This window comes from Achromobacter sp. GW823-FHT04E03, assembly GCF_058796095.1.
The window spans coordinates 223292-280962 of the sequence record NZ_JBXAIJ010000002.1 but is presented as its reverse complement, the minus strand read 5'-3'; the positions used below and the strand labels follow the sequence as shown (position 1 = coordinate 280962).

Here is a 57671-nt window from a genome sequence, read left to right as displayed (position 1 = left end):
CCGCTGGTGCGCTTCTTCGCCAAGGTGCTGTCGGTGCCGGGATGGCTGATGGTGCCGGGCATCCTGTGCATCAGCTACATCGGCGTCTACGCCATCAACGCGGGCACTTTCGATCTGCTGCTGGTGGCGGGCATAGGCGCGCTGGGCTACTTCCTGCGCAAGTTCGGCGTGCCGATGGCGCCGCTGGTGCTGGGCGTGGTGTTGGGCAACATGATGGAGCAGAACCTGCGCCGCGCGTTGTCGATCACTGATGGTGACGTCGGCGTGCTGTTCGCCAGCCCGGTGTCGATCTCGATGTGGGTGGGGGCGGCTGCGGTCGTAATCGTGCCGCAGATCATGCGCCGCATGCGCAAAGCGAAAAAGCTTGCCGCTGGTCCGGCCTGATTCCACGGCAGCGCGGCTGTTGTAAAGGGCAGCAGCCCCGCTGCAGACTCAGGGCCGGGAATTGCAAAGGGCGCCTTTTTTATGGGCGCCCTTTTTTTGTTTGTGAATTCGCTTTGGATGGTCTCTATTTTTATTGCGAGCTTTTATTCATGTTTTTCAATAAAAGCGCTTGTATAGGGAGACAAAGGAAAAGTGAAGTCACTATGCGGCAATCAGTAGAGGGCGTCAGACCTGCGCCAGGCGCTCCAAGGCCGCATCGAGTGTCGCGTCTTTTTTTGCGAAGCAGAAGCGCACGATGCGATGGTTGGATTCCGCCGCGTCGGGCTGGCGATAGAACGCCGATACCGGTATCACCGTGACGCCATGATTCACCGTCAGGTCACGTGCGAAGTCGGCCTCGTTCTGCTTGGAAATCTGGCTGTAGTCCGCCAGCAGGAAAAATGTGCCCGGGCTGGGCAGGGGGCGGAAGCGGGTCTTGGCCAGCCCCTGCGCGAGGCGGTCGCGCTTGGCCTGATAGAACGCCGGCAGATCGAGGTAAGGCTTGGGATCGCGCATGAATTCGGCCAACGCGAACTGCATGGGCGAGGGCACGGTGAACACCATGAACTGATGCACCTTGCGCAGTTCAGCGCTGAGCTGGCGCGGTGCGCAGCAGTAGCCGATCTTCCAGCCGGTGGTGTGATAAGTCTTGCCGAAGGACGAGATCACGAAGGCATGCTGTGCCAGCAACGGGCGACGCGCCACGCTGGCATGTGGCTTGCCATCGAACACGATATGTTCATAGACCTCGTCGGACACCAGCAGCACGCCAGTGTCGCGCACGATCGCCTCCAGCGCGTCCAGGTCGCTGTCATCCAACACGGCGCCGGTGGGGTTGTGCGGAAAGTTCAGCATCAAGAGACGGGTCTTGGACGTGATGGCATCGCGCACACGCTGCCAGTCAATGCGGTAGTAGGGATCGGCTTCTGTGGGCGCGCGCAGAGGCACCGGCACGGCGGTGCCGCCTGCCAGGCGGATCGCCGGCAGGTAGGAGTCGTAGCAAGGTTCGATGACGACGACTTCGTCGCCGCTGCCAACGGCGGCCAGCACGGTTGCCATCAGCGCTTCGGTTGCGCCGCTGGTGACGGTGATCTCGGTTTCCGGATCGTAGGCATGGCCATAGAGTTCGCGTGTCTTGGCGGCGATGGCTTCGCGCAGGGGGGCCACGCCCGGCATGTAGGGATACTGGTTGTGGCCGTCGGCCATGGCCTTGGATACGAGGGCGCACAAGGCGGGATCGGGATCGAAGTCGGGAAAGCCCTGGCCCAGGTTGATGGCTTTGTGTTCGATGGCCAGGCGGCTCATCACAGTAAAGATGGTGGTGCCAACGTCGGGAAGTTTGGATCGGATCATGGTGGACGCGAGAGTGAACGTTGCTAGCAGAGAGAGTTTTCGTAAGTATCCCACTAACTCATAATTCGGTTTTCACATGAGCTTAAGGCGCGGCGGTATCGTGGGTCAGAACATGTTGTGGAGGGTGTTGGGCGGTTTGGCGCTTGCATTGGCGGGCGCGTTGTTGGCGGTGTGGGCGCACATCCCGTTGCCGTGGATGCTGGGCGCGTTGCTGGTGACCGCGGCGACGCGCATTGCGGGCTTGGGCACGGCGTGCCCCAGGCCGGCGCGCAATGCTGGCCAGTGGGTGATCGGTACTTCGTTGGGGCTTTACTTCACGCCGCAGGTGATCGGTCACATTGGCAGCAATGCGGGACCCATCATCATCGGCATGTTGTTCGCATTGGGCCTGGCTTTCATGGGCACGGCGATCCTGCGCCGCTACACCGATGTGGATTTCAAGACGGCCTGGTTTTCGTCCGCCATCGGCGGAGCCAGCGAAATGGCGAACCTGGCAGAGCGTCATGGGGCGCGCATAGACCGGGTGGCCACGGCGCATAGCGTGCGTGTGCTGATGGTGGTGGTCGCCGTGCCCTTCATCTTCCAGTGGTGGGGCGTGGCGGGACTGGATCCCACGGTTCCTGGACCCAAGGTGGTCCATGCTTGGGGGCTGGCGGCGCTGATTGCGCTGACCTGCGTCGGCGGCGCCGCCTTCATGAAGCTGCGGCTGCCGAATCCCTGGGTGCTGGGCCCGATGTCGGTCGCCATGATCCTTATGGCCAACGGCATCGAGCTGTCGGCCCTGCCGGACTACGTTCCAAAGATTGGCCAATTGCTGATCGGCTGGTCGCTGGGCGACCGCTATCGGCCGGATTTCTTTCGGGCCGCGCCGCGTTTTATTGCCGCTGTGGCGAGCTTCACGGTGGCCGCATTGGCGCTGGCGTTCGGTCTGGGCGCCTTGCTGTCGCTATGGTCCGCCGCGCCCATACCCACCTTGATTCTTGGCACTACGCCGGGTGGCATTGCAGAGATGGCAATCACCGCCAAAGTGCTGCAGCTAGGGGTCCCCGTGGTCACCGCCTTCCATGTCACACGCATGGTTTTTGTGGTGATCGTGACTGGCCCGATCTACGCATTTATGGCGCGTCGGCAGGGCCTCAAGCCCTAGCGGAACGAGACCCAGTATTAAAAATACGACATTGGGGTAAACAACTATATGAGTCTGTAATGTGTGCTGAGTATGCTGATTACGCAGTTGATTCAAGCAGCGCGCGGACTCGTTCTGCAGCTAGGCGGCAAGCGGGAACGCAGCAGCAACGCAGGTACTTCTACCGGTCGTTCAGTTCTCACGGCGTCCTTGATTCATTGCATTTCGAGTTAATTACAGGACGCTAGAAAAAATGGCTCAGAAGGGCAAAGTTAAGTGGTTCAACGCTGACAAGGGTTACGGTTTCATCACGCCGGACGTTGGTGGTACCGATGTTTTCGCACACTTTTCCGCCATCCAGGGCCGCGGCTATCGCAGCCTGAACGAAGGCCAGGAAGTCGAATTCGAAGTCAAGGATGGTCCGAAAGGACCTCAAGCGGCCGAAATTCGCCCGCTCTAAATCGGGAAATCCCAATTTCCCGTCCGCCAGGCTCGGCCTGGCTACAACGCCCCAAGACCGGAAGGTCTGGGGCGTTGTTTCATTTGGGCTGCCGACGCCTGATCAGCTTGTTCTGCGTGAATAGTTAGTATTCACTAACATATTCTCCGGCCGTGGATAAGTTTGTGGATAATTATTTTTGGGCATGAGCATTTTGATGCTCAGCAATGAAGCAATTGCTTATCCGTAGCCAGGTTTTGCACAGTTATCCCGTCCTTCTTGGAACGGCATCGGGGGCCAGCTAGGCTGCTTGGGTTTATTCGGCTTTGCTGTGATGTTCGCGTTTCTATATGGCCTTTCCCTAAGGAATACAGGCATTTAACGCAATATTGAGCAGATCTCAGCCGGAATAAGGGCGACGCGGCCGTAATGTCCTGAGGCCGATCTGGCCCGTTTTTGCTTGCACGGCGGCCGGTTGTTCACAAAGATATCCCCATCCCGGTTATGCACAGAATTACACCCTTTGGCGCCCTGAGATGGCTCAAACGCCTGTGGATAGAAATGGGGATAGGGTCCGGAAGTAGGGGGCCTGAGTGAAGATATCCGAAGTGGTGCACGCGACTTTGGACCACGTGGACGGAACCGGATCGTGGACGCCGCGGTCAATCATAGGTGAGCCCGAATCGCGCTCGGCGAGTTTTCCACAGGGTTTCACATGAAAGGCTGGATCTCACCCATAAGGATGATGGCGCGGGTTGCGGCAGACGGGCAAGATAATTGTCTGGTCAATGAATCCGTGCGACCTGACCAACGGTGTCCGCGTAGTGGCGGACCGCAGGATTCAATGTGTGGATAGGTCTGTGAATAATCCGTCTCCACGTTTTTTGCGGTGTTAAGAGCAGGATGCGACGGCAGAGTTCCTCGCTATATTCAGAGGCGAGGGTTGTCATGGTGGGTTTTCGAGAATTCATTGTGGCAGTGACGACGATCTTATCCACATAGTTTTCCACGGTTTTTTGCGTCGTTATCAAGTTGGTTTGAAAGCCGAGTTTCCTCAGTTTGGTAAGCATCCAAAATAGAAATAATCGATTGCTGCCATAGGGAAGGCAGTTGGGCATTTGTGCTTTTTCACGCTTCTTGGTACTTTGCGAAGTCGGTCACACTGCGCCGTTTTATGGCACGCCAGGCATTGGCCTTCAATGACTTATCCCCAGAGTTGTTCCACGTGAAACCGCGAATGTCGGTAGCTATCGGATCTGCTAGTTGTTGATAACACTGTGCAGGACTTAATAGCTCTGCTGCGAGAGTTCTTTGTCCGTCTGATTTCCCGCTTCTGAGTTATCCCAAATTTCTGCGGCATAGACTCGCCTTGAGCGGCAGGTATCGCCTCGGCGTGAGGTGCGGGCTTGGACAAGAGGAACATTCCAAATTGGCGGGTTTGGACATTTCAGGTCCTAGCCAGTTTGGCGCAGGGCGGATAAGAAGAAATCTCATGTTGGTTGCGCTGCGTTAGGGCTGACGAGATAGTTCGAGTTCCGTACGTGGGAGTTGACTCTCCACGACTACAGCTGTTTCGCCGCACTTATCAACACTCAAGTTTCACGTGAAACGCAAAAAAATGCTCTGTTTCGGGTAAGGGGTAGGGTAGGGGTTGGAAAATCGCCTTTTTTTGGATGAACCTTCATGGGATTGAAATCAGAAGGTTTCATGAGACGAGATGACTGATACGGATCTTGAGCGACGAGGCTCAAGCGGACGCGGGTATTCCTATCTCTGCCGGCCTTTGGAGTGCTGCGTTCGTGTTTCACGTGGAACATTCTTGGGTGTGAAACAGGCCTCTTCTTCTTTTGCTCGCCCTATGCATGATCAACGTTTCACGTGAAACGTTGATCATCTGCTGCGTATAGGCAACGATGTTTCACGTGAAACATCGATAGTGCGGATGGTCAAAATTGACATCCTGGCGTCCTCAAATGGCGCAAAGGCTCATGACGATATGGCATGCGACGCTCGGTCGTGGTTGGACTGTAGTTGGAGTATGCAATCGTGATTGGTATTGAGCGCGGCCACTTTACCAGCCGAACGAGCTCTCCATGCCGCGGTAGGGGGGATGTTTCACGTGGAACATCCGGGGATTCAGCATATGGGCGAGAGGACGAATCACTCTAGGCAGGGAATAGGGTGTTCATATACGCGGGCGACACCACGGAGATCCGACATGTTTCACGTGGAACATACCTCACTCACCGGTACTCGCATATGGCGAATTGAGGGCAACGGGCGGGTAAGCGCAAGGCAAAGGGGTACTTTGAGGAACGGTAATGCAGCAGTAAGGACGTGACTGGGCCAGATAAGTACGACGTTTCACGTGAAACATGGCGCGGCAAAGCAGTGGCACTTGCCGACATATTCATGCCTTAGAAGTCTGTGAAGCTGTTTTTTGCCGACGGCGCTTTCGGCTTTATCAGGTTCTTGCTGCACCGAAGCATGTTTCACGTGAAACATGCAATCCCTGCCTCTATAATGAGCACCGAACGCTCTCTCTTACCTCCCCCCATCATGGACTATCCCCGCGAATTCGATGTCATCGTCGTCGGTGGCGGCCACGCCGGCACCGAAGCTGCGCTGGCTGCTGCCCGCACCGGCGCCCAGACGCTGCTGCTGACGCACAACATCGAAACCCTAGGTCAAATGTCTTGCAATCCCTCCATTGGCGGGATCGGCAAGGGCCACCTTGTCAAAGAAGTCGACGCCCTGGGCGGCGCGATGGCCTTGGCGACGGATGATTCGGGGATTCAATTCCGCATCCTTAATGGATCGAAGGGACCAGCAGTCCGCGCTACGCGCGCCCAGGCTGACCGCGTCCTCTATCGCAAGGCCATCCGTGGCCGCTTGGAAAACCAGCCAAACCTCTGGCTCTTCCAACAAGCGGTCGAGGATCTGATGGTGGAGGGCGACCGTGTGGTCGGCGCCGTTACCCAGATCGGTTTGAAGTTTCGCGCCAAGTCCGTGGTGTTGACCGCAGGCACGTTCCTGAACGGCCTGATTCACGTGGGCCTGCAGAACTATTCGGGCGGCCGTGCCGGCGACCCTCCTGCGATCTCCCTGGGGCAACGCCTGAAGGAACTGGCCTTGCCGCAAGGACGTTTGAAGACCGGCACGCCGCCGCGCATCGACGGCCGCTCGATCAACTACAGCATCCTGGAAGAGCAGCCTGGCGATCTGGATCCGATTCCCGTGTTTTCCTACATGGGCAATGTCGCCATGCACCCGCGCCAGCTGCCTTGCTGGATCACGCATACCAACGCCCGTACCCATGACATCATCCGCGGCGGCCTGGACCGCTCGCCAATGTACAGCGGCGTGATCGAGGGGGTGGGGCCGCGTTACTGCCCGTCCATCGAAGACAAGATCCATCGCTTTGCCGACAAAGAGTCGCACCAGGTCTTCCTGGAACCGGAAGGGCTGGATACCCACGAGGTTTATCCGAACGGCGTGTCGACGAGTTTGCCGTTCGATGTGCAGCTGGCGTTGATCCATTCCCTGCCCGGCCTGGAAAACGCGCACATCTTGCGCCCCGGCTACGCTATCGAGTACGACTACTTCGATCCACGTGGATTGAAGAGCACCCTGGAAACCAAGGCGATCACGGGCCTGTACTTTGCCGGACAGATCAACGGCACCACCGGCTACGAAGAAGCGGCCGCCCAAGGGCTACTGGCTGGCGTCAACGCCGCGCTGTTCTCGCTGGAGCGCGAGCAATGGACTCCGCGCCGCGACGAGGCTTATCTGGGCGTGTTGGTGGACGACCTGGTCACGCGTGGCGTGACTGAGCCGTACCGCATGTTTACGTCCCGGGCCGAATACCGGCTTAGCCTGCGCGAAGACAATGCCGACCTGCGTCTGACCGAAATCGGCCGCCGCCTGGGAATCGTGGATGACGCCCGCTGGGATGCCTTCAATCGCAAGCGCGACGCGGTGTCCGCGGAAGTCGAACGTTTGAAATCCTCCTGGGTGAATCCGCGTATACTGCCCGCCGAAGTTGCGGAACCGCTGCTGGGCAAGGCAATTGAACGTGAGTACTCACTTTCAGATCTGCTGAAACGACCCAATGTTTCCTATGAAGCCTTGATGGCTGCCCGCAATGCCGACGGCTCGCTCCTGGCCGGCCCCGGGGTGATGGAAGACGAAGTGCTGGCCGAGCAGGTCGAGATCCAGGTGAAGTACGCCGGCTACATCGACCGCCAGCAGGTTGAAGTCCAGAAGCAGATCGCGCATGAACAACAGGCCATACCTGCCGATGTCGACTACGACGCGGTGACCAGCCTGTCGTTTGAAGTGCGCCAGAAGCTCAAGGCGCATCGCCCGGAAACCATCGGCCAGGCCGCGCGCATTTCCGGCGTCACTCCCGCTGCAATCTCATTGCTGCTGATCCATCTGAAGCGCCTGCATTACGGCTCGCGCAAGCAAGCGGCATGAGCGCGCACGCCGATACGGCCGGCGCGGACATGGCCGGCCGCCTGTCTCGCGCCTGCGAGCAACTGGGCCTGGAAGCCGATGCCGCCACGATGGCCAAGCTGCTGAACTATCTGTCGCAGATGCAGCGCTGGAACCGGACCTATAACCTCACCGCCATCCGCGATCCGCAGCAGATGCTGATCCAGCACCTGTTCGACAGCTTGGCCGCCGTGGGGCCGTTCAGCGAGGCGCTGGGCGCTTCTGGTACGCCGGCCAAGGTCTACGACGTCGGATCGGGCGGCGGCCTGCCAGGCGTCGTTCTGGCGATCATGCGGCCCCATTGGTCGGTGACCTGCGTGGACGCAGTTGAAAAGAAGACGGCCTTCGTGCGGCAGATGAGTGGCGTGCTGGCCTTGCCCAATCTGCAGGCCAGCCACGCGCGCATTGAAACGCTGACTTCGGCCGAGTGCAACATCGTGACGTCGCGCGCCTTCGCTTCCTTGGACGATTTTGCGCAACTCGCAGGTCGCCATGTACGCAACGATGGTACCCTCGTCGCCATGAAGGGCAAGGTCCCCGAGGACGAAATACAGGCGCTGCATGCGCGCGGAGAATGGCAAGTCGATCACATCCAGCCGTTGCGCGTGCCTGAATTGCAGGCCGAACGCTGCCTGATCTGGATGCGCCGTAGTCAAGGAACCCTATGAAGAACATACCCCCCAGCACCTCCGCCCGCGTTTTCTGCATTGCCAACCAGAAGGGCGGTGTGGGCAAGACGACGACCGCCATCAATCTGGCGGCGGGCCTTGCCACGCACAACCAACGTGTGCTGCTGGTGGACCTGGACCCGCAAGGCAATGCCACGATGGGCAGCGGCATCGACAAGAACTCGCTCGAGTCGAACCTGTACCAGGTGCTGATCGGTGAATCCAACATCGAGCAGGCCCGCGTGAAGTCCGAGTCTGGCGGCTACGACGTGCTGCCCGCCAACCGCGAACTGTCCGGCGCCGAGATCGACCTGGTGCAGATGGAACAACGCGAGCGCCAATTGAAGGCCGCGATCGACACGGTCGCCACGCAGTACGACTTCGTGCTGATCGATTGTCCGCCCACGCTGTCGCTGCTGACCTTGAACGGCCTGGCCGCCGCCCATGGCGTCATCATTCCGATGCAGTGCGAGTACTTCGCGCTGGAAGGCCTGTCCGACCTGGTCAATACCATCAAGCGCGTGCACCGGAACATCAACGACGATCTGCGCGTCATTGGATTGTTGCGCGTCATGTTCGATCCGCGCATGACCCTGCAACAGCAGGTCTCCGCGCAACTAGAGGCGCATTTCGGCGACAAGGTTTTCAAGACCGTGGTGCCGCGCAACGTGCGTCTGGCCGAAGCCCCCAGCTACGGCATGCCTGGCGTGGTGTACGACCGCGGCTCGCGCGGTGCGCAGGCCTACATCTCGTTTGGCGCTGAAATGATTGAGCGCGTGAAGAAGGATCTGAAGTAGGCCACAACCATGTCCGCCGTCCCGCTCTTTTCCCAGACCGAAATGCCAGTCCCCGGTACGCCGCGCATCGATGCGCGCGACAGCCTGCGCACGCGTCTGGAAGAGGCAGCGTTGAACGCGACCGCGGTCGGCGCGCAGGTGCTTTTCGATGGCTGGCTGGTGCGGTTCGCGCCCTCGTCGGCCAAGCGCGCACGCAGTATCAATGTGCTGGGGTTATCCACACGTCCGTTGGACGAGCGGCTGGCGTATTGTTCATCGTTGTATGCGCGCCATGGCTTGCCCATGGTGCTGCGCATTACCTCCATCGGTCCCGATTTTTCCCTCGACGCCGAACTGGAGTCCCGCGGTTATACCTTTACCGACGAGACCCGAGTCATGTGCATGCCGCTCGCTCCCAGGCCCAGCGTCCGGGGCGATCTGCTTTTCAATATTGTCGATACCGGGCGCTTCGCGGCGGCGGTCGGGGCAATGCGCAACTCGGAATCCGCACACATCGCCGAACATCGGACGCGCTTGCAAGGACTGGCTGTGGATATCTCGCCGGTGCTGGCAACGGACACAGCGGGGCAGTGCGTTGCCGCGGGCCTGGCTGTCCGCGACGGTGACTTGCTGGGCCTGTTCGATATCGTCACCGACCCGGGGCAGCGGCGCAAAGGCTACGCAGCCGCCCTGATTGAACACTTGTTGGCAACAGGCGCCACCGGCGGCGCCACGACAGCCTATTTGCAGGTTGAGCCGGAGAATACCGCCGCGCGCGCCTTGTATGGCCGCTACGGTTTCAAAGACTGTTACGCGTATTGGTACCGCCTGCCCGCCGAGCAGACGGACGCCTGAGCCAGGCTCGGGATACAAAAACAGAAGGAAAGAGGATTTAATTATGGCCACCAAGAAACCCAAGGGATTGGGCCGCGGACTGGACGCCTTGCTCGGCGCCGACGCGCCAGCCATCGAGAACATCGGCAAGGCTGCTGCCGCCGCCAAGCCCGAGGGTCCGCCGTCCACCTTGCCCGTCTCGAAGATGCGCGCCGGCAAGTATCAGCCGCGCACGCGCATGGACGAGGGCGCTTTGGGCGAACTGGCCGAATCGATCCGCACACAAGGCATCATGCAACCCATTCTTGTGCGCGCACTGGGCGAAGCCGCGCCCGGCCACTATGAGATCATCGCCGGCGAACGGCGCTTCCGCGCTGCGCAGATTGCGGGCCTGAAGGAAGTGCCGGTGCTGGTGCGTGAAGTGGCCGACGAGAACGCGGCCGTCATGGCGTTGATTGAAAACATCCAGCGCGAAGACCTGAATCCGCTGGAAGAAGCGCAGGGCGTGCGCCGGCTGCTGGATGAATTCGGCTTGACGCATGAGCAGGCCGCGCAAGCAATCGGCCGTTCGCGTTCGGCCACCAGCAACCTGTTGCGCCTCTTGAACCTGGCGGCGGCCGTGCAGACCATGCTGCTGGCGGGCGACGTGGACATGGGCCATGCGCGGGCGCTGCTCGCCGTTGATGCGGCCACGCAGATCCAGCTGGCCAATCAAATCATCGCGCGTCGCCTGTCGGTGCGTGAAGCGGAAAAGCTGGTCGCCAAGACCGCCAAGGAAACCGAGTCGTCCGCCGCGCCCAAGAAGAAGGCCAACGGCGTGTCGCGCGACCTGACCCGCCTGGAAGAGGCGCTGTCCGACCATCTGGGTACGCGCGTCGCGCTGAAAGTGGGCGCCAAGGAAAAGGGCCAGATCGTCATCGACTTCCATGGCTGGGAACACCTGAATTCCCTGCTCGAGCGCCAGGGCCTGTCCGGAGTAGTGGATGCCTGAGCGCGCGCTGCCTGTCATCGCGGTACTGGCGACGGGCGGCACGATCGCCGGCGCACAGGCTGACGCGACCTCCGCCGGCTACAAGGCAGGCTCGTTTTCCGTCGATGACTTGCTGGCCGCCGTGCCGCAACTGGCGAACATCGCCGAGATCCGCGCCGAGCAGGTCGCCAACGTCGGCAGCCAGAACATGACGCACGCCGTGTGGCGCGCGCTGGCGGAGCGCGTGGATGCGCTGAGCCGCGACGCCTCGGTGGCGGGCATCGTCATCACGCATGGCACGGATACGCTGGAAGAAACGGCGTACTTCCTGAGCCTGGTGATACGCCACGACAAGCCCGTAGTGATGGTGGGCGCCATGCGTCCGGCCACCGCGCTGGGCGCCGAAGGCCCGGCCAATCTGTACAACGCGGTGGCGCTGGCGCGCCATCCCGAGGCGCGTGGCCGCGGGCCGCTTGTCGTCATGAACGAAGATGTGCACTACGCCCGCGAGATCCAGAAGATCGCCAGCGCCGGCCTCTGCGCGTTCGCGTCGCCCAATCGCGGCCGCGCCGGAGTCATGCACGGCGGTGTTCCATGCTTCTATTCGCGCAACACCACGACGCATACCACCGAAAGCGAGTTTTCACTCGCATTGTTGGAAAAGGCCCGCTGGCCCCGCGTGGACGTTGTCTATGCCCATGCCAACCTGCAGGGCGATCTGATCGATTTTCTGGCCGATGCCGCCGATGGCATCGTGCTGGCCGGCGTCGGCGACGGCAACGCTACGGATCTGGCCATTGAAAGCCTGAGCCGCGCCGCGGCCAACGGCGTGGCGGTCGTGCGGTCCAGCCGCACGGGCAGCGGCTTCGTGGCGCGCGACGTCGAACTCGATGACGCCCGTCTGGGGTTTGTTGCCGCGCGCGACCTGAACCCCCAGAAAGCCCGCATCCTGCTGATGCTGGGCCTATCCGTCACGCGCGATCCGGCTGCCCTGCAGGATCTGTTCGACCGCTATTGATGCGCGGCGGCTGGGCCGCCGCATCGCCTTGCTGAGCCAGCCCCAGGCTGGTCTTGAGCATGTCGTAGACCTGTCGTGTCAGCGGATTTATCAGGTCCGGCCTTATCCACAGGAAGTACGTCACGTCGGGCAAGGGCGGCAATCCTTCCTTTTCACCCAACACGCGCATTTCCGGCCCCAGCAGCTCCACGCTGCGCGCAGTGACGCCCAAGCCGGCGCGCAGCGCGGCCTTTATCCCCACCAGCGTCGGCGCCACATAGTTGGTGTGCCAGCGCACGCGCGCCTGTTCCAGGGCCGTGAGCGCCAGCCGGCGGAAGATGCTGGGTTCGTCGGCCAGCACCAGCGGCACCGGCGCATGCATGTCGTGCACGTAGTCGGCCGAGGCCAGCCACACCGTGGGCGAAGTGCGCAGCGCCACGCCCTCGAAGTCCTGGTCGAAGCGCGTGGATATCGTCAGGTCGAGCTCCCCGGCGCGCAGAGCGTCCATCAGGAAGGGACTGCGGTCCGTGCGGATTTCCAGTTTCACGCGCGGCGCCGAGCGCGCGATGTGCGTCAGCAGCGTGGGCAGGATCGAGTCCGCCACGTCCAGCGGCGCGCCCAGCTTCAGGTCGCCTTCCAACGGCCCGTCCTGCAGGGCGCGTAGCGCCTCATCGTTGATGGCCAGCATGTGGCGGGCGTATTCCACCAGACGCCGCCCATGCGATGAAAGCACCTTGTTGCGGCCCTGCTTCTCGAACAAGGGCTGGCCGATAAGGGATTCCAGCCGCTGCATCTGTTGCGTCACGGCGGACTGTGTCTTGTGCAGGCGGTTGGCGGCTTCCGAAAAGGTGTCGTGCCGGGCGATGGCCGTCAGCGTGCGGAGCAGGTCCAGATCCAGGTTGCGCATGGGTGTGTAGAAAGTATTAGCGACGCTAATGGAATCTTAAGGCAATTTAAATTGTTCCACGCCAGCAGGGGGGATACATTCAATGGCATAACTCATGAAAATAGGGAAAACGTAAAGTGAGCAACGCACATCCTCACCAAGCCGGCATCGCTAACGCCATCGGAAATATTAAAAAAACTGTAGGAAATAAGGGGCTGAACCGAGACAGTCTCCAGGCCGTACTGGACGAGTTGATCGGCTTGGCCGGCCACACCGACTGGTGGGCAGCCGACCGCTATCCCGCGCCGGAAGACGGCGAACGCCAGGCCCGCTACCTGATCGCCGAGGACGCAGACAAGAGCTACGCGCTTTATCTGAACGTCATGCGTCCCGGCAAGCAGATCGTTCCACACAACCACACGACCTGGGCCTGTATCGCGGCCGTGGAAGGCGTGGAATACAACTACGTCTATGACCGCAGCGACGACGGCTCCGTGCCCGGCGTGGGCCGGCTCGAAAAGACCGGCACCGTGGTGGTTGGCCCCGGCACCGGCATCGCGCTGATGCCGGACGATATCCACGCCGTGGAAATCCAGGGTGACAGCGTCATCCGCCATCTGCACATGTACGGCCGCGCACTGGAAACGCTGACCGAACGCCTGGCGTTCGACCTGCAAGCCGGCACCTGCAAAGTCATGCCGATCGGCGTGCAGACGCGCCGCTGATCATGGACAAGCCCTATCGGTCCGCCACGCGCCTCCTGCGCGCCGGCCGCCCTCATCGCGGCTGGGTCAATACGCCCGTCACGCGCGCCAGCACCTACGTCTTCGACAGCGTGCAGGCCTGGCGCGACACGCGCAGCCGCCGCGACCAGGAACGCCTGCCGTCCTACGGCGCGCGCGGCACCGATAGCACGCACGCGCTCGAAGACGCGTTGGTCGAGCTGGAAGAAGGCTATCGCGCCAAGCTGTATCCCACCGGCCAGGCCGCCATCGCCACCGTGCTGCTGGCTTACTTGCGCGCCGGGGACCATGTACTGATCACGGATGCGGTGTACGAGCCCGTGCGCCGCTTCTGCGCGGAACATCTGGCGCGGCTGGGCATCGCGTATACGTACTACCAGCCTGACGGCACGGGCATCGAAGCGCTCATCCGTCCTCAAACCCGCATGATCTACGCGGAGTCGCCGGGCTCCCTGACGTATGAGATGCCAGATCTGCCGGCGTTGGCCGCTTTGGCCCGCGCGCATGATTGCTGGCTGGCTGTGGATAACACCTGGGCCTCCGGATTGCTGCATCAACCCCTGACATTGGGCGCCGACATTTCGATCCTGGCGGCCACCAAGTATCTGGGCGGACATGCCGATGTGATGATGGGCGCGGTGATCTCCAATGCACGGGCCTGGAATGCGCTGGAGCGCGCCACCGTGGATCTGGGGCAGACCGTTGGCGCCGATGACGCCTATCTGGTGTTGCGCGGCATGCGCACGCTGCCTTTGCGCATGGCGCAGCACGCCCGCAGCGCCTTGCGTGTGGCGGACTTTCTGTTGAGCCGTCCGGAAGTGGCGCGTGTCCTGTGTCCGGCCTTGCCCGGCGATCCTTCCCACGCGTTGTGGCAGCGCGATTGCACCGGCGCGAATGGCCTCCTGACGGTGGAGTTCGCCGGCGCGGTCGGCGTCGACGCCGTCGAGCGACTTATCAACAGCCTGCAGCTATTCGGCATCGGCGCATCGTGGGGCGGTTTCGAAAGCCTCGTGATACCGGTGAATCTTGCCGCGGCGCGGTCTTTGCCGGATCCCGAGCCGCGCGGCGCCATGCTGCGCCTGCATGTAGGCCTGGAGGACCCCGACGACCTCATTGCCGACCTGAAACAAGCGCTATCCCGACTTTCTCTGTCTTCGCTGAACACCATGATGCACCCCACTCAAGACCCGTCCGCCATCGACATCGATCCGCACACGCTCAAGCAATGGCTGCATGATGGCGCGGAAATCGCGCTGCTGGACGTGCGCGAGCATGGCCAGTATGGCGAGGGCCATCTGTTCTACGCCGCGCCCGTGCCTTACAGCCGGCTGGAGGTGGATATCGTGCGCCTGGCGCCGCGGCGCGATGTGCGCATCGCGCTCTACGACGACGGCGGCGCCGATGACACGGCGGCGCGCGCCGCGCAGGCCCTGACAGCGCTTGGGTACTGCAATGTCCATCGCCTGAGCGGCGGCATCGCGCAATGGCAGCGCGACGGCTATGCCGTCTTCGCGGGCGTGAACGTGCCCAGCAAAACCTTCGGCGAACTGGCCGAAGAAGTTTTCCACACCCCGCGTATCGGCGCGCGCGACCTGGCCGAACGCCAGCGCCGCGGCGACGACCTGATCGTGCTGGACGGCAGGCCTTATGCGGAATACCAGAAGATGAGCATCCCGGGCGGCATCTGCTGCCCCAACGGGGAACTGGCGCTGCGCGCCCACGCGCTGGCGAGCAATCCGCAGACCACCATTGTGGTGAACTGCGCCGGCCGCACGCGCAGCATCATCGGGGCGCAGACGCTGATCAACCTGGGCGTACCCAATCCTGTCTACGCGCTGGAGAACGGCACGCAAGGCTGGTACCTCGAGGATCTGCAGCTTGAACACGGCGCGCGCCGCCGCTACGACGATGGCGTTGCACCACAAGACCTGCCCGCGCTGGCACAGCGTTCCGCGCGACTGGCCGAAAGCCATGGCGTGCCTACGGTGAGTGCGCAAGCGGTGCAAGCATGGTTGCGCGACAAGAACCGCAGCACCTTCCTGTGCGATGTGCGCAGCGCCGAAGAGCACGCCCAAGGTTCGCTGCCCGGTGCGCAGCACACGCCTGGCGGCCAGTTGATCCAGGCCACCGACCAGTACCTGGCCGTGCGCGGCGCGCGCATCGTCGTGTTCGATGCCGAAGGCGTGCGCGCGCCGGTGGTCGCCAGCTGGCTGCGGCAGATGGGCTGGGACGCCAGCGTGCTGCGAGAAGGCGTGCAGGCGCATTTGGACAACCCTGTGGAAAAGGCGCTGGCGCCGCAATTGCCCTTGCTGGATGATGCGCAGCTTGCAGCCGCGCGCGCGCAGGGCGCGCAGCTGATCGATCTTCGTCCCAGCATGCGCTATCGCGCCAGCCATATTGCAGGCGCGCGCTGGTCCATTCGCCCGCGTCTCGCCAGCCTGCCCCTGGACGCCACGCGTCCGGTAGTGTTGCTGGCCGAGGATGCGGCCCTGGCCGCCTGGGCCGCGCAGGACTTGCGGGCGCTGGGAGTGAACGACATCCATGCCAACACCGGAGATCCCTCTGGCTGGGCCGCGCAGGGCATCGCACTGGCGTCCACGCCGGCCGAGCCCGCCGACGCGGACTGCATCGACTATCTGTTTTTTGTGCATGACCGCCACGACGGCAACAAGGCCGCCGCGCGCCAGTACCTGGCCTGGGAGACCAATCTGGTCAAGCAGATCGACGAACGCGAACTGGCGGGCTACCGCTTTCCGGCCCGCTGACACCGGAGCCGCCGCGCTCGCCTGATCCGGCCTCGCGGCACAGCAGACGCATCAATCCGAAAAGTACGCCCCGGCCTGCACGGCCGGGGTGCGGACGGTTCATGCCGAACCGGAATGCAAAGGACGGCCGAGTATCCGGCCGCCAATCACAAGGGGAACTCAGATGAAGCACCATGCATCGCACATACGCAAGGCCGCTGCCGCGGCGCTGGCCGGTTTGTTGTGGGGGACTGTCGTCCACGCCGAGGCGCCCGCGCCTCTACCCGACTATCCCAAGCAGGCCATCACGGTCGTGTCGCCGTTTCCTCCGGGGGGCGGTAATGACGGCGTCGCACGCCTGATCGCGCAGGAACTGGGCGCCATCACGGGCCAGAGTGTGGTGGTGGAAAACCGCTCGGGCGCGGGCGGCAACGTCGGCACGGCGCAGGTGGCGCGTGCCAAGCCCGATGGCTATACCCTGGTGATGTCGCAGACCAGCGTCATGGCCGTCAATCCGCGCCTGTACAAGAACGTGGGCTTTGATCCCGTCAAGGACTTCACGCCCATCTCGCAGATCACTTCCGCGCCGCTGGTGCTGGTGGCGCGCAGCGAGGGCCCGTACCGCACGCTGAACGACTATCTGGACGCCGCGCGCAAGCAGCCCGGCGTGGTCACCTATGCGACGCCCGGCAACGGCACCATGAGCCATCTGATGGGCGCGCTGCTGTCGCAGAAGGCCGATGTGAAACTGGTGCATGTGCCGTATCGCGGTGCAGCGCCCGCCATCACCGATCTCATGGGAGGCACGGTGGACATGTTGATAACTTCACCGGCCTCGGCCGAACCCATGGTCGCCGCCGGCAAGCTGCGCATCCTGGCGCTCAGCCACGAGAACAGCATCGGCATCTTCAAGGGGGCGCCCACACTCAAGCAGGCAGGCATGGAGGGCATTACCGCCGATGACTGGTACGGACTGTTCGCGCCCGCCGGCACCCCGCCCGAGCGCATCGCCTACCTGGCGCAAGCAGTGGGGCAGGCGATGAAATCGCCCGCCGTGATCGCCAAGATCAACAGCGGCGGCAGCTGGGCGGTGGGCAGCCAGCCCGCCGCATTCAAGACGCGGCTGCAGGAAGACACCGTGTACTGGGCCGACATGGTGAAAACTGCGGGCGTGTCGCTGGACTGACGCGTGGCCGACGCTTGCGCTACACCGCCAGGATTTTGCCGACGGCGGATTTCAAGGCGGCGTAGGCGGGCGACTTCTGCGCGCTGGTGTTGGTGACCAGATGGTCGATGCGGTCCGCGCTGCAGTACGACACGCGGCTGCACAGGCCGATCTTGCTGAAGTCGGCCAGCAGCACCAGCTGCTTGGCGCTTGCCGCCATGGCGCGCGCGACTTCGGCTTCGCGCAGGTCATAATTGGTGGCGCCGAATTCGGCGTCCACGCCTACCGGAGACAGCAGCGCCAAGTCCGCGCGATACCGGTGGATCTCGGCGATTGTGATGTCGCCGGCCGTGGCGCATACCGGGCCGCCCACGGAGCCGCCCAGCATGATGAGTTGGTTCGCGCCGTTGCCGGCCGCGCCCACCTTCAAGGCGACGTCGAACGAGTTGGTGATGACGGTCAGGCCCGACAGCTTGGCCAGTTCGTCGGCCAGCACGCTGGTGGTGCTGCCGGCGTCCAGGAACAGGGTCTGTCCGCTGGATACCAGCCCCGCGGCCGCGCGCGCGATGGCGCGCTTGTATTTGACGCGCGTATGCACGCGTTCCGCGATGGGCGGTTCGCTGTGCACCGGCACGGCGCCGCCGTGCACCCGGCGTAATTCGCCCATGGCCTCCAGTTCCAGCAGGTCACGCCTGACTGTTTCCCTCGACACCCCTAGTTCGCCGACGATACGGTCGGTCGATACCTGCTGCAATGAAGACAGCAGGGCGCGGATTCTCTGATACCGCTCTTCTTGCCACATGTCCGATGTTTCCTAATCTATGTCCGGCGCCGCGCGGCTGCGGCGATCAGCGCGCGCAATGCCAGCAGGGAGCCCCCCACGACCAGCATGATAAGGGTTGAATAGGCGGCAGCCTGCGAGACGAACCCCGCTTCGTCCAGGCGCAGGACGGAAACGGGCGCCACGCTCACGGATGGCGTGACCAGGAAGATCACCGCTGACAGCGTCACCATGGACCGCATGAACAGGAAGAAGAACACGCCGAGCACGGTCGGGCCGATCAGCGGCAGCACCGCGTCGCGCAGCACCCGCAGCGTGCCGCCGCCCAGGCAGCTGACCGCCTCCTCCAGCGCCTGCGGCACGGCGCGCATGCCGGTCATCATCGTCAGGAAACCCTGCGTGTGGTAGTGGTAGAAGTTGCACAAGGCGATCAGCGCGGCGCTGCCATACAGCGCATACAGCGGCGTGCCGGGGGCGTTGAAGGCGAAGATGTACGACAAGCCCAGCACCAGGCCAGGAACTCCCACCGGCAGCACCGAGACCAGGTAGACCAGCTTGGCCCAGGCGCGCGGAATGCGGCACACCCCGAAGCTCAGGAAGAACAGCAGCAGTACGCCGCCGCCTGCCGCCGCCAGGGAAAGGTACAAGGACGTCCAGAGCGGCGTGTAGCCGCCGCTGACCGTGATGTCGTAATGCTTCAGCGTCCATTCCATGCGATAGGGCCATAGCCGCATGAAGCTGGCGAAGATCACCGTGGCCACGGTCAGGATGATGGTGCCGCTGGCCAGCAGCACGCCGGCGGTGAACGCCGCATCGCGTCCGCGAGCCGGCTGCGGCGTGACCCGCAATCCGCTGGGCGAGGCCGAGCCGAACTGGCGCTGCGAGGCGACGCGTTCGATCTGCACCGAAATCAGCGAGGGCAGCAACAGCAGGATGCCGACCACCGAGCCCATGCCGAAGTTCATCTGTCCGGATACCTGGCTGTAGATCTCCGTGGCCAGCACCCGGTAGTTGCCGCCGATCACGGCGGCGTTGCCGAAGTCGGTAATGGTGATGACGAACACCACGAAGGCCGCGCTCAAGAGGCCGAACTTGCAGTTGGGCAGGGTGATGTCGAAGAACTGGCGCGAGCCGGACGCGCCCATGACTTCGGCCGCGTCGTAGTAGCGCGCGTCCATGTTGCGCAGGGCCGCCTGCAGGATCAGCACGGCCTGAGGCAGGGCGTAGAACACGTTGGAGATCAACAGGCCCCAGAAGCCGTAAATATCGATTTCCCAGCCTGTCCAGCGGTGTACCAGCCCATTGCGCCCCAGCAGGAAGATGAGCCCCAGACCCTGCACCAGCGAAGGCGCCAGCAGCGGCAGCACCAGCGCCAGCCGCACGGCGGCCTTGCCGCGCATGCAGCTGCGATCCAGGCCATAGGCGATGGCAAAGCCCAGCCCGACGCTCACCACCGTGGTGGCGGTGCTCATGACCAGGCTGTTGAGCGTGGCAGTGAGCACGCCGCGCGTGGCGAAGACCTCGGCATAGTTGCCCAGGCCGACCGAGCCGTCTTTCTCGACCAGGCTGCGCCACGCCACGGTCGCCAGCGGATAGAGGAAGAACAGCGCCAGGCCGGCAAGTGGGATGCCGACGCAGCTCCACAGCAACACGCGGTCGGCGGACCAGGGGGCGCGGCCGGTTGGCGCCGCGATGGCCGGGCTGGCGTGGGCGGCGCTCAAGCGGCGGCTCCGGTTTGCGTGGCGCGATCCGTCATACGCTGACCCAGGCGCACTGGCCCGGCTCCATGTCCAGCCGTACGGGGGCGCCGCGCGACAGGCCGGCGGCGCCATGTTGCTCCACCAGCAGTTCGCGTCCCTGCCAGGCGATGCGCAGGCGGGTGAGGTTGCCCATGAACGTCATGTCCTGCACACGGCCAGGCCCGCGATCGTCCGCGGCGATGCGCAGGTTCTCGGGCCGCAGGCAGGCCTCGTAGTGCTCGCTGGCGCCCTCGGGCCGCGTCGCCATCAGCTGGGGCATGGCCTCGCGTACCCAGTCGGTGGGCAGCAGATTGCTCAGGCCCACGAAGTTCGCCACGAAACGGGTGCGCGGGCGCAGGTACAGATCTGACGGCGAGCCTACCTGTTCGATGCGGCCGTCGTTCATGCACACGATCTTGTCGGCCAGCGTCAGCGCTTCCTCCTGATCGTGCGTCACCATTACCGTGGGGATCTTCAGGCGCCGCTGCACGTCGTGGATTTCGGCGCGCATGTCGGTGCGTACGCGCGCGTCCAGCGCGGACAGCGGTTCGTCCAGCAGGATCAGCGCCGGATCCACCGCCAGCGCGCGCGCCAGCGCAACGCGCTGCTGCTGGCCGCCGGACAGCTGGTGCGGATAGCGTTCGGCATGCTCGGGCAGCTTGATCAGCGCCAGCAGTTCCTTCACGCGCGCGCCGATGCGTTCGCGCGATTCGCCGCGGATGCGCAGGCCGTAACCCACGTTCTGCGCCACCGTCATGTTGGGGAACAGAGAATACGACTGGAACACGATGCCGAAGCCGCGCTTGCGCGCCGGCAGCGCGCTCAGGTCGCGCCCGCCCAGCGTGATGGTGCCGCGGTCAAAGGGCAGCAGGCCCGCCACGATGCGCAGCAAGGTGGTCTTGCCGCAGCCGCTGGGGCCAAGCAGGCAGACGAATTCATGTTCGCCCACGGACAGGTCGATGTCTTGCAGCGCTACCGACGCATCGAACGTCTTGCGGATTCCGCGCAATTCCAGATACATGGCGTCTCCAGGACAGGCGGCAGCCGGCTGTGCGCCGGCCGCGGCACCGTCAACGCTTGATGGTTTCCTGCCAGGTCTTGATGGTGGCGTCCCGTTCCGCGGCGGACTTGGGGAAGTCCACGGGGTACAGCACGGCGGTCAGGTCCTTGGGCAGGCCGGCGGCTTCGGCGGCCTTGTTGGGCGTGGCGCCGGGGATGGTCACCAGTTCCTTGTACTTGCTGTACAGGCCGCCCGCCTGCGCCGATAGCGTCCAATCGAGGAAACGTTTGGCGTCGGTGGGATTCTTGGCCGTTTTCATCAGGCCCGAGGCTTCCAGCTCGTAACCCACCCATTTGGACGGAATCACCATCTTGATGGGGAATCCTTCCTCTATGGATTGCATGGCGGGAAAGGCGAAGGACACGCCGATGGCGTACTCGCCGGCGCGCGCCATCTTGCAGGGGCGCGAGCCCGACGGCGTGTACTGCGCCACGTTCTTGTCCAGGTCCTTGAGCAGCGCCCAGCCTTTCTCCTTGCCCATGCCCTGCAGCAGCGCGACGATCTGCAGATAGCCGGTGCCCGAGGCCGCGGGGCTGGGGATAACTATTTCGCCCTTGTAGACGGGCTTGGTCAGGTCTTCCCAGGAGGTCGGCATGGGCAGGTTCTTGGACTTGAGCCTGTCCGTGTTCACACAGAATGCGGCCACGTAGCCAGTGGCTGCGAACCACTTCTGGTCGGCGCCCTTGTACTGCGCGGGCAGGGCGTCCATGCCTTTGGCCGCGTACGGCTCCAGCAGGTTCTGCAGGCGCGGATCCAGCATGTTGCTGACGGCGAACCCCCAGATCACGTCCTGCTGCGGGTTGGAAGCCTCGGCGATCAGGCGCGCGCCCAGATCGCCGGTGGACAGCCGCAGCACGTTGACCTTCACGTCCGGCATGGCGGCGTTGGCGGCTTTCAGGTAGGCCGCGATTTCGTCTTCTTCGAGGGCGGTGTAGACGGTGATGGCGCCGGCGTGAGCCTGCGTCCAACCTAGGGAAATTACTGCAACCACAAGGCTAAGCTTCTTCATACATTGCATGATGGGACTCCGGTTGGAATACACGGCAACGGTGGCGAGCTACGTAGTTGGACAGCCTTCTGCAACAAATCCGGCAAGTTGCAGTTTTATGTATGTTTGCAAATTTGTGGCAACGTGTCTAGACTGGAAAAACCAGTATTCAAGGGTTTTTTTGGCGTAGGCGCATCCTCCCGCGCCACGCCTGGAGCTCATCGATGCAAACTTCACCGCCGTTATCCGCGCAGCAGCTGGCCGCGTACTCCTCGTTCGCCCAAACGCTGGCGGACCGCGTGCGTCCCTTGTCGCGCAAGTGGTTCCGGCATCCGCTGGACGTGGACACCAAGGCGGACGAAAGCCCGGTCACGCAGGCTGACCGCGAAGTCGAGGCTGCCCTGCGCGAGGCCATCGCCCAGCACTATCCCGAGCACGGCATTTTTGGTGAGGAGTTCGGCGCTTCGCATGCCGAAGCCGAATTCGTGTGGTCGCTGGATCCCATCGACGGCACGCGCGCCTTCATTTCCGGCAACCCGCTGTGGGGCACGCTGCTGGCGCTGCTGCATCGGGGCAAGCCCGTGCTCGGGGTGATCGACATACCCATGCTGGATGAGCGCTGGGTCGGTGCGGCAGGCGCGGCTGCGCAGTTGAATGGCGCCGCCTGTCGCGCCAGCGCTTGCGCCGAACTGCGCCAGGCCATTCTGTACGCCACCTCGCCCGACATCTTTGCCGGCGCGGAACTGGCCGCCTTCGAGGCGCTGACGCAGGCCGCGCGCATGCGCCGCTACGGCGGCGATTGCTACAGCTACGGCCTCCTGGCCAGCGGACACGTCGACCTGGTGGTCGAGTCCGGCCTGCAGCCGTATGACTATCTGGCGCTGATGCCCGTGATCGAAGGGGCGGGCGGCGTCATTACCGATTGGTCGGGGCAGCCGCTCAGTCTCGAATCGCAGGGCCGCGTCGTCGCGGCCGCCACGCCGCAGCTGCATCGCCAGGCGATGCGGGTGCTGGGGGCGGCCATGACCTGAACGCCGCGCCGCCCGCCCGCAGTCCAACGCAACGCTTCAGTCACAAGGTGAAAGAGCATGCATGCACTAGGGGTAGCAACGGTGGAAGACGCGGAGCGGCTGGTGCAAGCCAGCCAGCTCTCGCACATCAAGGTAGGCTTGTCCGACGTCGACGGCGTCATGCTGGGCAAATACCTGCGGCGCGACAAGTTCCTGGGCGCGCTGCGCTCGGGGCTGGCGTTTTGCGACGTGGTGTTCGGCTGGGATCTGGACGACCAGCTGTACGACAACACCAAGTACACGGGTTGGCACACGGCCTATCCCGATGCCAAGCTCAGGATCATCCCCCAAAGCGGCCGCAGGCTGCCGCTGGAGCAGGGACCGGGCGGCGAAGACATGCTGCTGTTCCTGGCGGAATTCGAAGGCGACGCGGGCGCCATCTGTCCGCGGCGCCTGTTGCACCGGACGCTGGACCGGGCCGCCGGCATGGGCTATGACGTCTATGCGGCGCTGGAGTACGAGTTCTTCATGTTCCGCGAAACGCCGCATTCCGTGCGCGCCAAGAACTACCGCAACATGGAGAACTGGACGCCGGGAAATTTCGGCTACTCGGTGCTGCGCAGCACGGTCGAGGGCGACTTCTACCGCAAGCTGCTGGACATGTGCGAACGCATGGACATGCCCATCGAAGGCCTGCACACCGAAACGGGGCCCGGCGTGCTGGAAGCGGCGCTGGCGGTGGACCTGGCCGCGGCCGCGGGCGACAAGGCCTTTCTCTTCAAGACCTTCACCAAGGCGCTGGCGCAGCAGAACGGGCTGATGGCGACCTTCATGGCGAAATGGTCGCATGATCATCCCGGCCAGAGCGGCCACATCCATCTGTCGCTGCGCGATCACAAGACCAACCGCTCCGCCTTCTACGACGAATCCCGGCCGCATGGCATGAGCGCGACGCAAGCCTCCTTCATGGCCGGCGTACAGCGCTATCTGCCGGAATTCATGGCCCTGTATGCGCAGACCATCAACAGCTATTCGCGCCTGGTGCCCGGGTACTGGGCGCCGCTGGATGCCACCTGGGGCATGGAAAACCGTACCACCGCGCTGCGGCTGATTCCAGGCAGCGACAAATCGCAGCGCGTCGAGGTGCGCATCGGATCAGCCGACGCCAATCCTTACCTGGCCTTGTCCGCCGCCCTGGCTTCGGGCCTGTATGGCATCGAACAGGGCCTGGAACCCGAGCCGATGGTGCAGGGCAATGCCTACACGCAGCAGTTTCCAGCGCATCTGCGCCTGCCCACCACGCTATGGGAATCCGCGCAGCGGCTGCGCGAATCCGAGGCCGCGCGGCATCTGTTCGGCGATGCCTTCGTCGAACACTACGCCGCCACGCGCGAATGGGAAGAACGGCAGTTCCGCCGCCACGTGACCGATTGGGAACTGGCGCGCTACTTCGAAATCATCTGAATCCAAACCACATCGCTTGCGCAGGGCAGACATGACCCAGGAACTCATCACCATCAGTCCCATCGACGGGCGCGAGGTCGTGCGCCGACCCTATGCCAGCGAGGCGCAGATCGCGCAGGCACTCGCTGACGCCCAAGCCGCGCAGGGCGCGTGGCAGGCGCTGGGCGTGCAGGAGCGGGGGCGCATCGTGTCCGCGGCCGTCGACCGCTTCGTTGCCGCCAAGGAAGAGATCGCGCGCGCCATCACCATCCAGATGGGACGGCCATTGCGCTACACGCCGGGCGAAGTGGCAGGCTTCGAGGCGCGCGCCCGTCACATGATCGCCATCGCGGGCGAGGCGCTGGCGCCCATCCAGGTACCGGAGCAAACCGGTTTCACACGCTTCATCAGCCGCGAGCCGATAGGTGTCGCGTTGACCATCGCGCCGTGGAACTACCCCTTGCTGACGGCCGTGAACAGCATCGTGCCCGCTCTGATGGCGGGCAATACGGTCATCCTCAAGCATTCCGACCAGACGCCCTTGTGCGCGGAATTTATCGAACGCGCGTTCCGCGAGGTCGGGGCGCCCAAAGGCGTATTCCAGTATCTGCATGCCAACCACGACATCGTGCACCGGCTGATCCGCGCGCCGGAGGTCGGCTACGTGTCGTTCACCGGGTCCGTGCGCGGAGGGCATGCGGTCGAGGAAAGCGCGGCGGGGCGCTTTATCGGCATGGGCCTGGAGCTAGGCGGCAATGATCCGGCCTATGTGCGGGCCGACGCCAAGATCGAACACGCGGTCGAAACCCTGGTGGACGGCGCGTACTTCAATTCGGGCCAGTCCTGCTGCGGCATCCAGCGCATCTACGTGGCGCGCACCAGATACGATGAATTCGTCGATCGCGCCGTTGAGTTGACGCGCGGCTATGTCCTGGGGAATCCGCTGCACGCCGACACTACCTTGGGTCCGGTCGTGCGCGCCAAGGCCGCCGCCGAGATCCGGGCCATCATCGACGAAGCGGTTTCGGCGGGCGCCAGGAATATGATTGATAGCTCGCATTTCAAGGAAGCGAGCATAGGCTCGCCTTATGTCGCGCCGGCGTTGCTCACGCAGGTCGATCACCGCATGCGCATCATGAGCGATGAATGCTTCGGGCCGGCCGTCGGAATCATGGCGGTAGACAGCGACGAGGAAGCCATCGGTCTGATGAACGACAGTCCCTATGGCCTGACGGCGGCGGCCTTCACGCAGGACGAGGAAGCGGCCTTGCATATCGGTCGCCAGGTCCGCACGGGAACCTTTTTCATGAACCGCTGCGATTACCTGGATCCCGCGCTGGCCTGGACCGGCGTCAAGAATTCCGGCCGCGGCGTGTCCCTGTCGGTTGTTGGCTACGAACAGCTCACGCAAGCCAAATCCTTTCATCTGCGCAGCGTCTGACACGGCGCCATCAGGAAACCAACCATGACCTTGCCCAGCGTTAATTGGAACTATCCCACGGCCATCAAGGCCGGCCCTGGCCGCATCAAGGAATTGCCGGCGCTGTGCCGCGGGCTGGGCATGGCGCGGCCATTGCTTGTGACGGATCCCGGGCTGGCCGCCTTGCCCATGGTCGCGGGCGCCGTGCAGGGCTGCCGTGACGCCGGCCTGGAGTGCGGCCTGTTCCACGAAATCAAAGGCAACCCCACGGGCCGCAACGTCGACGACGGCGTGCGTGCTTACAAGCAGGGCGGCCACGACGGCGTGATCGCATTCGGCGGAGGTTCTGCGCTGGACGCGGCCAAAGCCATTGCGTTGATGGCGGGCCAGACGCGGCCGCTATGGGATTTCGAGGACATCGGCGACAACTACTTGCGCGTCGACGTGGCCGGCATGGCGCCGGTGGTGGCGGTGCCGACCACTGCGGGCACCGGTTCCGAAGTCGGGCGCGCCTCCGTCATCACCGACGAGGCCGCTGAAGTAAAGCGCATCATCTTCCATGCGCGCATGCTGCCCTCGGTCGTGATCCTGGACCCTGAACTGACGGTAGGCCTGCCGCCAAAGATCACGGCGGCGACGGGCATGGACGCGCTGTCGCACAATCTGGAGGCCTACTGTTCGCCGTTCTTCCATCCCATGGCGGCGGGCATCGCGATCGAAGGCATGCGCCTGGTGAAGGAGTACCTGCCGCAGGCGGTCGCCCATGGCGATGACCAGCAGGCGCGCCTGCAGATGCTGGTGGCGTCCAGCATGGGCGCGACGGCATTCCAGCGCGGGCTGGGCGCCATGCATGCGCTGGCGCACCCGCTGGGCGCGCTGTACGACGCGCATCACGGCATGCTCAACGCCATCCTGATGCCGTATGTGCTGAAAGCCAACGAACACGCGGTGGCGCCGCGGCTGCAGGCCTTGGCGCGCTATCTGGATCTGCCGGATTCCGGCCCTGGCGCGGTGCTGGACTGGGTGTTGCGCCTGCGCGAGACCGTGGGCATTCCGCATACCCTGGCCGAAATCGGCATCGACGAGGCTCAGGCCGAACGAATAGGGCGCATGGCGGCCGAGGATCCTTCGGCCGGCACCAACCCCGTCAACTACACGCCCGAGCAGTATTCCGATCTTTTCCGTGCAGCAATTCGCGGAAACCTGTAAGCTTCGCCCCCTCTGCGCGGAAACGCTGCGGTGGTTGAAGAAGAATTTTGAATATTTCGTCCGAAGCGTTTGACAGCGGATTTGAAAGTGTTCATAATCTCGAATTCTCCTCTGGAGGAGTGCCCGAGTGGTTAAAGGGGGCAGACTGTAAATCTGTTGGCCTTGCGCCTACGTTGGTTCGAATCCAACCTCCTCCACCAGAGACCCATTCCTAAATCCAGGCGCGGTTTGCCTGGATTTACAATGTGAAGCTCAGAAAGCTGAGCAGCCTTCGCAAAGAAGGTTGTAAGGTTTTCCAGGGCTTCGGATTGAAAAGGTTTGGGAAAGAGAAGGTGAAAGGGTATGCCGCGGGTGTAGCTCAATGGTAGAGCAGAAGCCTTCCAAGCTTACGACGAGGGTTCGATTCCCTTCACCCGCTCCAAGATTTATTTGCCCATGTGGCTCAGTGGTAGAGCACTCCCTTGGTAAGGGAGAGGTCGCGCGTTCGATCCGCGCCATGGGCACCACTAATTCCTCTTTTCTTCAGTCAGAAGCGCAATCCAGGTCAGGAGTCAGCCATGGCAAAAGGCAAGTTTGAACGTACCAAGCCGCACGTGAACGTGGGTACGATTGGTCACGTTGACCACGGCAAAACGACGTTGACGGCGGCCATCACGACCGTTCTGTCGAACAAGTTCGGCGGCGAAGCCAAGGGCTACGACCAGATCGACGCGACTCCTGAAGAAAAGGCTCGCGGCATCACGATCAACACGGCTCACGTCGAGTACGAAACGGAAGCGCGTCACTACGCGCACGTTGACTGCCCGGGCCACGCTGACTATGTGAAGAACATGATCACGGGCGCCGCCCAGATGGACGGCGCGATCCTGGTCGTGTCGGCCGCTGACGGCCCGATGCCGCAAACCCGCGAACACATCCTGCTGTCGCGCCAGGTTGGCGTGCCGTACATCATCGTCTTCCTGAACAAGGCTGACATGGTTGACGACGCCGAGCTGCTCGAGCTGGTGGAAATGGAAGTCCGCGAACTGCTGTCGAAGTACGACTTCCCGGGCGACGACACCCCGATCGTGAAGGGTTCGGCCAAGCTGGCGCTGGAAGGCGACAAGGGCGAACTGGGCGAACAGGCCATCATGGCTCTGGCCGCTGCGCTGGATTCGTACATCCCGACGCCCGAGCGCGCCGTGGACGGCACGTTCCTGATGCCGGTTGAAGACGTGTTCTCGATCTCGGGTCGCGGCACCGTGGTGACCGGCCGTATCGAACGCGGCGTGATCAAGGTCGGCGAAGAACTCGAAATCGTCGGTATCGTTCCGACGGTCAAGACGACCTGCACGGGCGTGGAAATGTTCCGCAAGCTGCTGGACCAAGGTCAAGCCGGCGACAACGTGGGCATCCTGCTGCGCGGCACCAAGCGTGAAGACGTCCAGCGCGGCCAAGTTCTGGCCAAGCCGGGCTCGATCACCCCGCACACCGACTTCACCTCCGAGGTGTACATCCTGTCCAAGGAAGAAGGCGGCCGTCACACCCCGTTCTTCCAAGGCTATCGTCCCCAGTTCTACTTCCGCACGACGGACGTGACGGGCACGATCGAACTGCCGGCCGACAAGGAAATGGTTCTGCCGGGCGACAACGTGGCCATGACGGTCAAGCTGCTGGCCCCCATCGCCATGGAAGAAGGCCTGCGTTTCGCCATCCGTGAAGGCGGTCGTACCGTCGGCGCCGGCGTCGTCGCCAAGATCCTGAAGTAAGCAATACCCGGATGGGTAGAGTGGACTCTAAAGTCCCTCTATCCATCTTTGCTGTAAAAGTAGTATGATGTATGGTTCCGCAAGTTGTTGCATGTAGGCGGAAGCAGCTGTGTAGTGCAAGTGTAGTGTTTTAGGGGCATAGCTCAATTGGCAGAGCGTCGGTCTCCAAAACCGAAGGTTGTAGGTTCGATTCCTACTGCCCCTGCCACCGCCAGGATAAACCCGCGGGAGATCATCGCGAGTTACGCATTCACGGCGGCTCGCGTCGCAATATGTCTAATACCAGCGTAGAAACCGTAACCAGTACCGCCGACCGGGTGAAGCTCGGGCTGGCGGTTCTTGTCGTTATTGCTGGCATCGTCGGGTTCTCCGTGCTCAGCGCGCAACCGATGCCTGCACGTATCGGCGTATTCGTCGGCGGCCTAGTGATCGCAGCCGTGATTGCCTGGTTCAGCGAACCCGGCCGCCGCACCCTGAGCTTCGCCAGCGAGTCCTACAACGAAGTCAAGCGTGTCTCGTGGCCCACGCGCAAGGAAACGACCCAGATGACGGGTATCGTTTTCGCGTTTGTGGCGGTCATGGGCCTTTTCATGTGGGTGCTCGACAAGGGCATCGAATGGATTCTTTACGGCCTGTTGCTGGGCTGGAAATAAGGACGGCGAATGAGTAAGCGTTGGTATGTCGTCCATGTGTACTCCGGCATGGAAAAAAGCGTACACAAGGCCCTGAACGAGCGCATCGAGCGCGCGGGCCTGCAAACGTCTTTTGGCCGCATTCTTGTGCCCTCCGAGGAAGTCGTCGAGGTCAAGGGTGGCCAGAAGTCGATCACCGAGCGCCGCATTTTCCCCGGTTATGTCCTGGTTGAAATGGACCTGACCGACGAAACGTGGCACCTGGTCAAGAACACCAACCGCGTCACCGGGTTTTTGGGTGGCTCGGGCAACCGTCCGACCCCGATTTCCGAAAAGGAAGTCGAGAAGATCCTCTCCCAGATGGAAGAGGGCGTCGAGAAACCCCGCCCCAAGATCCTGTTCGAAGTGGGCGAGATGGTTCGGGTCAAGGAAGGTCCGTTTGCAGACTTCAACGGCAACGTCGAAGAAGTCAATTACGAAAAGAGCAAGGTGCGCGTGTCTGTCACCATTTTTGGTCGCGCCACGCCCGTCGAACTCGATTTCAGTCAGGTCGAAAAGACCTAATTTCAACCCCCGGGGAGCTCCCAGGCCTGAACGCCCAGGAGCGATATAACCCGCAAGGAGCAAAGCATGGCGAAGAAGATCGTCGGCTTTATCAAGCTGCAAGTGCCGGCTGGTAAGGCTAACCCCTCCCCCCCGATTGGCCCGGCCCTGGGTCAGCGTGGCCTGAACATCATGGAATTCTGCAAGGCGTTCAACGCCAAGACCCAAGGCATGGAGCCTGGTCTGCCGATTCCGGTGGTGATCACCGCCTTCGCCGACAAGAGCTTCACCTTCATCATGAAGACCCCGCCCGCGACGGTCCTCATCAAGAAGGCCGCCGGCGTGCAAAAGGGTTCGTCCAAGCCGCATACCGACAAGGTCGGCACGCTGACCCGCGCTCAAGCTGAAGAGATCGCCAAGGCCAAGGGCCCCGATCTGACCGCCGCTGATCTGGACGCCGCCGTGCGTACGATCGCTGGCAGCGCCCGCAGCATGGGCATCACGGTTGAGGGGATCTAATCATGGCAAAACTGTCCAAGCGCGCCGCCGCCATTGCGCAGAAGATCGACCGCACCAAGCTGTACCCGGTCGCTGAAGCCCTGACCCTGGTCAAGGAAACCGCCGTCGCCAAGTTCAATGAATCCATTGACGTGGCCGTGCAGCTCGGCATCGACCCGAAGAAGTCGGACCAACTGGTTCGCGGCTCGGTCGTTCTGCCCGCCGGCACCGGCAAGTCGGTCCGCGTGGCCGTGTTCGCCCAAGGCGACAAGGCTGAAGCCGCCAAGGCCGCTGGCGCCGACATCGTCGGTCTGGACGACCTGGCTGACCAGATCAAGGCCGGTCAGATGGACTTCGACGTGGTCATCGCCTCGCCCGACACGATGCGTGTCGTGGGTGCCCTGGGTCAGATCCTGGGCCCCCGCGGCCTGATGCCGAACCCGAAGGTCGGCACCGTGACCCCGGACGTCGCTACCGCTGTCAAGAACGCCAAGGCCGGTCAGGTTCAGTACCGCACCGACAAGGCTGGCATCATCCACGCAACGATCGGCCGCGCGTCGTTCGGCGTGGAACAGCTGCAAACCAACCTGGCCGCTCTGGTCGACGCCCTGCAAAAGGCTCGTCCCGCAGCTGCCAAGGGCATTTACCTGCGCAAGCTGGCCGTTTCGTCCACGATGGGCGGCGGTGCGCGCGTGGAAATTGCCTCGCTGTCGGCCAACTAAGCCGATAGCTGTAAACGTACTTTGGGCTGCATCCGGATTCCTCCGGATGTTGCTGTCAAAGACCGCTGGAGCAGGGTGGTTCAAGCAGTACCGGACCCCTCCGCTTAATACCGAAGCCCGTAAGGTTCGGATCCAGCGTAGACGGCGTCCCCAGGAAGATTTCTTTACACGAAGAACTCGACCAGGCGCCGCATTCGGTTGACGCGCAAGGCTCAGGCCCCAGGCGTCTTTTGATGGAGTGTTCAAACCGTGAGTCTCAATCGTCAAGAGAAAGCGGTGGTGATCGAGGAAGTCTCGGCGGAAGTCGCCAAGGCCCAATCGATTGTTATCGCTGAGTACCGTGGTCTGGACGTCGCCTCTGTCACCGTACTGCGCAAAACTGCGCGTGAATCGGGCGTGTATCTGCGTGTTCTGAAGAACTCGCTGGCCCGTCGTGCTGTTGCCGGCACGGCTTTCGAGCCGTTGGCTGAGCAACTGACCGGTCCGCTGATCTATGGCATCAGCGCTGATCCGGTCGCGGCGGCCAAGGTCCTCGCAGGTTTCGCGAAAAGCAACGACAAGCTGGTCATCAAGGCGGGCTCGCTGCCCAACAGCCTGTTGAACCAAGAAGGCGTGAAGGCCCTGGCCACCATGCCCTCGCGCGAAGAGTTGCTGTCGAAGCTGCTGGGCACCATGCAAGCCCCCATCGCGCAATTCGTGCGTACGCTCAACGAAGTTCCGACCAAGTTCGCCCGTGGCCTCGCCGCCGTGCGCGACCAGAAGGCAGCGGCTTAATCGCCCTGCTGTCCGGAATTCGCTGAACGACCGAGCGACACCCAAACCCTGGCATTACCAAAATATTTGGAGTTCTGAAAAATGGCACTTAACAAAGCTGAAATCCTTGACGCCATCGCTGGCATGACCGTGCTCGAGCTGTCCGAGCTGATCAAGGAAATGGAAGAGAAGTTCGGCGTGTCGGCTGCTGCCGCCGCTGTCGCTGTCGCTGCTCCCGCTGCTGGTGGCGCTGCCGCCGCCGCTGAAGAGCAAACCGAGTTCACCGTCGTCCTGACCGACGCCGGCGCCAACAAGGTTAGCGTCATCAAGGCCGTGCGCGAGCTGACCGGTCTGGGTCTGAAGGAAGCCAAGGACCTGGTCGACGGCGCTCCGAAGCCCGTCAAGGAAGCTGTGGCCAAGGCTGACGCCGAAGCCGCCAAGAAGAAGCTGGAAGAAGCTGGCGCCAAGGTCGAAGTCAAGTAAGACCTGCGTCAATTTGCCCGGGGACAGCGCAGTTTGCAGTCCCCGGGCTTTTGCGTTTCCAGGAAACCCCTACTGGGGGTATGCCCTTTACAGGGGGGTTTCCTGGAGTCGTATCACCTGGGGCCGTGGTTGACGGCCCATGCAACCTCGAGTCGGAGTGCTCATGCCTTACTCGTACACCGAAAAAAAGCGCATCCGCAAAAGCTTCGCCAAGCGTGAAGACGTTCAAAACGTTCCTTTCCTGTTGGCGACACAGCTTCAATCCTACCTAACTTTCCTGCAGGCGGATACCGCCCCGTCCGATCGCGTAGCCGACGGTTTGCAGGCGGCGTTCTCGTCGATTTTCCCGATCGTTAGTCACAACGGTATGGCGCGCTTGGAGTTCGTGAGCTATGTGCTCGGCGAACCGGTGTTCGATGTCAAGGAATGTCAGCAACGTGGCCTGACCTATGCCTCGCCCCTGCGAGCCAAGGTCCGCCTGGTGCTGCTTGACCGCGAAGTCAGCAAGCCCACCGTGAAGGAAGTGAAGGAACAGGAAGTCTACATGGGCGAAATTCCGCTCATGACGGGCACGGGTTCCTTCGTCATCAACGGCACCGAGCGTGTCATCGTTTCGCAGCTGCACCGCTCGCCTGGCGTGTTCTTCGAGCACGACCGCGGCAAGACCCACAGCTCCGGCAAGCTCTTGTTCTCGGCCCGCGTGATTCCTTACCGCGGCTCGTGGCTGGACTTCGAATTCGATCCGAAGGACGTCCTGTTCTTCCGCGTCGACCGTCGCCGCAAGATGCCCGTCACGATCCTGTGCAAGGCCATCGGCATGACGCCGGAATCGATCCTGGCCAACTTCTTCGACTTCGACAACTTCGAGTTGAAGAGCGAAGGCGCGATGATGGAATTCGTTCCTGAGCGTTGGAAGGGCGAAATGGCCCGTTTCGACATCAGCGACCGTAGCGGCAAGGTCATCGTCGAAAAAGACAAGCGCATCAACGCCAAGCATCTGCGCGACCTGGCTGCCGGCGGCATCCAGCGCATCTCCGTGCCGGAAGACTTCCTGTATGGCCGCGTGCTGGCCAAGAACATCGTCGACCCGGACACCGGTGAAGTCATCGCCAACGCCAACGACGAAATCACGGAAAGCGTGCTGGGCGCCCTGCGCGCCGCCAACGTGCACGACATCCAGGCCCTCTACACGAACGACCTGGACCGCGGCCCGTACATCTCGCAAACGCTGCGCACCGATGAAACCGCCGACCAGATGGCCGCGCGCGTTGCCATCTACCGCATGATGCGTCCTGGCGAACCGCCCACCGAAGAAGCGGTGGAAGCGCTGTTCCAGCGTCTGTTCTACAGCGAAGAAACCTACGATCTGTCGCGCGTCGGCCGCATGAAGGTCAACAGCCGTCTGGGCCGTGGTGAAGACATCACCGGTCCGATGACGCTGACCAACGAAGACATCCTTGAAACCATCAAGGTGCTGGTCGAGTTGCGTAACGGCCGTGGCCAGATCGACGACATCGATCACCTGGGCAACCGTCGCGTGCGTTGCGTCGGCGAACTGGCCGAGAACCAGTTCCGCGCCGGCCTGGTGCGCGTCGAGCGCGCCGTCAAGGAACGTCTGGGCCAGGCCGAGACGGAAAACCTGATGCCGCACGACCTGATCAACTCCAAGCCGATCTCGGCTGCCATCAAGGAGTTCTTCGGTTCGAGCCAGCTGTCGCAGTTCATGGACCAGACCAACCCCCTGTCGGAAATCACGCACAAGCGCCGCGTTTCCGCACTGGGCCCGGGCGGTCTGACCCGCGAGCGCGCCGGCTTCGAAGTCCGCGACGTGCACCCGACCCACTACGGCCGCGTCTGCCCGATCGAAACGCCGGAAGGCCCGAACATCGGCCTGATCAACTCCATGGCGCTGTACGCTCGCCTGAACGAGTACGGCTTCCTGGAAACGCCTTACCGCAAGATCATCGACGGCAAGGTCAGCGAGCAGATCGACTACCTGTCGGCCATCGAAGAAAGCCACTACGTCATCGCGCAGGCCAACGCCGCGCTGGACGAGGAAGGCCGCTTCGTGGACGACCTGGTGGCTTGCCGCGAAGCCGGCGAAACCATGCTGACCGCCCCGGCCAACGTGCACTACATGGACGTTGCCCCGTCGCAGATCGTGTCGGTCGCCGCCTCGCTGATTCCGTTCCTGGAGCACGACGACGCGAACCGCGCGCTGATGGGCGCCAACATGCAACGTCAGGCCGTGCCTTGCCTGCGTCCGGAAAAGCCGGTCGTGGGTACGGGCATCGAGCGCACCGTGGCCGTTGACTCGGGTACGACCGTGCAAGCCCTGCGTGGCGGCCTGGTCGACCACGTCGATGCCGAGCGTGTCGTGATCCGCGTGAACGATGAAGAAAACGTCGCTGGCGAAGTCGGCGTCGACATCTACAACCTGATCAAGTACACCCGTTCCAACCAGAACACGAACATCAACCAGCGTCCCATCGTCAAGCGTGGCGACAAGGTCGCCAAGGGCGACGTGCTGGCTGACGGCGCATCGACCGACCTGGGCGAACTCGCCCTGGGTCAGAACATGCTGATCGCGTTCATGCCCTGGAACGGCTACAACTTCGAAGACTCGATCCTGATCTCCGAAAAGGTTGTTGCCGATGACCGCTACACCTCGGTCCACATCGAGGAACTGACGGTCGTTGCCCGCGACACCAAGCTGGGTCCGGAAGAAATCACGCGCGACATCAGCAACCTGGCCGAGACGCAACTGAACCGTCTGGACGATTCGGGCATCACGTACATCGGCGCCGAAGTCAGCGCCGACGACGTGCTGGTCGGCAAGGTCACGCCCAAGGGCGAAACCCAGCTGACGCCGGAAGAAAAGCTGCTGCGCGCCATCTTCGGTGAAAAGGCGTCCGACGTTAAGGACACCTCGCTGCGCGTGCCCTCGGGCATGACCGGCACCGTGATCGACGTGCAAGTGTTCACGCGCGAAGGCATCGTGCGCGACAAGCGCGCCCAGTCCATCATCGACGATGAACTGCGCCGCTATCGCCAGGACCTGAACGACCAGCTGCGCATCGTTGAAAACGACCAGTTCGACCGTATCGAAAAGATGCTGGTCAACAAGACCGTCAACGGCGGCCCGCGCAAGCTGGCCAAGGGCGCCACGATCACCAAGGCATACCTGGCTGATCTGGACCGCTGGCAGTGGTTCGACATCCGCCTGGCCGACGAGCCGCACGCCGTCGTGCTGGAGCAGGCCAAGGAATCGCTGGAGCAGAAGCGCCACCAGTTCGACCTGGCTTTCGAAGAAAAGCGCAAGAAGCTGACGCAAGGCGACGAGCTGCCCCCGGGCGTGCTGAAGATGATCAAGGTCTATCTGGCCGTGAAGCGTCGTCTGCAGCCTGGCGACAAGATGGCAGGCCGTCACGGCAACAAGGGCGTGGTTTCGCGCATCACCCCGGTGGAAGACATGCCGCACATGGCTGACGGCACGCCGGCCGACATCGTTCTGAACCCGCTGGGCGTGCCCTCGCGGATGAACGTCGGCCAGGTGCTGGAAGTGCACTTGGGCTGGGCTGCCAAGGGCGTGGGCCACCGCATCGCCGACATGCTGCGCGACGAGCGCACTGCGCAGGTCAAGAACGTCCGCGCCTACCTGGACAAGGTCTACAACACGACCGGCACCGGTGCGCGCATCGACGAGCTGACCGACGAAGAAGTCATGGAAATGGCGCAGAACCTCAAGAACGGCGTGCCGTTCGCGACGCCCGTCTTCGACGGCGCGACCGAAGAGGAAATCACCACGATGCTGGAACTGGCCTATCCGGACGAAGTCGCCAAGCGCATGGCGCTGACGCCTTCGCGCACGCAGGCGTGGCTGTACGACGGCCGCACCGGCGAGCAGTTCGAGCGTCCGGTCACGGTCGGCTACATGCACTACCTGAAGCTGCACCACCTGGTCGACGACAAGATGCACGCGCGTTCGACCGGCCCGTACTCGCTGGTTACCCAGCAGCCTCTGGGCGGCAAGGCGCAGTTCGGCGGTCAGCGTTTCGGGGAAATGGAAGTGTGGGCGCTGGAAGCATACGGCGCCGCCTACACCCTGCAGGAAATGCTGACGGTGAAGTCCGACGACATCACCGGCCGTACCAAGGTATACGAAAACATCGTCAAGGGCGATCACGTCATCGACGCCGGCATGCCGGAATCGTTCAACGTGCTGGTCAAGGAAATCCGCTCGTTGGCCCTGGACATGGATTTGGAGCGTAACTAATGAAAGCGCTACTCGACCTCTTTAAGCAAGTCTCGCAAGACGAGCAGTTCGATGCCATCAAGATCGGCATCGCCTCGCCCGAGAAGATCCGTTCGTGGTCCTACGGCGAAGTTCGCAAGCCCGAGACCATCAACTACCGTACGTTCAAGCCCGAGCGCGACGGCCTGTTCTGCTCCAAGATCTTTGGCCCGATCAAAGACTACGAGTGCTTGTGCGGCAAGTACAAGCGCCTGAAGCATCGCGGCGTGATCTGCGAAAAGTGCGGCGTGGAAGTCACCGTCGCCAAGGTTCGCCGTGAACGCATGGGCCACATCGAGCTGGCCAGCCCCGTCGCGCACATCTGGTTCCTGAAGAGCCTGCCGTCGCGTCTGGGCATGGTGCTCGACATGACCCTGCGCGACATCGAACGCGTTCTGTACTTCGAAGCCTGGTGCGTGATCGAACCCGGCATGACGCCGCTCAAGCGCGGCCAGATCATGTCGGATGACGATTTCCTCGCCAAGACCGAAGAGTACGGCGACGACTTCCGTGCCCTGATGGGCGCGGAAGCCGTGCGCGAACTGCTGCGCACCATCGACATCGACCGCGAAGTGGAAACGCTGCGCGGCGAACTGAAGGCCACCAGCTCCGAAGCCAAGATCAAGAAGATCTCCAAGCGCCTGAAGGTGCTGGAAGGCTTCCAGAAGTCCGGCATCAAGGCCGAGTGGATGGTCATGGAAGTGCTGCCCGTGCTGCCGCCGGACCTGCGTCCGCTGGTGCCGCTGGACGGCGGCCGCTTCGCGACCTCCGACCTGAACGACCTGTACCGCCGCGTCATCAACCGCAACAACCGCTTGAAGCGCCTGCTGGAGCTGAAGGCTCCGGAAATCATCCTGCGCAACGAAAAGCGGATGCTGCAGGAAGCCGTCGACTCGCTGCTGGACAACGGTCGCCGCGGCAAGGCCATGACCGGCGCCAACAAGCGCCAGCTCAAGTCCCTGGCCGACATGATCAAGGGCAAGAGCGGTCGTTTCCGTCAGAACCTGCTGGGCAAGCGCGTCGACTACTCGGGCCGTTCGGTCATCGTGGTGGGTCCGCAGCTCAAGCTGCATCAGTGCGGCCTGCCCAAGCTGATGGCCCTGGAACTGTTCAAGCCGTTCATCTTCAATCGTCTGGAGATGATGGGCCTGGCCACGACCATCAAGGCTGCCAAGAAGCTGGTGGAAAGCCAGGAACCGGTGGTCTGGGACATCCTGGAAGAAGTCATCCGCGAACACCCGGTCATGCTGAACCGTGCGCCCACGCTGCACCGTTTGGGCATCCAGGCGTTCGAGCCGGTCCTGATCGAAGGCAAGGCGATCCAGCTGCACCCGCTGGTTTGCGCGGCGTTCAACGCCGACTTCGACGGTGACCAGATGGCCGTTCACGTGCCGCTGTCGCTTGAAGCCCAGCTGGAAGCGCGCACGCTGATGCTGGCCTCCAACAACGTGCTGTTCCCGGCCAACGGCGAACCGTCGATCGTGCCGTCCCAGGACATCGTGCTGGGTCTGTACTACACGACGCGCGAGCGCATCAACGGCCGCGGCGAAGGCATCTTCTTCACCGACGTCGCTGAAGTGCAGCGCGCCTACGACAACGGCGAAGTCGAACTGCAGTCGCGCATCACCGTGCGTCTGAAGGAACACGAGCGCGACGAGAACGGCGAATGGCAGCCGGTGATCCGCCGTCACGAGACGACGGTCGGCCGCGCGCTGCTGTCCGAAATCCTGCCCAAGGGCCTGCCCTTCACGGTGCTGAACAAGGCGCTGAAGAAGAAGGAAATCTCGCGCCTGATCAACCAGTCGTTCCGCCGCTGCGGCCTGCGCGACACCGTGATCTTCGCTGACAAGCTGATGCAGTCGGGCTTCCGCCTGGCCACGCGCGGCGGTATCTCCATCGCCATGGGCGACATGCTGATCCCGACCGCCAAGGAAGGTATCCTGGCCGAAGCCAGCCGCGAAGTGAAGGAAATCGACAAGCAGTACTCGTCGGGTCTGGTCACGTCCCAGGAACGCTACAACAACGTGGTGGACATCTGGGGCAAGGCTGGCGACAAGGTCGGCAAGGCGATGATGGAACAACTGGCCACCGAGCCCGTGATCAACCGTCACGGCGAGGAAGTGCGCCAGGAATCGTTCAACTCCATCTACATGATGGCTGACTCGGGCGCCCGCGGTTCGGCCGCCCAGATCCGCCAGCTGGCCGGTATGCGCGGCCTGATGGCCAAGCCGGACGGCTCGATTATCGAAACGCCGATTACCGCGAACTTCCGTGAAGGCCTGAACGTACTCCAGTACTTCATTTCGACTCACGGCGCGCGTAAGGGTCTGGCCGATACGGCACTGAAGACCGCCAACTCGGGCTACCTGACCCGTCGTCTGGTCGACGTGACGCAAGACTTGGTGATCACCGAGGACGATTGCGGCACCTCGCAGGGCTACAACATGAAGGCCCTGGTCGAAGGCGGTGAAGTCATCGAACCGTTGCGCGATCGCATCCTGGGTCGTGTGGCTGCTGTCGATATCGTCAACCCGGACACGCAGGAAACGGCCATCGTCGCCGGCACCCTGCTGGACGAAGACATGGTCGACACCATCGACCGCATCGGCGTGGACGAAGTCAAGGTCCGCACGCCGCTGACTTGCGAAACGCGCCATGGCCTGTGCGCGCACTGCTACGGCCGTGACCTCGGCCGCGGCTCGCCGGTCAACCAGGGCGAAGCGGTTGGCGTCATCGCCGCCCAGTCCATCGGTGAACCGGGCACGCAGCTGACGATGCGTACGTTCCACATCGGTGGCGCGGCATCGCGGTCGGCCCTGGCCAGCGCGGTGGAAACCAAGTCCAGCGGTACCGTCGGTTTTGCCAGCACGATGCGCTACGTCACGAACGCCAAGGGCGAACGCGTGGCGATCTCGCGCTCCGGCGAACTGGCGATCTTCGACGACAACGGCCGCGAACGCGAACGCCACAAGATCCCGTACGGCGCGACCGTGCTGGTGGGCGATGGCGAAGCCGTGAAGGCTGGCGCGCGCCTGGCGACCTGGGATCCGCTGACCCGTCCGATCGTGTCGGAATACGGCGGCGCCGTCCGCTTCGAGAACATCGAAGAAGGCGTGACCGTTGCCAAGCAGGTGGACGAAGTCACCGGCCTGTCGACGCTCGTCGTCATCACGCCGAAGACCCGTGGCGGCAAGATCGTCATGCGTCCGCAGATCAAGCTGGTCAACGAGAACGGCGAAGACGTCAAGATCGCCGGCACCGATCACTCGGTGAACATCTCGTTCCCGGTGGGCGCGCTGATCACCGTGCGTGATGGCCAGCAGGTTGCCGTGGGTGAAGTTCTGGCGCGTATTCCGCAAGAATCGCAAAAGACCCGCGACATTACCGGCGGTCTGCCGCGCGTGGCCGAGCTGTTCGAAGCCCGTTCGCCGAAGGATGCCGGCATGCTCGCCGACGTCACCGGCACGGTCTCGTTCGGCAAGGACACCAAGGGCAAGCAGCGTCTGGTCATCACCGACCTGGAAGGCGTGAGCCACGAGTTCCTGATTCCGAAGGAAAAGCAGGTTCTGGTGCACGACGGCCAAGTGGTGAACAAGGGCGAAATGATCGTGGACGGCCCGGCCGATCCCCACGACATCCTGCGCCTGCAAGGCATCGAGAAGCTGGCGACCTACATCGTCGACGAAGTGCAGGACGTGTACCGTCTGCAGGGCGTGAAGATCAACGACAAGCACATTGAAGTGATCGTCCGCCAGATGCTGCGTCGCGTGAACATCGTCGACGCCGGCGATACCGAGTTCATCCCGGGCGAGCAGGTCGAGCGCTCCGAGCTGTTGAACGAGAACGACCGCGTCACGGCTGAAGACCGCCGTCCGGCCAGCTACGACAACGTGCTGCTGGGTATCACCAAGGCCTCGCTGTCGACCGACTCGTTCATCTCGGCCGCTTCGTTCCAGGAAACCACCCGAGTCCTGACCGAAGCCGCCATCATGGGCAAGCGCGACGACCTGCGCGGCTTGAAGGAAAACGTCATCGTCGGCCGCCTGATCCCGGCGGGTACCGGCCTGGCTTACCACCATGCCCGCAAGGACAAGGAAGCGCTGGAGGCTGCGGAACGCGAAGCAGCCCGCCAGCTGGCTAACCCGTTCGAAGACTCGCCGGTCACGGTGGGCTCGGATGCGGAAACGCCGGCTTCCGACCTGGGCGCCGAGGATTCCGCCGAATAAGCGGAAGCACCCGGCAGGGATGCCGCGCGCAGTCCGGCGCGGCATGCCCGGAATCAAAAAGGCCGCTGATGCGAATCAGCGGCCTTTTTTTGTCTGGCGCAGGGGAGCTTACTTTGCGACCTGCGCCTGCGCGTGCCGGAACACGGGCCCCCAGACGGGATGGCCGGCTTCGTTGGGCGCCAGTTCGAAAGCGGGGTCCAGCGCCAGAATGCGGGCGAAGCTGTCTTCGCACAGCCGCGGATACTTGCTCACGCAGTAGCTGAACGCCTGCAGCTTGTAGGCCTCGATGCGTACGGCCTTGGTGGAGGTGGCCAGGGCGTCAGAGGTGGCGACGCCGCGGATGACTTCTCCGTAGCGGCCGGCGCTGTATTTGTCGCGTACCTGCTGCAGCTGGTCCAGGGCTTCCGCGGTGGGAGGCGCTTCCGGCTTTTGGGATGAGACGCCGGCGCAGCCCGCCAGCAGGGCCGATAAGCCGAGCAGACTACTCAGAACGCGAATTTTCATGGCTTCCAAAGGTGTAGAGGGGTTTAGCGGTACGCTATCGTGCCACAGCCTGATGCGCTCGGACATTTTCGGCAATGTCCTTGCGGTGCGGATTGGATAATATTCGCCTTATTCCATAGTTAATTCAGCTGTCGCGCGACAGCGCAGTCCCGATCATGTCTTCTTCCGCCGGCCTCCTGACGCCGCGTGGCCCCTTTTCCGGCGCCGCGCCGCTTGCACTGCGTCCGCTGAGCGCCATCGCCGCCAGCACGGCGGGGGGGGTGCCGGAAACCCGCATCAAGCGGCTTTTGTCCGATCTGCTGCCGTCCTTGATGGCGCTGCATGCCCAAGGTGAAATCTGCGGCGATATTTCGCTGGATACGGTGGGTATGGACGAAAACGCCCGTGCCCATCTGGTGCCTGAACTGGTCGTGGCGCGTTCGCGCCGTGCTACCCGCACGCCGACCCCGGGTTTTGCGCCGTTCGAACTCTACACGGATTCGATGGAATGGCCGCGCGGCCCCTGGAGCGACATCTACGCCCTGTGCGCGGTGATGCATACGCTGGTCATCGGCAGCAAGCCCGCCCCGGCGCCTGAACGCCGGGCGGAAGATACCTACGAGCCGCTTGCGTCCCTGGGTTTGCCGAAGTACAGCCAGGACTTCCTGGCAGTGATCGACGCCGGCCTGGCCATGGCGCCCGCCGACCGCCCGCAGACGCTGGCCGACCTGGCAGGCATGCTGGGCATCGCCGCGCCGGTCGAAACGGCGCCGGACCCGGTGATTCCGGCGCCGGCTTCGCGCGCGGCGCCCGCCGCTGCCGCCGCAGCGCATCAACCTGCGCGCGGACGCCATCCCCTGCTGGTTCTGCTGCTCATCGTGGCGTTGATCGGCGCGGGCGTTTACGCCTGGTTCGAGTCGGGAATGGGCGCGCCGAATGCGCTGATTACCCGGTCCGAAGTGGTCCAGCCGAACCCGCCAGCGGTGCATCCCCTGCCGCCGCCATCGCCACCGGCGCCGGGCGCCGCGTCTGCGGTGCCGCCATCGCTGCCGGAGGTTCGAACCCCGCAGGAAACCGCGCCTCAACCCCCAGTCGCGGGAAGCGCACCCGCCCAGAGCGACACTCCGGCTCAGCCGGCGGTGCCCGCCGAGGCGTCTGGGACTACGTCAACTCCGCCCGCGGCCGCGCCGGCCGAGACTCCCGCCGTGGCCGAAGAGGCTCCCAAGCCCAAGCCGGTTCCCGTGCTGGTGCGGTTGGACATCCGCCCTTGGGGCGAGGTCTGGATCAATGGCGTGGCGCGGGGCATCAGTCCGCCCGTCAAGGAACTGCGGCTGATACCCGGCAAGTACCAGGTGGTGCTGCGCAACGCCGATCTGCCCCCGTACCGCATGACGCTGGAGGTCAAGGCGGGCAAGCCCGCCGTGATCTCGCACGTCTTCCAATAAGGATCGCCGCGGCTATGCCGCGGGCATCTCCTCCGGCGCCATCGGCAGGCGCAGCGTGAAGACCGAACCCACGCCCAGCTCGCTGCTGACCTCGACCGATCCGCCGTGGCGTTCGGCCACCGTGCGCACGAATGCCAGGCCCAGGCCCGCGCCACCGACATCGCCGCGGGTTTCCACACCCACGCGCGAGAACGGCTCGAACAAGCGGGCCAGATCCTGCGCTGCGATACCCTGGCCCTGATCGCGGATATTGACGCGCCAGAAGCCGGGTTCCTCGTCGATGCCGCATTCGATCCGCGTGTCCGCCGGGCTGTACTTGATGGCGTTGTCGATCAGATTGCACAGCGTGCGCATGAGCAGGGTCTGATCGCCGCGGACGTAGGCGGCGGGCAGCGGCAGCGCGAGGGTGAGTTCGATGCCGCGCTTCTGCGCCGAGGCCCAGAACTCGTCCACGGCGTCCTGGAGCAGGCTGCCTAGATCCAGCTCTACTGCGCTGATCGTCATCGATTCGGCACGGGTCAGATGCACGAAGTCGTCGACCAGGCGCAGCGTACGGTTGGCCAGCGCGGCGATGCGGCCCAGGGTTTCACCCTGGTCTTCGGCCGAGCCGCTTTCCTGCTTCATTTCGACCAGCGCGAGGATCGAGCTTTGAGGCGCGCGCATGTCGTGCGAGATGAAGCGCAGGGTTTCCTCGCGCTGGCGTTCGGCTTGGCGGATGCGCGAGATGTCCGTCAGCGTGGTGACGGTGCCGGCGAAGTTGCCTTCGGCGGTATGGATGGGCGCGCATTTCAGGATCAGGTCGCGCCCCGCGTGGTCGCGTATTTCCAGGTCGGCGCTCCAGGGCGATGACGCGGCGACCGGGCCTTGGCCGCTAAGCGCTTCGGCGACGCGTTGGCGCGTGGCAGGATCGGAGATGGTCTTCTCGAGCAGGTGCGCGGCCGGGCGGCCGACGCGGGGAGGGCGCATGCCCAGCCGCTGGAAATACATGACCGCCGCCTGGTTGCGGAATTGCATGCGGCCGTCCTGATCGAAAACCAGCGTGGCGTCCGGCATGCCGTCCAGGCCGTCGGCCAGGAAGCGGCGCAGGTTGCGCACTCGGGCCAGCGCCCGGCGCAGCTCCCCGACGCGGCTCTCCAGCGACACGCTGGGTCCCGCGCCCTGGGCGCCGGCTTCGTTCAGCACCGGCGGGTACTCGCGCTGCAGGCGACGCAGCTCGTTGTCCATGTAGCGCAGCGCGGCCTCCTGGCTGCGCCAGCTCCAGAGCGGATAGCACAGCGTCACGCCCAGCAGGGCCGCGGCCGGCGCGAACCACACATAGGCATAGGCCAGCAGCAGCAGCGCCGTCAGCAGGATGAGGGCGAACAGCGCCAGGCTGACCAGCAGGGCCCGCTTGGGCGACAGCCGCCACAGGGCCAGGCAGGCCAGCAGCACGGGCAGCGCCGCAAACAGCGCGTTGCACCAGGCGGGCGGCAGCCTATAGGCGATGTCGTCGCGCGCGGCGTGCAGCAGGTTGGCGATGATCTCCACCCCCGACATGCCGCTGACGTCATGCGATACCGGTGTCGGGTAAGCGTCGCCCAGGCCGGTGGCCCAGGCGCCGACCAGCACGTACTTGCCGCGCAGATCCTCCGGCGACAGATCGCCGCGCAACACGGACAGGTAGGACACGGTGCGCGTATGCGCGGTGGGGCCGGCGTAGGGGATCAGGATGCTGCCGTCAGGCGCGGCGCGTTTCAACAGCTTTTGCGCGGATTCCGGTTCGCCGCCGACGTCCAGCATGGCCAAGGCCAGATGGTTCCAGCGGCGGTCTCCAAGCTGCGCGGTCAGGGTGGCTTCGCGCACCACGCCATCCGGGTCGATGCGCGCGTTGATGAAGCCTTTCGCGGCGGCGGCCTGCGCCACGCCGGGGATGGGTTCGTTGACGGCGGAAGGGCGGTCGAGCCGGTCCAATACGACCGGCAGGACGGCCCGTCCGTGGCGCCGGATGCTGTCGGCCAGAATGCGGTCGTCGTTCGGATTGGCCATGTCCGGTTCGGCGAAGATCAGGTCCAGCGCCACGGCTCGAGCGCCCTGCAGCCGGTCCAGCAGCGCCGCGTGGACCGCGCGCCGCCAGGGCCAATGGCCCAGCGCCTTGACGCTGTCATCGTCTATCGCGACGATCAGGATATCGGGATCGGCGGCACGCCCCGTTACCGACAAGGCGCGGTCATAAAGAATCTGGTCGAAACGGCCCAGGCCGTTGAAGGCGCCCAGGATGGCGGCAAGCGCCGCCAAAGCCACAGTCAGCCACAGCCCTGAGCGCGAGGTCCGGTCCTGCGGATCGGCGTCGGCCATGGGGCGGGCTCTAGTAATCGGTCAGCGTGATCAGGCCGCCCGTGCCGCTGGCGACGCCCGAGCCGTCGGAGGTCAGGAGCATGTTCGCGCCCTCGAAGGTTGCGATCGCGTCGCGCCCGTTCAGGCCCAGGTCATCCACCGCGCGCACGGACACGTAGTAGGTGCCTGGACCGGGCGCCGTAAAGCGGATGTCGTTGGTGGGGAAGCTCGTCGACGATACCGGCAACGCGCCTTCGGCATCGCGCGAGACGCGCACCAGATAGCTCTGTGCGCCGGACACGGGCGAGACGTCAGCGGTCCAGGCGCCGCCGCCCGCACGCGTGGGCGTGCCCAGTTGCGGCGCATCCAGCAGCGCGCGCATGCCCGAGACGACGCCGTCCGCGCCGACCGCCGCACCGTAGCCCGTGGCCACCGCCACGGGTTTGGCCGGGGCCGATCCGGGGGCGTGGGGCTGCAGCCGCACGCTGCCTTCCAGCACTTCGCTGTGCACGCCTTGCGCGCCGCTTTGTACGCGGAAGCGCGTGCCACGCACGCCGGTGACTGCGACCGGCGTGCGGACTTCGAAGCGGCCCACGCCCTGTCCGGACGGTGCCACGGTCGATTCCACGCCGCCCTTTTGCACCTGGACGACGGAATCCGTCAGCGCCGTGCCTTCGAACTGGCGCAGGCGCGTCAATTCGACCGAACCGCCAGCCGGCAGCGTCAGCTTGGAACCATCGGCCAGCTCCAGCGTCACGAAGCCGTTGGCGGCGGTGCCGACCGTGCTGCCTTCGGCCACGGTATCGCCGGCCCGCAGGGGCTTGCCATCGACGTTCGCCTGGCCGCTGACGTGCACGACGCGGGCGTCGGCGGGCCGTACGGGAATCATGGACAGCGGAATGCGCAACTCCAGCCCGATGGGCAGCGTTTCGGGCGTGACGACCTTGTTCAGGGTCTGCAACTGGTTCCAGTTGGCCGGCTTGTGCGTATAGCGGGTCGCCAGGTCGATCAGCGTATCGCCTTGCCGTATGCGGTAGATGAAATCATCTCCGAGCGCGCCGGCAGGCTGGCTGCGCGCCGGCGCCATCAACGTCAGGCAGGACATCAGGGCAAGCAAAGAAAGCGCGCGGCAGCGGCTCATGACTCTCGATTCTCCAGGGATGCGCGCAGGCGCTTACTGCGGATTGACTGCGATGTCTTCCGGCGAGCTGATCAGCTCAAGCCGGTAGCCCAACGCATATGAAGACGTAAGACGCACGCCATGTTCCGGACGCAGCTGGAGCTTTTGCCGGATGTTCGACAAGTGGGTGTCCAGGGTGCGCGAGGTGGCCGGAATTTCCCGGTTCCATACACATTCAGCCAGCACGTCGCGGGACATGAGGCGGCCGACATTGCGGAAAAACAGCAGCGCCAGTTCGAATTCCTTGGGGGCGAGCGGCACAACCGCGGAATCCAGGGTGATGCTGCGGGCGGCGGGTTCGATGCGATAACGCGCTACGTCGAAGGCATCGTTCGCGGGCTCGGCAATCTGGCTGCGGCGCAGCAAGGCCGCCACCCGGGCCAGCAGCTCCAGGGGGCGCAACGGTTTGACGATGTAGTCGTCCGCGCCCGCGCGCAGGCCTTCCACCAGATCGTCTTCGCTGGACCGGTTGGTCAGGAAGATGACCGGGATGCGCGGGCCGATATTGGCGCGCAGCCACCGCACCACATCGTCACCGTCGATGTCGGGCAGATGCCAGTCCAGCAGCACCAGGTCGAAATGCTCAGTGCGTAGCGCGGCCAGCAGATCCCGGCTTTGCTGATAACTGGTGCAGTCGTATCCGGCAGTGGTCAGAACTTGCTGGATGCGTCGTGCTTGATCCAGGTCGTCTTCCAGCGACGCGATTTTCATCAGACGTGTTCTCGCGAAGGTTTGCTACGCAAGCGCGCGCTATGGCGCCCTACTGCAAGATGAGAAAGGAATATATAGGTGTAAACGAATGATAACTCGGGAGGGGCCCCGGCTGGCTACGTTATGGCAAGAACTGTCAAACATTGCAAAGTTGACGAATCTTGACTGGAGTTGTTGCGTAACAACGCGCCACACTGTCTCAATCGTTCTCCCCTCCGCAGTACGGCGGGGGCGGAGCCGGTCGAGGTTGTTGGTCGGATGGAACAGATATGAATCAATTGCGCATACTTATGATGTCACCGGACGAGGCCGCTCGCGGCATTGCCGTGTCCGCATTGCTGCAAGCTGGTATTTCTGCACGCGGTTGCTCGACGTCTCTCGAATTGTTTGGATTGCTCAACGGCGGCGGCTATGACGTCGTGGTCCTGGATGTCGGGACCTTGGGTGAAATCGGCTACGCCCTGGTGGCGCGCCTGCACGGCTCGTCGTCGATGGGCATCGTGGTCACGGGGCGCGGCATGTCGGTGGATAGCCGCCTGCGCTGCCTGCAAAGCGGCGCAGACGCCTGTCTGCCAGATCCGCAGGATCCGCGCGAGCTGGCCTGCATCCTGCTTTCCCTGGCGCGCCGCCTGCCCGCGGGGCAGGACGCGGCATCCGTGGCCGAGGCCGCCCAGAACGGGCAGTGGGAACTGCGAGACCAGGGCTGGACCCTGGCGGCGCCCTCGGGGGCGACTATCTCCCTCTCCGCCAACGAACGCCTGATCGTGCGCTCGCTGCTGGAAGTCGCGGGCAAGGCCGTGGGCCGGACCGAATTGGGCGACGAGCTGCAGGTTGAAGGCGGCGGGGTGCGCGCCAGCGGTTCGCGCAGCATCGACGTGATCGTCAGCCGCTTGCGCCGCAAGGCCGAGCTGGCCGGGGTGATGTTGCCGATCCGCACGGTCTACGGCAGCGGCTACCTGTTCGCCGATCAGTAACGCGGGCGGGTACACTGGTTGGCGTGCCCAGCGCCAGCTGCTGCCGGAAAGTCCGCCTATCGTTTTCCCGCGGTTCGTCACGATCAGCGGCCCCAATTTCCGCTTCCGTTTTTCGGCATATGTGGCCCTAATTTCCGCGAGCGCCGCCGAACGGGCGGTCTTCTGCCGGCAACACGCCACGTCGCAGGCCTTACAATTTTCTTTGACAGCAAGCCTTTATCTCAGTTATGCTAAAGGGCTTACTGCTTTATTTCGCGCGCAAAAACTGGCCGCGGTAGGGTTCAGAAGTACGGTGTCTGGGAACGGGGTGCGTCACGAGCCTTTCGTCTTCCAAGCCACACGGCTTCGCGGCATCGGGTCCTTCCGGCGTCGTCGCTCCACGGCATCCAGCTTTGTGCGTTTTGTCATAGTTTGTTGGCAAGCCCGCTCTTTTACGTATACGAACGTTTGAGGCGGTTTTGCGCGAACTGCCTTCTCCGAAAGTTCACTGCTTGAGGAGACGAGTACGTAAGTACTTACCCAGTGGTACGTAAAAGGGATTTCAAAGGTCATGCCTACCATTAGCCAACTCGTGCGCAAGCCGCGCGAAGTCAGCATCATCAAAAGCAAGAGCCCCGCGCTCGAAAACTGCCCGCAACGCCGCGGCGTGTGCACTCGCGTGTACACCACCACCCCCAAGAAGCCGAACTCCGCTCTGCGTAAGGTTGCCAAAGTGCGTCTGACCAACGGTTACGAAGTCATTTCGTACATCGGCGGTGAAGGCCACAACCTGCAAGAGCACTCGGTGGTTCTGGTGCGTGGCGGTCGTGTGAAGGACTTGCCCGGTGTGCGTTATCACATCGTGCGCGGTTCCCTCGACCTGCAAGGCGTCAAGGATCGTAAGCAAGCCCGCTCGAAGTACGGCGCCAAGCGCCCGAAGAAGGCTTAATAACGAGTCAGCAGTACCCCCGCGTGGCGGAAGTCCGTCACTAGGGAAGTGCGACCGCGCCATCCAGATGATGGGAATGTGCGCGGCACGTAAGGGGTCGTCTCCATGGACGGCCATGGCCGTGTAATGAAACACGGTTCAACTGAACAGACACAAGGAAGCAACAATGCCCCGTCGTCGCGAAGTACCCAAGCGCGAGATTCTGCCCGATCCCAAGTTCGGCAGCGTCGAACTCGCCAAGTTCATGAACGTCGTCATGCTGGACGGCAAGAAGGCCGTCGCCGAGCGCATCGTTTACGGCGCCCTCGAGCAAGTGCAAACCAAGACCGGCAAGGAGCCGATCGAAGTTTTCAGCCTGGCGATCAACAACATCAAGCCGATCGTCGAAGTGAAGAGCCGCCGCGTTGGCGGTGCCAACTACCAAGTGCCGGTTGAAGTGCGCCCCGTGCGCCGCCTGGCCCTGGCTATGCGTTGGCTCCGTGAAGCCGCCAAGAAGCGTGGCGAGAAGTCGATGGATCTGCGTCTTGCTGGCGAACTGATCGACGCCTCCGAAGGTCGTGGCGCCGCGATGAAGAAGCGCGAAGACACGCACAAGATGGCAGAGGCCAACAAGGCCTTCAGCCATTTCCGCTGGTAATTTAAGGACTAACCCACCATGGCCCGCAAAACCCCGATCGAGCGCTATCGCAACATTGGTATCTCTGCGCACATCGATGCAGGGAAAACCACCACGACCGAACGTATCCTGTTCTACACCGGCGTCAATCACAAGATTGGCGAAGTGCATGATGGCGCAGCCACCATGGACTGGATGGAACAAGAGCAAGAGCGTGGCATCACCATTACGTCGGCTGCTACGACGGCGTTTTGGCGTGGCATGGCCAAGAACTATCCCGAACACCGCATCAACATCATCGACACCCCGGGACACGTGGACTTCACCATTGAGGTGGAACGTTCCATGCGCGTCCTGGACGGTGCTTGCATGGTCTACTGCGCGGTGGGCGGTGTTCAGCCCCAGTCCGAAACCGTGTGGCGCCAAGCCAACAAGTACGGCGTGCCGCGTCTGGCCTTCGTCAACAAGATGGACCGCACCGGCGCCAACTTCTTCAAGGTCTATGACCAGCTGAAGAACCGCCTGCGCGCGAACCCCGTCCCCGTCGTGATCCCCATCGGCGCCGAAGACACGTTCAAGGGCGTGATCGACCTGGTCAAGATGAAGGCGATCATCTGGGACGAAGCCAGCCAAGGCATCAAGTTCGACTACGAAGACATTCCGGCCGAACTGCAAGGCGCGGCTGAAGAATGGCGCGAAAAGCTGGTCGAAGCTGCCGCCGAGTCGTCCGAGGAACTGATGAACAAGTACCTCGAGACCGGCTCGCTGGAAGAAGCCGAGATCAACCTGGCCATCCGTCAGCGCACCATCGCCGGCGAAATCCAGCCGATGCTGTGCGGCACCGCCTTCAAGAACAAGGGCGTGCAGCGCATGCTCGACGCCGTCATCGACTACCTGCCGTCGCCCGTGGATATTCCGCCGGTCGAAGGCACCGATGACAACGGCAACGAAGTCCTGCGTCAAGCTGACGACGGCGAGAAGTTCTCGTCGCTGGCGTTCAAGCTGATGACCGACCCGTTCGTCGGCCAATTGACCTTTGTCCGCGTGTACTCGGGCGTCCTGAAGTCGGGCGACACCGTGTTCAACCCGATCAAGGGCAAGAAGGAGCGTATCGGCCGCATTCTGCAGATGCACGCGAACAACCGCGAGGAAATCAAGGAAGTTCTGGCTGGCGACATCGCCGCCGTCGTGGGCCTGAAGGACGTGACCACCGGCGAAACGCTGTGCGATGTCGATTCGCACGTGACGCTGGAGCGCATGGAGTTCCCCGAGCCCGTGATTTCGCAGGCCGTGGAACCCAAGTCCAAGGCTGACCAGGAAAAGATGGGCCTGGCGCTGTCGCGCCTGGCGCAGGAAGATCCGTCGTTCCGCGTGCGCAGCGACGAAGAATCCGGCCAGACCATCATTTCCGGCATGGGCGAACTGCACCTGGAAATTCTGGTTGACCGCATGAAGCGCGAATTCGGCGTGGAAGCGAACGTCGGCAAGCCGCAGGTGGCTTACCGCGAAACCATCCGCAAGACCTGCGACGAAGTTGAAGGCAAGTTCGTCAAGCAGTCGGGCGGTCGCGGTCAGTACGGTCACGTGGTTCTGAAGGTCGAGCCGTTGGCTCCTGGCGGTGGCTACGAATTCGTGGACGCCATCAAGGGCGGTGTGGTTCCTCGCGAATACATCCCCGCGGTGGACAAGGGCATCCAGGAAACGCTGCCTTCGGGCGTGTTGGCTGGCTACCCGATCGTCGACGTCAAGGTCACGCTGTTCTTCGGTTCGTACCACGACGTGGACTCGAACGAAAACGCGTTCAAGATGGCCGGCTCCATGGCATTCAAGGAAGGTCTGCGCAAGGCCAGCCCCGTGCTGCTGGAACCGATGATGGCCGTTGAAGTCGAAACGCCTGAAGACTACGCTGGCACCGTGATGGGCGATCTGTCCTCGCGTCGCGGCATGGTTCAGGGCATGGACGACATGGTTGGCGGCGGCAAGACCATCAAGGCCGAAGTTCCGCTGGCCGAGATGTTCGGTTACGCCACGAACCTGCGTTCGCTGACGCAAGGTCGTGCCACGTACACGATGGAATTCAAGCATTACTCCGAGGCTCCCAAGAACGTCGCTGACGAAGTCATCGCCGCTCGGGCCAAGTAAATAACCCTCGCCGCGTCCGCCCAAAAGGCGGCGCGGCAAATATCGAAATTTCCTTGAAAGTCAAAGGATAGAGATCATGGCAAAAGGCAAGTTTGAACGCACCAAGCCGCACGTGAACGTCGGCACCATCGGCCACGTTGACCACGGCAAGACCACCCTGACGGCGGCCATCACGACCGTTCTGTCGAACAAGTTCGGCGGCGAAGCCAAGGGCTACGACCAGATCGACGCGACTCCTGAAGAAAAGGCTCGCGGCATCACGATCAACACGGCTCACGTCGAGTACGAAACGGAAGCGCGTCACTACGCGCACGTTGACTGCCCGGGCCACGCTGACTATGTGAAGAACATGATCACGGGCGCCGCCCAGATGGACGGCGCGATCCTGGTCGTGTCGGCCGCTGACGGCCCGATGCCGCAAACCCGCGAACACATCCTGCTGTCGCGCCAGGTTGGCGTGCCGTACATCATCGTCTTCCTGAACAAGGCTGACATGGTTGACGACGCCGAGCTGCTCGAGCTGGTGGAAATGGAAGTCCGCGAACTGCTGTCGAAGTACGACTTCCCGGGCGACGACACCCCGATCGTGAAGGGTTCGGCCAAGCTGGCGCTGGAAGGCGACAAGGGCGAACTGGGCGAACAGGCCATCATGGCTCTGGCCGCTGCGCTGGATTCGTACATCCCGACGCCCGAGCGCGCCGTGGACGGCACGTTCCTGATGCCGGTTGAAGACGTGTTCTCGATCTCGGGTCGCGGCACCGTGGTGACCGGCCGTATCGAACGCGGCGTGATCAAGGTCGGCGAAGAACTCGAAATCGTCGGTATCGTTCCGACGGTCAAGACGACCTGCACGGGCGTGGAAATGTTCCGCAAGCTGCTGGACCAAGGTCAAGCCGGCGACAACGTGGGCATCCTGCTGCGCGGCACCAAGCGTGAAGACGTCCAGCGCGGCCAAGTTCTGGCCAAGCCGGGCTCGATCACCCCGCACACCGACTTCACCTCCGAGGTGTACATCCTGTCCAAGGAAGAAGGCGGCCGTCACACCCCGTTCTTCCAAGGCTATCGTCCCCAGTTCTACTTCCGCACGACGGACGTGACGGGCACGATCGAACTGCCGGCCGACAAGGAAATGGTTCTGCCGGGCGACAACGTGGCCATGACGGTCAAGCTGCTGGCCCCCATCGCCATGGAAGAAGGCCTGCGTTTCGCCATCCGTGAAGGCGGTCGTACCGTCGGCGCCGGCGTCGTCGCCAAGATCCTGAAGTAATTCGGATCACTTAAGCAGCACACAACCAGCGAGGGCGGCCTCGTCGCCTTCGCCTCTCGTTCTTTAGGAAACGCCATGAAAAACCAAAAGATCCGTATCCGCTTGAAAGCCTTCGATTACAAGCTGATCGATCAATCGGCCGCTGAAATCGTCGATACCGCCAAGCGTACCGGCGCAGTTGTCCGCGGTCCGGTGCCGCTGCCCACGCGTATCCGTCGCTACGACGTCCTGCGCTCGCCGCACGTCAACAAGACGTCGCGCGACCAGTTCGAAATCCGTACGCACCAGCGCCTGATGGACATCGTTGATCCCACCGACAAGACCGTTGACGCTCTGATGCGTCTGGACCTGCCGGCCGGCGTCGACGTCGAAATCGCGCTGCAGTAATAAAGCGCTTCGGGCCTGCTACCTTCGCCGGCAGGCACGAAATAAAAATGGCCGCATCCCTCGGGAGTGCGGCCATTTTGCTTTGGAACCGCTGAGCGCGACGCCCGGTTCCGGGCGGGCAGGGCGCCCAAACGTTTCCTTCCGGATTTTGTTAGCAGGCGCTCACTACCGGATTCAGCCCCAGCCAACGCCGCCAAGGCGGTCTGCTTATGCTGGCTGTGGTGAATTTGCCCTTTGCAGTGGGCCCGAAGCGCGCTAAGTGCTTGTGTCCACTGGAAAAAACGTGCTAATATGCGAAGCTTGCCATTTTGTGGCAAGAGCAACTATGGGAAAAAGAAAGGCGGCCCCCGCCGGAATTCGTACCAGGTTGAACATAGTCGTAGGGCAAAGGCCGTTACCTTTTGCCTGATTAGCCCCGACCAATCGCAGTCGGGAATGGAGAAAACGATGTCGAATTCGACACCCACGCCCGCCGCTCACCGGCTGGGGCTGGTGGGTCGCAAGGTCGGCATGACCCGCATTTTTACCGAGGAAGGTGAATCCATCCCGGTGACCGTGCTGGACGTGTCGAACAACCGCGTGACCCAAGTTAAGTCGCTGGAAACCGACGGCTACGCCGCGATCCAAGTGGCTTATGGCACTCGTCGTGCCTCGCGTGTGGCTCAGCCGCAAACGGGCCACTACGCCAAAGCCGGCGCTGAAGCCGGTAGCATCCTCAAAGAATTCCGCCTTGATCCCGCTCGCGCCGCTGAATTTGCGGCCGGTTCCGTGATCGCCGTGGAATCGGTGTTCGAGGCCGGCCAACAGGTCGACGTCACGGGCACCACCATTGGTAAAGGCTTCGCCGGTACCATCAAGCGTCACAACTTCGGTTCGCAGCGCGCGTCGCACGGTAACTCCCGTTCGCACCGCGTCCCGGGCTCGATTGGTCAAGCTCAAGATCCGGGCCGTATTTTCCCGGGTAAGCGCATGGCCGGTCACCTGGGTGATGTCACCCGCACCGTTCAAAACCTCGACGTCGTTCGCGTTGACGTTGAGCGCGGCCTGCTGCTGGTCAAGGGCGCTGTCCCCGGCCACGCTGGCGCCGACATCGTCGTGCGCCCGGCCATCAAGGCCCCGGCCAAGAAGGGAGCGTAAGTAAATGGATCTCAAGCTCCTGAACGACCAAGGTCAGGCCGCTGCTACGTTCAGCGCACCGGACACCATCTTCGGCCGTGACTTCAACGAAGCGCTGATTCATCAGATCGTGGTGGCTTTCCAAGCCAACGCCCGTTCGGGTAACCGCGCTCAGAAGGATCGCACTGAAGTCAAGCACTCGACCAAGAAGCCCTGGCGCCAGAAGGGTACCGGCCGCGCTCGCGCCGGTATGACTTCGTCGCCGCTGTGGCGTGGCGGTGGTCGGATTTTCCCGAACTCGCCCGAAGAGAACTTCAGCCAGAAGGTCAACAAGAAGATGTACCGCGCCGGGATCCGTTCGATCCTGTCGCAGCTCGCTCGCGAAGACCGCATCGCCGTCGTCGAATCGTTTGATCTGGCATCGCCCAAGACCAAGGACGCAGCTGCCAAGCTGAAGAGCCTGGGCCTGGACTCGGTCCTGATCATCACCGACAGCGTTGATGAAAATGTTTACCTCGCCACCCGCAACCTGCCGCACGTTGCTGTTGTCGAGCCCCGTTATGCCGATCCGTTGTCGCTGGTCCACTACAAGAAAGTGCTGATCACCAAGCCGGCCATCGCTCAACTCGAGGAGATGCTGGGATGAACGCTGAACGCTTGATGCAAGTCATTCTGGCCCCGATCGTGACCGAAAAGGCCACCTTCGTTGCCGAGAAGAATCAGCAAGTCGCTTTCCGTGTCGTGGCTGACGCTACCAAGCCGGAAATCAAGGCTGCCGTCGAACTGCTCTTCAAGGTGCAGGTCGAGTCCGTGCAGGTCCTCAACCGTAAGGGCAAAGTCAAGCGCTTTGGCCGATTCGTTGGCCGTCGTCGCAATGAGCGCAAGGCTTACGTGTCGCTCAAGGACGGCCAGGAAATCGACTTTGCGGAGGTGAAGTAAATGGCCCTCGTAAAAGTTAAGCCGACTTCGGCTGGCCGCCGTGGCATGGTGAAGGTTGTCAGCCCGAACCTGCACAAGGGTGAGCCCTACGCGCCGCTGCTGGAAAAGAAGACCCGTGGTTCTGGCCGTAACAACAACGGTCACATCACGATCCGTCATCGTGGCGGTGGCCACAAGCAGCACTACCGCGTCGTCGACTTCCGTCGCGACAAGGATGGCATCCCGGCAAAGGTCGAGCGTCTGGAATATGACCCCAACCGTACGGCGCACATCGCTCTGCTGTGCTACGCCGACGGCGAACGTCGCTACATCATCGCTCCGCGCGGTCTGGAAGTTGGCGCCACGCTGCTGTCGGGCGTCGAAGCCCCGATCCGCGCTGGCAACACGCTGCCGATCCGCAACATCCCGGTGGGTACGACGATTCACTGCGTCGAAATGCTGCCTGGCAAGGGTGCCCAGATGGTCCGTTCGGCCGGCGCTTCCGCCGTCCTGCTGGCTCGCGAAGGCATCTACGCTCAAGTGCGTCTGCGCTCGGGTGAAGTCCGCCGTGTGCACATCGAATGCCGCGCCACCATCGGTGAAGTCGGTAACGAAGAACACAGCCTGCGCCAAATCGGCAAGGCCGGTGCAATGCGTTGGCGCGGTGTCCGCCCGACGGTTCGTGGCGTTGCCATGAACCCGGTGGATCACCCGCACGGTGGCGGCGAAGGCCGTACCGGCGAAGCACGCGAACCGGTCAGCCCGTGGGGCACTCCGGCGAAGGGTTACAAGACCCGTCGCAACAAGCGGACGAACAATATGATCGTCCAACGGCGCAAGCGCAAGTAAGAGGCGAACACTATGTCACGTTCGATCAAGAAAGGCCCGTTTGTCGATGCTCACCTGATCAAAAAGGTGGACACGGCCGTCGCGGGCAAAGACAAGAAGCCGATCAAGACCTGGTCGCGTCGCTCCACGATCCTGCCCGAGTTCATCGGTCTGACGATCGCTGTGCACAACGGCAAGCAGCACGTTCCCGTTTACATCAACGAGAACATGGTCGGTCACAAGCTGGGCGAGTTCGCGCTGACCCGTACGTTCAAGGGTCACGCCGCGGACAAGAAGGCGAAGAGGTAAGCGATGGAAACTACTGCCATTATCCGTGGGGTTCACATCTCCGCTCAAAAGACCCGACTGGTTGCGGACCTGATCCGCGGCAAGTCCGTCTCGCAAGCGCTGAACATCCTCACCTTCTCGCCGAAGAAGGCGGCCGCCATCCTGAAGAAGGCTGTCGAATCCGCCATCGCCAACGCCGAGCACAATGACGGCGCCGACATCGACGAACTGAAAGTCACCACGATCTTCGTGGACAAGGCTCAGTCGATGAAGCGCTTCTCCGCTCGCGCCAAGGGCCGCGGCAACCGTATCGAGAAGCAGACCTGCCACATCACGGTCAAGGTCGGAGCTTAAGGAGTCACGATGGGTCAGAAAATTCACCCCACTGGGTTCCGTCTCGCGGTCACCCGTAATTGGTCCTCGCGTTGGTTCGCCGACGACAAGGCCTTCGGCTCGATGCTGGCCGAAGACATTCGCGTTCGCGAGTACCTGAAGAAGAAGCTCAAGAGCGCCTCCGTCGGTCGCGTGATCATCGAGCGTCCCGCCAAGAATGCCCGCATCACCGTCTACTCGGCTCGTCCGGGCGTGGTGATCGGCAAGCGCGGCGAAGACATCGAAAGCCTGAAGGCTGATCTGCAGCGTCTGATGGGCGTGCCCGTGCACGTCAACATCGAAGAAATCCGCAAGCCGGAAACCGATGCTCAACTGATCGCCGACTCGATCTCGCAACAGCTCGAGAAGCGCATCATGTTCCGTCGCGCCATGAAGCGCGCGATGCAGAACGCCATGCGTCTGGGTGCCCAAGGCATCAAGATCATGAGCTCGGGCCGTCTGAACGGTATCGAAATTGCTCGCACCGAGTGGTATCGCGAAGGCCGTGTGCCGCTGCACACCCTGAAGGCCAA

The 57671-nt window shown here is 63.0% G+C and carries 49 protein-coding genes, 4 tRNA genes and 1 pseudogene (2 of these 54 running past the window's edge); 44 read left to right on the top strand and 10 right to left on the bottom strand.

The features are described 5' to 3' along the window. On the top strand, positions 1–384 hold the 3' end of the coding sequence (locus tag AC1RHV_RS12595; RefSeq protein ID WP_192493116.1) for a tripartite tricarboxylate transporter permease. It extends 1143 nt beyond the left edge of the window; only the last 384 of its 1527 coding nucleotides appear in the window; its start codon lies off the left edge, out of view; its stop codon occupies positions 382–384. Positions 385–609: 225 nt separating this feature from the next. Here AC1RHV_RS12595 and AC1RHV_RS12590 read toward each other — a convergent pair whose 3' ends face one another. Then, positions 610–1776 carry a pyridoxal phosphate-dependent aminotransferase gene (locus AC1RHV_RS12590; RefSeq protein WP_119449767.1) on the bottom strand — a complete coding sequence of 389 codons (1167 nt, stop codon included), beginning with the start codon at positions 1774–1776 and terminating at the stop codon, positions 610–612. Between the two features lie 112 nt (positions 1777–1888). Between AC1RHV_RS12590 and AC1RHV_RS12585 the strand changes: the two genes are divergently transcribed. From AC1RHV_RS12585 to AC1RHV_RS12550, 8 genes are all read left to right on the top strand, one after another. Continuing rightward, the gene (locus tag AC1RHV_RS12585) at positions 1889–2923 is read left to right on the top strand and encodes an AbrB family transcriptional regulator (protein WP_492300945.1); all 1035 of its coding nucleotides are present in this window, start codon (positions 1889–1891) and stop codon (positions 2921–2923) included. 232 nt (positions 2924–3155) lie between these two features. Next, the gene (locus tag AC1RHV_RS12580) at positions 3156–3362 is read left to right on the top strand and encodes a cold-shock protein (RefSeq protein ID WP_006216596.1); all 207 of its coding nucleotides are present in this window, start codon (positions 3156–3158) and stop codon (positions 3360–3362) included. Between the two features lie 2538 nt (positions 3363–5900). Next, positions 5901–7820 (top strand): tRNA uridine-5-carboxymethylaminomethyl(34) synthesis enzyme MnmG, encoded by a 1920-nt coding sequence (mnmG, locus tag AC1RHV_RS12575; RefSeq protein WP_492301751.1) that lies wholly within the window; start codon positions 5901–5903, stop codon positions 7818–7820. Further along, entirely contained in the window at positions 7817–8506 is a 690-nt protein-coding gene (rsmG, locus tag AC1RHV_RS12570; protein ID WP_054455844.1) for a 16S rRNA (guanine(527)-N(7))-methyltransferase RsmG, read from the top strand. The genes mnmG and rsmG overlap by 4 nt, the downstream gene beginning before the upstream one ends. Continuing rightward, positions 8503–9303 (top strand): ParA family protein, encoded by an 801-nt coding sequence (locus tag AC1RHV_RS12565; protein WP_054455845.1) that lies wholly within the window; start codon positions 8503–8505, stop codon positions 9301–9303. Before rsmG ends, AC1RHV_RS12565 begins: the two co-directional genes overlap by 4 nt. A 9-nt stretch (positions 9304–9312) precedes the next feature. Next, entirely contained in the window at positions 9313–10137 is an 825-nt protein-coding gene (locus AC1RHV_RS12560; RefSeq protein ID WP_119449764.1) for a GNAT family N-acetyltransferase, read from the top strand. A gap of 43 nt (positions 10138–10180) precedes the next feature. After that, positions 10181–11107 (top strand): ParB/RepB/Spo0J family partition protein, encoded by a 927-nt coding sequence (locus AC1RHV_RS12555; RefSeq protein WP_054455848.1) that lies wholly within the window; start codon positions 10181–10183, stop codon positions 11105–11107. Further along, entirely contained in the window at positions 11100–12104 is a 1005-nt protein-coding gene (locus AC1RHV_RS12550; RefSeq protein WP_054455849.1) for an asparaginase, read from the top strand. The genes AC1RHV_RS12555 and AC1RHV_RS12550 overlap by 8 nt, the downstream gene beginning before the upstream one ends. Here AC1RHV_RS12550 and AC1RHV_RS12545 read toward each other — a convergent pair. Then, positions 12058–12990 (bottom strand): LysR substrate-binding domain-containing protein, encoded by a 933-nt coding sequence (locus tag AC1RHV_RS12545; protein ID WP_175181601.1) that lies wholly within the window; start codon positions 12988–12990, stop codon positions 12058–12060. The genes AC1RHV_RS12550 and AC1RHV_RS12545 overlap by 47 nt on opposite strands. 116 nt (positions 12991–13106) lie before the next feature. Between AC1RHV_RS12545 and AC1RHV_RS12540 the strand changes: the two genes are divergently transcribed. The 4 genes and pseudogenes from AC1RHV_RS12540 to AC1RHV_RS12525 all read left to right on the top strand — a co-directional run bounded on the left by AC1RHV_RS12540 (position 13107) and on the right by AC1RHV_RS12525 (position 17642). Beyond that, complete coding sequence (locus AC1RHV_RS12540; protein ID WP_119449761.1) at positions 13107–13694, top strand: cysteine dioxygenase family protein; 588 nt, start codon at positions 13107–13109, stop codon at positions 13692–13694. Positions 13695–13696: 2 nt separating this feature from the next. Continuing rightward, positions 13697–14842, top strand: a pseudogene (gene metC, locus AC1RHV_RS12535) (cystathionine beta-lyase); the annotation flags it as partial. Between the two features lie 36 nt (positions 14843–14878). Further along, positions 14879–16477: a rhodanese-like domain-containing protein gene (locus tag AC1RHV_RS12530; protein WP_175213166.1), complete on the top strand. Its 1599-nt coding sequence runs from the start codon at positions 14879–14881 to the stop codon at positions 16475–16477. A 163-nt stretch (positions 16478–16640) separates the two neighbouring features. Then, positions 16641–17642, top strand: coding sequence for a Bug family tripartite tricarboxylate transporter substrate binding protein (locus AC1RHV_RS12525; protein ID WP_119449760.1), 1002 nt, complete (start codon positions 16641–16643; stop codon positions 17640–17642). 19 nt (positions 17643–17661) lie between these two features. On the opposite strand, the gene AC1RHV_RS12520 is transcribed toward AC1RHV_RS12525, so the two are convergent. The 4 genes from AC1RHV_RS12520 to AC1RHV_RS12505 are packed head-to-tail and all read right to left on the bottom strand — an operon-like array spanning position 17662 to position 22219. Beyond that, on the bottom strand, positions 17662–18423 hold the full coding sequence (locus tag AC1RHV_RS12520) for a DeoR/GlpR family DNA-binding transcription regulator (RefSeq protein ID WP_054455856.1): 762 nt from the start codon (positions 18421–18423) through the stop codon (positions 17662–17664). 17 nt (positions 18424–18440) lie between these two features. Then, positions 18441–20123 (bottom strand): ABC transporter permease subunit, encoded by a 1683-nt coding sequence (locus AC1RHV_RS12515; RefSeq protein WP_119449759.1) that lies wholly within the window; start codon positions 20121–20123, stop codon positions 18441–18443. 31 nt (positions 20124–20154) lie between these two features. Further along, positions 20155–21162, bottom strand: coding sequence for an ABC transporter ATP-binding protein (locus tag AC1RHV_RS12510; protein ID WP_492300940.1), 1008 nt, complete (start codon positions 21160–21162; stop codon positions 20155–20157). Positions 21163–21211: 49 nt separating this feature from the next. Beyond that, positions 21212–22219: an ABC transporter substrate-binding protein gene (locus tag AC1RHV_RS12505; RefSeq protein ID WP_119449757.1), complete on the bottom strand. Its 1008-nt coding sequence runs from the start codon at positions 22217–22219 to the stop codon at positions 21212–21214. A gap of 194 nt (positions 22220–22413) precedes the next feature. Between AC1RHV_RS12505 and hisN the strand changes: the two genes are divergently transcribed. The 17 genes from hisN to rpoC all read left to right on the top strand — a co-directional run bounded on the left by hisN (position 22414) and on the right by rpoC (position 41170). Further along, positions 22414–23220, top strand: coding sequence for a histidinol-phosphatase (hisN, locus tag AC1RHV_RS12500; RefSeq protein WP_119449756.1), 807 nt, complete (start codon positions 22414–22416; stop codon positions 23218–23220). 57 nt (positions 23221–23277) lie between these two features. Further along, a complete protein-coding gene (locus AC1RHV_RS12495; protein ID WP_054455860.1) occupies positions 23278–24663 on the top strand; it encodes a glutamine synthetase family protein in 1386 nt (461 codons plus the stop codon). Between the two features lie 31 nt (positions 24664–24694). Continuing rightward, a complete protein-coding gene (locus AC1RHV_RS12490) occupies positions 24695–26083 on the top strand; it encodes an aldehyde dehydrogenase family protein (protein WP_125470759.1) in 1389 nt (462 codons plus the stop codon). A gap of 24 nt (positions 26084–26107) precedes the next feature. Further along, on the top strand, positions 26108–27271 hold the full coding sequence (locus tag AC1RHV_RS12485; protein ID WP_192353563.1) for an iron-containing alcohol dehydrogenase: 1164 nt from the start codon (positions 26108–26110) through the stop codon (positions 27269–27271). A gap of 113 nt (positions 27272–27384) precedes the next feature. Next, a tRNA-Tyr gene (locus tag AC1RHV_RS12480) sits at positions 27385–27471 on the top strand. Between the two features lie 147 nt (positions 27472–27618). After that, positions 27619–27692: transfer RNA gene (locus AC1RHV_RS12475), tRNA-Gly, on the top strand. A gap of 10 nt (positions 27693–27702) precedes the next feature. Beyond that, positions 27703–27777 (top strand) — tRNA-Thr (locus tag AC1RHV_RS12470). A 51-nt stretch (positions 27778–27828) separates the two neighbouring features. Continuing rightward, positions 27829–29019, top strand: coding sequence for an elongation factor Tu (gene tuf, locus AC1RHV_RS12465; RefSeq protein ID WP_119449751.1), 1191 nt, complete (start codon positions 27829–27831; stop codon positions 29017–29019). 132 nt (positions 29020–29151) lie between these two features. Further along, positions 29152–29227: transfer RNA gene (locus tag AC1RHV_RS12460), tRNA-Trp, on the top strand. 64 nt (positions 29228–29291) lie between these two features. After that, positions 29292–29672, top strand: coding sequence for a preprotein translocase subunit SecE (secE, locus tag AC1RHV_RS12455; RefSeq protein WP_054459362.1), 381 nt, complete (start codon positions 29292–29294; stop codon positions 29670–29672). 9 nt (positions 29673–29681) lie between these two features. Further along, positions 29682–30215, top strand: coding sequence for a transcription termination/antitermination protein NusG (gene nusG, locus AC1RHV_RS12450; protein ID WP_006389586.1), 534 nt, complete (start codon positions 29682–29684; stop codon positions 30213–30215). 66 nt (positions 30216–30281) lie between these two features. Continuing rightward, positions 30282–30713, top strand: coding sequence for a 50S ribosomal protein L11 (gene rplK / locus AC1RHV_RS12445; RefSeq protein ID WP_006389587.1), 432 nt, complete (start codon positions 30282–30284; stop codon positions 30711–30713). A 2-nt stretch (positions 30714–30715) separates the two neighbouring features. Then, a complete protein-coding gene (gene rplA, locus AC1RHV_RS12440) occupies positions 30716–31414 on the top strand; it encodes a 50S ribosomal protein L1 (RefSeq protein WP_054459364.1) in 699 nt (232 codons plus the stop codon). A gap of 249 nt (positions 31415–31663) precedes the next feature. Beyond that, positions 31664–32188 carry a 50S ribosomal protein L10 gene (gene rplJ / locus AC1RHV_RS12435; protein WP_054459366.1) on the top strand — a complete coding sequence of 175 codons (525 nt, stop codon included), beginning with the start codon at positions 31664–31666 and terminating at the stop codon, positions 32186–32188. An 81-nt stretch (positions 32189–32269) separates the two neighbouring features. Beyond that, the gene (gene rplL, locus AC1RHV_RS12430) at positions 32270–32650 is read left to right on the top strand and encodes a 50S ribosomal protein L7/L12 (RefSeq protein WP_042795892.1); all 381 of its coding nucleotides are present in this window, start codon (positions 32270–32272) and stop codon (positions 32648–32650) included. A gap of 163 nt (positions 32651–32813) precedes the next feature. Next, positions 32814–36926 carry a DNA-directed RNA polymerase subunit beta gene (rpoB, locus tag AC1RHV_RS12425; RefSeq protein WP_054459368.1) on the top strand — a complete coding sequence of 1371 codons (4113 nt, stop codon included), beginning with the start codon at positions 32814–32816 and terminating at the stop codon, positions 36924–36926. Next, positions 36926–41170 (top strand): DNA-directed RNA polymerase subunit beta', encoded by a 4245-nt coding sequence (gene rpoC, locus AC1RHV_RS12420; protein WP_054459370.1) that lies wholly within the window; start codon positions 36926–36928, stop codon positions 41168–41170. The genes rpoB and rpoC overlap by 1 nt, the downstream gene beginning before the upstream one ends. A 108-nt stretch (positions 41171–41278) precedes the next feature. On the opposite strand, the gene AC1RHV_RS12415 is transcribed toward rpoC, so the two are convergent. Then, positions 41279–41674, bottom strand: a complete 396-nt coding sequence (locus AC1RHV_RS12415; protein ID WP_054459372.1) for a TssQ family T6SS-associated lipoprotein — start codon at positions 41672–41674, stop codon at positions 41279–41281. Between the two features lie 155 nt (positions 41675–41829). On the opposite strand from AC1RHV_RS12415, the gene AC1RHV_RS12410 reads away from it, so the two are divergent. Beyond that, a complete protein-coding gene (locus AC1RHV_RS12410) occupies positions 41830–43098 on the top strand; it encodes a serine/threonine-protein kinase (protein WP_492300935.1) in 1269 nt (422 codons plus the stop codon). A gap of 12 nt (positions 43099–43110) precedes the next feature. Here the strand turns inward: AC1RHV_RS12410 and AC1RHV_RS12405 are convergent, their stop codons facing one another. The 3 genes from AC1RHV_RS12405 to AC1RHV_RS12395 are packed head-to-tail and all read right to left on the bottom strand — an operon-like array spanning position 43111 to position 47302. Next, positions 43111–45432 (bottom strand): CHASE2 domain-containing protein, encoded by a 2322-nt coding sequence (locus AC1RHV_RS12405; RefSeq protein WP_492300933.1) that lies wholly within the window; start codon positions 45430–45432, stop codon positions 43111–43113. A 10-nt stretch (positions 45433–45442) separates the two neighbouring features. Further along, positions 45443–46552 (bottom strand): FecR family protein, encoded by a 1110-nt coding sequence (locus AC1RHV_RS12400; protein WP_054459377.1) that lies wholly within the window; start codon positions 46550–46552, stop codon positions 45443–45445. Between the two features lie 33 nt (positions 46553–46585). Further along, positions 46586–47302 carry a response regulator transcription factor gene (locus tag AC1RHV_RS12395; protein WP_054459379.1) on the bottom strand — a complete coding sequence of 239 codons (717 nt, stop codon included), beginning with the start codon at positions 47300–47302 and terminating at the stop codon, positions 46586–46588. Positions 47303–47685: 383 nt separating this feature from the next. Here AC1RHV_RS12395 and AC1RHV_RS12390 point away from each other — a divergent pair, with 383 nt between their 5' ends. The 13 genes from AC1RHV_RS12390 to rpsC form a co-directional block, all read left to right on the top strand. Next, a complete protein-coding gene (locus AC1RHV_RS12390) occupies positions 47686–48276 on the top strand; it encodes a response regulator transcription factor (RefSeq protein ID WP_370528727.1) in 591 nt (196 codons plus the stop codon). Positions 48277–48826: 550 nt separating this feature from the next. After that, entirely contained in the window at positions 48827–49204 is a 378-nt protein-coding gene (rpsL, locus tag AC1RHV_RS12385; protein WP_005017264.1) for a 30S ribosomal protein S12, read from the top strand. Between the two features lie 166 nt (positions 49205–49370). Then, positions 49371–49841: a 30S ribosomal protein S7 gene (gene rpsG, locus AC1RHV_RS12380; RefSeq protein ID WP_006216561.1), complete on the top strand. Its 471-nt coding sequence runs from the start codon at positions 49371–49373 to the stop codon at positions 49839–49841. A gap of 18 nt (positions 49842–49859) precedes the next feature. Further along, a complete protein-coding gene (gene fusA, locus AC1RHV_RS12375) occupies positions 49860–51962 on the top strand; it encodes an elongation factor G (RefSeq protein ID WP_054459383.1) in 2103 nt (700 codons plus the stop codon). A gap of 76 nt (positions 51963–52038) precedes the next feature. Further along, positions 52039–53229, top strand: coding sequence for an elongation factor Tu (tuf, locus tag AC1RHV_RS12370; protein WP_119449751.1), 1191 nt, complete (start codon positions 52039–52041; stop codon positions 53227–53229). Between the two features lie 75 nt (positions 53230–53304). Continuing rightward, positions 53305–53616 (top strand): 30S ribosomal protein S10, encoded by a 312-nt coding sequence (gene rpsJ / locus AC1RHV_RS12365; protein ID WP_003806903.1) that lies wholly within the window; start codon positions 53305–53307, stop codon positions 53614–53616. 447 nt (positions 53617–54063) lie between these two features. Continuing rightward, positions 54064–54753 carry a 50S ribosomal protein L3 gene (rplC, locus tag AC1RHV_RS12360; protein ID WP_008168945.1) on the top strand — a complete coding sequence of 230 codons (690 nt, stop codon included), beginning with the start codon at positions 54064–54066 and terminating at the stop codon, positions 54751–54753. 4 nt (positions 54754–54757) lie between these two features. Then, positions 54758–55378 carry a 50S ribosomal protein L4 gene (gene rplD / locus AC1RHV_RS12355; RefSeq protein WP_013397019.1) on the top strand — a complete coding sequence of 207 codons (621 nt, stop codon included), beginning with the start codon at positions 54758–54760 and terminating at the stop codon, positions 55376–55378. Next, positions 55375–55671: a 50S ribosomal protein L23 gene (rplW, locus tag AC1RHV_RS12350; RefSeq protein WP_006216557.1), complete on the top strand. Its 297-nt coding sequence runs from the start codon at positions 55375–55377 to the stop codon at positions 55669–55671. Before rplD ends, rplW begins: the two co-directional genes overlap by 4 nt. Next, positions 55672–56499, top strand: coding sequence for a 50S ribosomal protein L2 (gene rplB / locus AC1RHV_RS12345; RefSeq protein WP_054457285.1), 828 nt, complete (start codon positions 55672–55674; stop codon positions 56497–56499). A gap of 12 nt (positions 56500–56511) precedes the next feature. Continuing rightward, positions 56512–56787 (top strand): 30S ribosomal protein S19, encoded by a 276-nt coding sequence (rpsS, locus tag AC1RHV_RS12340; protein WP_006216555.1) that lies wholly within the window; start codon positions 56512–56514, stop codon positions 56785–56787. A gap of 3 nt (positions 56788–56790) precedes the next feature. Further along, the gene (rplV, locus tag AC1RHV_RS12335) at positions 56791–57120 is read left to right on the top strand and encodes a 50S ribosomal protein L22 (RefSeq protein ID WP_043541551.1); all 330 of its coding nucleotides are present in this window, start codon (positions 56791–56793) and stop codon (positions 57118–57120) included. Positions 57121–57129: 9 nt separating this feature from the next. Further along, positions 57130–57671 carry the 5' portion of a 30S ribosomal protein S3 gene (rpsC, locus tag AC1RHV_RS12330; protein WP_042795906.1) on the top strand. The gene runs 253 nt beyond the window's last position, so only the first 542 of its 795 coding nucleotides appear in the window; its start codon is at positions 57130–57132; its stop codon lies off the right edge, out of view.

Excerpts from the sequence above, each read along its gene's own strand:
- rpsJ (WP_003806903.1), top strand. The coding sequence starts at position 53,305 with ATGAAAAACCAAAAGATCCGTATCCGCTTGAAAGCCTTCGATTACAAG.
- rpsL (WP_005017264.1), top strand. The coding sequence starts at position 48,827 with ATGCCTACCATTAGCCAACTCGTGCGCAAGCCGCGCGAAGTCAGCATC.
- rpoC (WP_054459370.1), top strand. The coding sequence starts at position 36,926 with ATGAAAGCGCTACTCGACCTCTTTAAGCAAGTCTCGCAAGACGAGCAG.
- AC1RHV_RS12530 (WP_175213166.1), top strand. The coding sequence starts at position 14,879 with ATGATGCACCCCACTCAAGACCCGTCCGCCATCGACATCGATCCGCAC.
- rsmG (WP_054455844.1), top strand. The coding sequence starts at position 7,817 with ATGAGCGCGCACGCCGATACGGCCGGCGCGGACATGGCCGGCCGCCTG.
- tuf (WP_119449751.1), top strand. The coding sequence starts at position 27,829 with ATGGCAAAAGGCAAGTTTGAACGTACCAAGCCGCACGTGAACGTGGGT.
- AC1RHV_RS12490 (WP_125470759.1), top strand. The coding sequence starts at position 24,695 with ATGACCCAGGAACTCATCACCATCAGTCCCATCGACGGGCGCGAGGTC.
- rplB (WP_054457285.1), top strand. The coding sequence starts at position 55,672 with ATGGCCCTCGTAAAAGTTAAGCCGACTTCGGCTGGCCGCCGTGGCATG.
- AC1RHV_RS12580 (WP_006216596.1), top strand. The coding sequence starts at position 3,156 with ATGGCTCAGAAGGGCAAAGTTAAGTGGTTCAACGCTGACAAGGGTTAC.
- AC1RHV_RS12590 (WP_119449767.1), bottom strand. The coding sequence starts at position 1,776 with ATGATCCGATCCAAACTTCCCGACGTTGGCACCACCATCTTTACTGTG.
- rpsG (WP_006216561.1), top strand. The coding sequence starts at position 49,371 with ATGCCCCGTCGTCGCGAAGTACCCAAGCGCGAGATTCTGCCCGATCCC.
- AC1RHV_RS12525 (WP_119449760.1), top strand. The coding sequence starts at position 16,641 with ATGAAGCACCATGCATCGCACATACGCAAGGCCGCTGCCGCGGCGCTG.
- rplL (WP_042795892.1), top strand. The coding sequence starts at position 32,270 with ATGGCACTTAACAAAGCTGAAATCCTTGACGCCATCGCTGGCATGACC.
- mnmG (WP_492301751.1), top strand. The coding sequence starts at position 5,901 with ATGGACTATCCCCGCGAATTCGATGTCATCGTCGTCGGTGGCGGCCAC.
- AC1RHV_RS12505 (WP_119449757.1), bottom strand. The coding sequence starts at position 22,219 with ATGCAATGTATGAAGAAGCTTAGCCTTGTGGTTGCAGTAATTTCCCTA.
- AC1RHV_RS12410 (WP_492300935.1), top strand. The coding sequence starts at position 41,830 with ATGTCTTCTTCCGCCGGCCTCCTGACGCCGCGTGGCCCCTTTTCCGGC.
- AC1RHV_RS12485 (WP_192353563.1), top strand. The coding sequence starts at position 26,108 with ATGACCTTGCCCAGCGTTAATTGGAACTATCCCACGGCCATCAAGGCC.
- AC1RHV_RS12560 (WP_119449764.1), top strand. The coding sequence starts at position 9,313 with ATGTCCGCCGTCCCGCTCTTTTCCCAGACCGAAATGCCAGTCCCCGGT.
- AC1RHV_RS12545 (WP_175181601.1), bottom strand. The coding sequence starts at position 12,990 with ATGCGCAACCTGGATCTGGACCTGCTCCGCACGCTGACGGCCATCGCC.
- AC1RHV_RS12520 (WP_054455856.1), bottom strand. The coding sequence starts at position 18,423 with ATGTGGCAAGAAGAGCGGTATCAGAGAATCCGCGCCCTGCTGTCTTCA.
- AC1RHV_RS12550 (WP_054455849.1), top strand. The coding sequence starts at position 11,100 with ATGCCTGAGCGCGCGCTGCCTGTCATCGCGGTACTGGCGACGGGCGGC.
- rplK (WP_006389587.1), top strand. The coding sequence starts at position 30,282 with ATGGCGAAGAAGATCGTCGGCTTTATCAAGCTGCAAGTGCCGGCTGGT.
- rplV (WP_043541551.1), top strand. The coding sequence starts at position 56,791 with ATGGAAACTACTGCCATTATCCGTGGGGTTCACATCTCCGCTCAAAAG.
- hisN (WP_119449756.1), top strand. The coding sequence starts at position 22,414 with ATGCAAACTTCACCGCCGTTATCCGCGCAGCAGCTGGCCGCGTACTCC.
- AC1RHV_RS12585 (WP_492300945.1), top strand. The coding sequence starts at position 1,889 with ATGTTGTGGAGGGTGTTGGGCGGTTTGGCGCTTGCATTGGCGGGCGCG.
- rplW (WP_006216557.1), top strand. The coding sequence starts at position 55,375 with ATGAACGCTGAACGCTTGATGCAAGTCATTCTGGCCCCGATCGTGACC.
- rpoB (WP_054459368.1), top strand. The coding sequence starts at position 32,814 with ATGCCTTACTCGTACACCGAAAAAAAGCGCATCCGCAAAAGCTTCGCC.
- AC1RHV_RS12395 (WP_054459379.1), bottom strand. The coding sequence starts at position 47,302 with ATGAAAATCGCGTCGCTGGAAGACGACCTGGATCAAGCACGACGCATC.
- AC1RHV_RS12565 (WP_054455845.1), top strand. The coding sequence starts at position 8,503 with ATGAAGAACATACCCCCCAGCACCTCCGCCCGCGTTTTCTGCATTGCC.
- fusA (WP_054459383.1), top strand. The coding sequence starts at position 49,860 with ATGGCCCGCAAAACCCCGATCGAGCGCTATCGCAACATTGGTATCTCT.
- rplA (WP_054459364.1), top strand. The coding sequence starts at position 30,716 with ATGGCAAAACTGTCCAAGCGCGCCGCCGCCATTGCGCAGAAGATCGAC.
- AC1RHV_RS12495 (WP_054455860.1), top strand. The coding sequence starts at position 23,278 with ATGCATGCACTAGGGGTAGCAACGGTGGAAGACGCGGAGCGGCTGGTG.
- rpsS (WP_006216555.1), top strand. The coding sequence starts at position 56,512 with ATGTCACGTTCGATCAAGAAAGGCCCGTTTGTCGATGCTCACCTGATC.
- rplD (WP_013397019.1), top strand. The coding sequence starts at position 54,758 with ATGGATCTCAAGCTCCTGAACGACCAAGGTCAGGCCGCTGCTACGTTC.
- AC1RHV_RS12415 (WP_054459372.1), bottom strand. The coding sequence starts at position 41,674 with ATGAAAATTCGCGTTCTGAGTAGTCTGCTCGGCTTATCGGCCCTGCTG.
- rplC (WP_008168945.1), top strand. The coding sequence starts at position 54,064 with ATGTCGAATTCGACACCCACGCCCGCCGCTCACCGGCTGGGGCTGGTG.
- tuf (WP_119449751.1), top strand. The coding sequence starts at position 52,039 with ATGGCAAAAGGCAAGTTTGAACGCACCAAGCCGCACGTGAACGTCGGC.
- nusG (WP_006389586.1), top strand. The coding sequence starts at position 29,682 with ATGAGTAAGCGTTGGTATGTCGTCCATGTGTACTCCGGCATGGAAAAA.
- AC1RHV_RS12510 (WP_492300940.1), bottom strand. The coding sequence starts at position 21,162 with ATGTATCTGGAATTGCGCGGAATCCGCAAGACGTTCGATGCGTCGGTA.
- AC1RHV_RS12405 (WP_492300933.1), bottom strand. The coding sequence starts at position 45,432 with ATGGCCGACGCCGATCCGCAGGACCGGACCTCGCGCTCAGGGCTGTGG.
- AC1RHV_RS12400 (WP_054459377.1), bottom strand. The coding sequence starts at position 46,552 with ATGAGCCGCTGCCGCGCGCTTTCTTTGCTTGCCCTGATGTCCTGCCTG.
- secE (WP_054459362.1), top strand. The coding sequence starts at position 29,292 with ATGTCTAATACCAGCGTAGAAACCGTAACCAGTACCGCCGACCGGGTG.
- AC1RHV_RS12555 (WP_054455848.1), top strand. The coding sequence starts at position 10,181 with ATGGCCACCAAGAAACCCAAGGGATTGGGCCGCGGACTGGACGCCTTG.